The 57,671-nt window shown below is 59.9% G+C and carries 51 protein-coding genes and 1 pseudogene (2 of these 52 running past the window's edge); 29 read left to right on the top strand and 23 right to left on the bottom strand.

What is annotated here, in order from left to right; translation table 11 throughout:
• Together modB and modC are read left to right on the top strand one after the other, a co-directional pair.
• On the top strand, positions 1–370 hold the 3' portion of the coding sequence (modB, locus tag JJQ51_RS29380; RefSeq protein ID WP_113395784.1) for a molybdate ABC transporter permease subunit. Its footprint begins 332 nt before the window's first position; only the last 370 of its 702 coding nucleotides appear in the window; the start codon falls outside the window, past its left edge; it ends in the stop codon at positions 368–370.
• The gene (modC, locus tag JJQ51_RS29375) at positions 367–1,440 is read left to right on the top strand and encodes a molybdenum ABC transporter ATP-binding protein (RefSeq protein WP_269245611.1); all 1,074 of its coding nucleotides are present in this window, start codon (positions 367–369) and stop codon (positions 1,438–1,440) included. The genes modB and modC overlap by 4 nt, the downstream gene beginning before the upstream one ends.
• On the opposite strand, the gene JJQ51_RS29370 is transcribed toward modC, so the two are convergent.
• The gene (locus JJQ51_RS29370) at positions 1,441–1,824 is read right to left on the bottom strand and encodes a winged helix-turn-helix domain-containing protein (protein WP_113333472.1); all 384 of its coding nucleotides are present in this window, start codon (positions 1,822–1,824) and stop codon (positions 1,441–1,443) included.
• 170 nt (positions 1,825–1,994) lie between these two features.
• Here JJQ51_RS29370 and JJQ51_RS29365 point away from each other — a divergent pair, with 170 nt between their 5' ends.
• The 7 genes and pseudogenes from JJQ51_RS29365 to JJQ51_RS29335 all read left to right on the top strand — a co-directional run bounded on the left by JJQ51_RS29365 (position 1,995) and on the right by JJQ51_RS29335 (position 8,498).
• Positions 1,995–2,294, top strand: coding sequence for a DUF1330 domain-containing protein (locus tag JJQ51_RS29365; RefSeq protein ID WP_269245610.1), 300 nt, complete (start codon positions 1,995–1,997; stop codon positions 2,292–2,294).
• Between the two features lie 163 nt (positions 2,295–2,457).
• Positions 2,458–2,900, top strand: a pseudogene (rsfS, locus tag JJQ51_RS29360) (ribosome silencing factor).
• 172 nt (positions 2,901–3,072) lie between these two features.
• On the top strand, positions 3,073–3,555 hold the full coding sequence (gene rlmH, locus JJQ51_RS29355) for a 23S rRNA (pseudouridine(1915)-N(3))-methyltransferase RlmH (RefSeq protein WP_113366484.1): 483 nt from the start codon (positions 3,073–3,075) through the stop codon (positions 3,553–3,555).
• 187 nt (positions 3,556–3,742) lie between these two features.
• Positions 3,743–5,179 carry a murein hydrolase activator EnvC family protein gene (locus JJQ51_RS29350; protein WP_269245609.1) on the top strand — a complete coding sequence of 479 codons (1,437 nt, stop codon included), beginning with the start codon at positions 3,743–3,745 and terminating at the stop codon, positions 5,177–5,179.
• Positions 5,169–6,497 (top strand): S41 family peptidase, encoded by a 1,329-nt coding sequence (locus JJQ51_RS29345; protein WP_113333468.1) that lies wholly within the window; start codon positions 5,169–5,171, stop codon positions 6,495–6,497. Before JJQ51_RS29350 ends, JJQ51_RS29345 begins: the two co-directional genes overlap by 11 nt.
• Positions 6,498–6,725: 228 nt before the next feature.
• Positions 6,726–7,919 carry a divergent polysaccharide deacetylase family protein gene (locus tag JJQ51_RS29340; RefSeq protein WP_269245608.1) on the top strand — a complete coding sequence of 398 codons (1,194 nt, stop codon included), beginning with the start codon at positions 6,726–6,728 and terminating at the stop codon, positions 7,917–7,919.
• 39 nt (positions 7,920–7,958) lie between these two features.
• Positions 7,959–8,498 (top strand): RNA pyrophosphohydrolase, encoded by a 540-nt coding sequence (locus JJQ51_RS29335; RefSeq protein ID WP_113352827.1) that lies wholly within the window; start codon positions 7,959–7,961, stop codon positions 8,496–8,498.
• A 143-nt stretch (positions 8,499–8,641) separates the two neighbouring features.
• Here the strand turns inward: JJQ51_RS29335 and bfr are convergent, their stop codons facing one another.
• Together bfr and JJQ51_RS29325 are read right to left on the bottom strand one after the other, a co-directional pair.
• On the bottom strand, positions 8,642–9,127 hold the full coding sequence (bfr, locus tag JJQ51_RS29330; protein ID WP_069611399.1) for a bacterioferritin: 486 nt from the start codon (positions 9,125–9,127) through the stop codon (positions 8,642–8,644).
• Positions 9,093–9,365: a (2Fe-2S)-binding protein gene (locus JJQ51_RS29325; protein WP_244575290.1), complete on the bottom strand. Its 273-nt coding sequence runs from the start codon at positions 9,363–9,365 to the stop codon at positions 9,093–9,095. The genes bfr and JJQ51_RS29325 overlap by 35 nt, the downstream gene beginning before the upstream one ends.
• Here JJQ51_RS29325 and JJQ51_RS29320 point away from each other — a divergent pair.
• A complete protein-coding gene (locus tag JJQ51_RS29320) occupies positions 9,252–9,506 on the top strand; it encodes a hypothetical protein (protein ID WP_246661215.1) in 255 nt (84 codons plus the stop codon). The genes JJQ51_RS29325 and JJQ51_RS29320 overlap by 114 nt on opposite strands.
• A 38-nt stretch (positions 9,507–9,544) precedes the next feature.
• Here JJQ51_RS29320 and JJQ51_RS29315 read toward each other — a convergent pair whose 3' ends face one another.
• From JJQ51_RS29315 to JJQ51_RS29305, 3 genes are read right to left on the bottom strand one after another with little or no spacing between them, the layout of a single operon-like run.
• Positions 9,545–13,009 (bottom strand): error-prone DNA polymerase, encoded by a 3,465-nt coding sequence (locus tag JJQ51_RS29315; RefSeq protein WP_269245607.1) that lies wholly within the window; start codon positions 13,007–13,009, stop codon positions 9,545–9,547.
• On the bottom strand, positions 13,006–14,502 hold the full coding sequence (locus JJQ51_RS29310) for a Y-family DNA polymerase (protein ID WP_269245626.1): 1,497 nt from the start codon (positions 14,500–14,502) through the stop codon (positions 13,006–13,008). Before JJQ51_RS29310 ends, JJQ51_RS29315 begins: the two co-directional genes overlap by 4 nt.
• Positions 14,480–15,454, bottom strand: coding sequence for an ImuA family protein (locus JJQ51_RS29305; protein ID WP_269245606.1), 975 nt, complete (start codon positions 15,452–15,454; stop codon positions 14,480–14,482). Before JJQ51_RS29305 ends, JJQ51_RS29310 begins: the two co-directional genes overlap by 23 nt.
• Positions 15,455–15,616: 162 nt before the next feature.
• Here JJQ51_RS29305 and JJQ51_RS29300 point away from each other — a divergent pair, with 162 nt between their 5' ends.
• Positions 15,617–16,054, top strand: coding sequence for a metallopeptidase family protein (locus JJQ51_RS29300; protein ID WP_069611396.1), 438 nt, complete (start codon positions 15,617–15,619; stop codon positions 16,052–16,054).
• 52 nt (positions 16,055–16,106) lie between these two features.
• On the opposite strand, the gene JJQ51_RS29295 is transcribed toward JJQ51_RS29300, so the two are convergent.
• On the bottom strand, positions 16,107–16,313 hold the full coding sequence (locus tag JJQ51_RS29295) for a DUF1737 domain-containing protein (RefSeq protein ID WP_069611395.1): 207 nt from the start codon (positions 16,311–16,313) through the stop codon (positions 16,107–16,109).
• A 26-nt stretch (positions 16,314–16,339) separates the two neighbouring features.
• Positions 16,340–17,284, bottom strand: coding sequence for an HpcH/HpaI aldolase/citrate lyase family protein (locus tag JJQ51_RS29290; protein ID WP_269245605.1), 945 nt, complete (start codon positions 17,282–17,284; stop codon positions 16,340–16,342).
• A gap of 111 nt (positions 17,285–17,395) precedes the next feature.
• On the opposite strand from JJQ51_RS29290, the gene JJQ51_RS29285 reads away from it, so the two are divergent.
• The 10 genes from JJQ51_RS29285 to JJQ51_RS29240 all read left to right on the top strand — a co-directional run bounded on the left by JJQ51_RS29285 (position 17,396) and on the right by JJQ51_RS29240 (position 26,354).
• The gene (locus tag JJQ51_RS29285; RefSeq protein WP_269245604.1) at positions 17,396–17,626 is read left to right on the top strand and encodes a hypothetical protein; all 231 of its coding nucleotides are present in this window, start codon (positions 17,396–17,398) and stop codon (positions 17,624–17,626) included.
• A 190-nt stretch (positions 17,627–17,816) separates the two neighbouring features.
• Positions 17,817–18,425 (top strand): 3-isopropylmalate dehydratase small subunit, encoded by a 609-nt coding sequence (leuD, locus tag JJQ51_RS29280; protein ID WP_113333457.1) that lies wholly within the window; start codon positions 17,817–17,819, stop codon positions 18,423–18,425.
• A 263-nt stretch (positions 18,426–18,688) separates the two neighbouring features.
• Positions 18,689–19,507 (top strand): sugar phosphate isomerase/epimerase family protein, encoded by an 819-nt coding sequence (locus JJQ51_RS29275; RefSeq protein WP_069613881.1) that lies wholly within the window; start codon positions 18,689–18,691, stop codon positions 19,505–19,507.
• 156 nt (positions 19,508–19,663) lie between these two features.
• The gene (leuB, locus tag JJQ51_RS29270; RefSeq protein ID WP_269245603.1) at positions 19,664–20,776 is read left to right on the top strand and encodes a 3-isopropylmalate dehydrogenase; all 1,113 of its coding nucleotides are present in this window, start codon (positions 19,664–19,666) and stop codon (positions 20,774–20,776) included.
• A gap of 191 nt (positions 20,777–20,967) precedes the next feature.
• Positions 20,968–21,732 carry a lipid A 1-phosphatase LpxE gene (gene lpxE, locus JJQ51_RS29265; protein WP_113397761.1) on the top strand — a complete coding sequence of 255 codons (765 nt, stop codon included), beginning with the start codon at positions 20,968–20,970 and terminating at the stop codon, positions 21,730–21,732.
• A gap of 146 nt (positions 21,733–21,878) precedes the next feature.
• Positions 21,879–22,133 carry an ArsR/SmtB family transcription factor gene (locus tag JJQ51_RS29260; RefSeq protein WP_113352834.1) on the top strand — a complete coding sequence of 85 codons (255 nt, stop codon included), beginning with the start codon at positions 21,879–21,881 and terminating at the stop codon, positions 22,131–22,133.
• 157 nt (positions 22,134–22,290) lie between these two features.
• Positions 22,291–23,040: an SDR family NAD(P)-dependent oxidoreductase gene (locus JJQ51_RS29255; RefSeq protein WP_152096603.1), complete on the top strand. Its 750-nt coding sequence runs from the start codon at positions 22,291–22,293 to the stop codon at positions 23,038–23,040.
• 295 nt (positions 23,041–23,335) lie between these two features.
• Complete coding sequence (locus JJQ51_RS29250) at positions 23,336–23,845, top strand: Dps family protein (RefSeq protein WP_113333488.1); 510 nt, start codon at positions 23,336–23,338, stop codon at positions 23,843–23,845.
• Between the two features lie 374 nt (positions 23,846–24,219).
• A complete protein-coding gene (locus JJQ51_RS29245; protein WP_069613887.1) occupies positions 24,220–25,254 on the top strand; it encodes an aspartate-semialdehyde dehydrogenase in 1,035 nt (344 codons plus the stop codon).
• Positions 25,255–25,532: 278 nt separating this feature from the next.
• A complete protein-coding gene (locus JJQ51_RS29240; protein WP_152096602.1) occupies positions 25,533–26,354 on the top strand; it encodes a lytic murein transglycosylase in 822 nt (273 codons plus the stop codon).
• Between the two features lie 111 nt (positions 26,355–26,465).
• Here the strand turns inward: JJQ51_RS29240 and JJQ51_RS29235 are convergent, their stop codons facing one another.
• Together JJQ51_RS29235 and pdxY are read right to left on the bottom strand one after the other, a co-directional pair.
• Complete coding sequence (locus tag JJQ51_RS29235) at positions 26,466–27,107, bottom strand: carbonic anhydrase (RefSeq protein ID WP_113389673.1); 642 nt, start codon at positions 27,105–27,107, stop codon at positions 26,466–26,468.
• Between the two features lie 72 nt (positions 27,108–27,179).
• Positions 27,180–28,055, bottom strand: coding sequence for a pyridoxal kinase PdxY (pdxY, locus tag JJQ51_RS29230; protein WP_113352837.1), 876 nt, complete (start codon positions 28,053–28,055; stop codon positions 27,180–27,182).
• Positions 28,056–28,349: 294 nt separating this feature from the next.
• Between pdxY and JJQ51_RS29225 the strand changes: the two genes are divergently transcribed.
• Positions 28,350–33,140 (top strand): NAD-glutamate dehydrogenase, encoded by a 4,791-nt coding sequence (locus JJQ51_RS29225; protein ID WP_269245602.1) that lies wholly within the window; start codon positions 28,350–28,352, stop codon positions 33,138–33,140.
• A 48-nt stretch (positions 33,141–33,188) separates the two neighbouring features.
• Positions 33,189–34,580, top strand: coding sequence for an MFS transporter (locus JJQ51_RS29220; protein ID WP_113501457.1), 1,392 nt, complete (start codon positions 33,189–33,191; stop codon positions 34,578–34,580).
• 67 nt (positions 34,581–34,647) lie between these two features.
• On the opposite strand, the gene purH is transcribed toward JJQ51_RS29220, so the two are convergent.
• From purH to htpX, 4 genes are all read right to left on the bottom strand, one after another.
• Complete coding sequence (gene purH, locus JJQ51_RS29215; protein WP_269245601.1) at positions 34,648–36,264, bottom strand: bifunctional phosphoribosylaminoimidazolecarboxamide formyltransferase/IMP cyclohydrolase; 1,617 nt, start codon at positions 36,262–36,264, stop codon at positions 34,648–34,650.
• 97 nt (positions 36,265–36,361) lie between these two features.
• Positions 36,362–38,008 carry a heparinase II/III family protein gene (locus tag JJQ51_RS29210; protein WP_233788773.1) on the bottom strand — a complete coding sequence of 549 codons (1,647 nt, stop codon included), beginning with the start codon at positions 38,006–38,008 and terminating at the stop codon, positions 36,362–36,364.
• A 149-nt stretch (positions 38,009–38,157) separates the two neighbouring features.
• A complete protein-coding gene (locus JJQ51_RS29205; protein WP_269245600.1) occupies positions 38,158–39,567 on the bottom strand; it encodes an RsmB/NOP family class I SAM-dependent RNA methyltransferase in 1,410 nt (469 codons plus the stop codon).
• Positions 39,564–40,562, bottom strand: a complete 999-nt coding sequence (htpX, locus tag JJQ51_RS29200; RefSeq protein WP_145636188.1) for a zinc metalloprotease HtpX — start codon at positions 40,560–40,562, stop codon at positions 39,564–39,566. Before htpX ends, JJQ51_RS29205 begins: the two co-directional genes overlap by 4 nt.
• A 111-nt stretch (positions 40,563–40,673) precedes the next feature.
• Between htpX and JJQ51_RS29195 the strand changes: the two genes are divergently transcribed.
• Both JJQ51_RS29195 and JJQ51_RS29190 read left to right on the top strand, forming a co-directional pair.
• A complete protein-coding gene (locus tag JJQ51_RS29195) occupies positions 40,674–40,901 on the top strand; it encodes a DUF1674 domain-containing protein (RefSeq protein ID WP_069613897.1) in 228 nt (75 codons plus the stop codon).
• Positions 40,902–40,938: 37 nt separating this feature from the next.
• Positions 40,939–41,931: an alpha/beta hydrolase family protein gene (locus JJQ51_RS29190; protein WP_269245599.1), complete on the top strand. Its 993-nt coding sequence runs from the start codon at positions 40,939–40,941 to the stop codon at positions 41,929–41,931.
• A 63-nt stretch (positions 41,932–41,994) separates the two neighbouring features.
• On the opposite strand, the gene acs is transcribed toward JJQ51_RS29190, so the two are convergent.
• Positions 41,995–43,953 carry an acetate--CoA ligase gene (acs, locus tag JJQ51_RS29185; RefSeq protein ID WP_113389667.1) on the bottom strand — a complete coding sequence of 653 codons (1,959 nt, stop codon included), beginning with the start codon at positions 43,951–43,953 and terminating at the stop codon, positions 41,995–41,997.
• A gap of 224 nt (positions 43,954–44,177) precedes the next feature.
• Between acs and JJQ51_RS29180 the strand changes: the two genes are divergently transcribed.
• Positions 44,178–44,885 carry a DUF1013 domain-containing protein gene (locus tag JJQ51_RS29180; protein WP_095433387.1) on the top strand — a complete coding sequence of 236 codons (708 nt, stop codon included), beginning with the start codon at positions 44,178–44,180 and terminating at the stop codon, positions 44,883–44,885.
• Between the two features lie 217 nt (positions 44,886–45,102).
• On the opposite strand, the gene JJQ51_RS29175 is transcribed toward JJQ51_RS29180, so the two are convergent.
• The gene (locus tag JJQ51_RS29175; protein ID WP_113352909.1) at positions 45,103–45,762 is read right to left on the bottom strand and encodes a YggS family pyridoxal phosphate-dependent enzyme; all 660 of its coding nucleotides are present in this window, start codon (positions 45,760–45,762) and stop codon (positions 45,103–45,105) included.
• A gap of 199 nt (positions 45,763–45,961) precedes the next feature.
• On the opposite strand from JJQ51_RS29175, the gene leuS reads away from it, so the two are divergent.
• From leuS to holA, 3 genes are read left to right on the top strand one after another with little or no spacing between them, the layout of a single operon-like run.
• Positions 45,962–48,592 carry a leucine--tRNA ligase gene (leuS, locus tag JJQ51_RS29170; protein WP_113389666.1) on the top strand — a complete coding sequence of 877 codons (2,631 nt, stop codon included), beginning with the start codon at positions 45,962–45,964 and terminating at the stop codon, positions 48,590–48,592.
• Positions 48,582–49,103: an LPS assembly lipoprotein LptE gene (lptE, locus tag JJQ51_RS29165; protein WP_113352848.1), complete on the top strand. Its 522-nt coding sequence runs from the start codon at positions 48,582–48,584 to the stop codon at positions 49,101–49,103. The genes leuS and lptE overlap by 11 nt, the downstream gene beginning before the upstream one ends.
• Before the next feature lie 13 nt (positions 49,104–49,116).
• On the top strand, positions 49,117–50,154 hold the full coding sequence (holA, locus tag JJQ51_RS29160) for a DNA polymerase III subunit delta (protein ID WP_269245598.1): 1,038 nt from the start codon (positions 49,117–49,119) through the stop codon (positions 50,152–50,154).
• A gap of 154 nt (positions 50,155–50,308) precedes the next feature.
• Here holA and JJQ51_RS29155 read toward each other — a convergent pair whose 3' ends face one another.
• The 7 genes from JJQ51_RS29155 to hemJ form a co-directional block, all read right to left on the bottom strand.
• The gene (locus JJQ51_RS29155; protein ID WP_113352850.1) at positions 50,309–51,193 is read right to left on the bottom strand and encodes a ParB/RepB/Spo0J family partition protein; all 885 of its coding nucleotides are present in this window, start codon (positions 51,191–51,193) and stop codon (positions 50,309–50,311) included.
• A gap of 36 nt (positions 51,194–51,229) precedes the next feature.
• Complete coding sequence (locus JJQ51_RS29150) at positions 51,230–52,027, bottom strand: ParA family protein (protein ID WP_075853352.1); 798 nt, start codon at positions 52,025–52,027, stop codon at positions 51,230–51,232.
• Positions 52,028–52,048: 21 nt separating this feature from the next.
• Complete coding sequence (gene rsmG / locus JJQ51_RS29145; RefSeq protein ID WP_113389664.1) at positions 52,049–52,666, bottom strand: 16S rRNA (guanine(527)-N(7))-methyltransferase RsmG; 618 nt, start codon at positions 52,664–52,666, stop codon at positions 52,049–52,051.
• Positions 52,667–52,695: 29 nt separating this feature from the next.
• Positions 52,696–54,576 carry a tRNA uridine-5-carboxymethylaminomethyl(34) synthesis enzyme MnmG gene (gene mnmG / locus JJQ51_RS29140; RefSeq protein ID WP_113395817.1) on the bottom strand — a complete coding sequence of 627 codons (1,881 nt, stop codon included), beginning with the start codon at positions 54,574–54,576 and terminating at the stop codon, positions 52,696–52,698.
• A gap of 107 nt (positions 54,577–54,683) precedes the next feature.
• Positions 54,684–56,003 carry a tRNA uridine-5-carboxymethylaminomethyl(34) synthesis GTPase MnmE gene (mnmE, locus tag JJQ51_RS29135; RefSeq protein WP_269245597.1) on the bottom strand — a complete coding sequence of 440 codons (1,320 nt, stop codon included), beginning with the start codon at positions 56,001–56,003 and terminating at the stop codon, positions 54,684–54,686.
• A gap of 148 nt (positions 56,004–56,151) precedes the next feature.
• Positions 56,152–57,417 (bottom strand): transcription termination factor Rho, encoded by a 1,266-nt coding sequence (gene rho / locus JJQ51_RS29130; protein WP_004127423.1) that lies wholly within the window; start codon positions 57,415–57,417, stop codon positions 56,152–56,154.
• Positions 57,418–57,615: 198 nt separating this feature from the next.
• Positions 57,616–57,671, bottom strand: partial view of a protoporphyrinogen oxidase HemJ gene (hemJ, locus tag JJQ51_RS29125; protein WP_173004663.1) — the final stretch only. 490 nt of this gene lie beyond the right edge of the window; 56 of the gene's 546 nt are visible here — the last part of the coding sequence; its start codon lies off the right edge, out of view; its stop codon occupies positions 57,616–57,618.

Raw genomic sequence — 57,671 nt, 5'->3', positions numbered from 1 at the left:
CAGAAGCATCCGCCTGTCGATCGAAGCCGTCGACCGCAAGCTGGAGGAAGCCGCCGGCACGCTGGGCGCCAGCCCCATCTGGACCTTTCTGACGATCACGTTGCCCTTGATCCTGCCCGGGATCATCGCCGGCATGATCCTCTCCTTCGCCAAGGCCATGGGCGAATTCGGCGCCACCATCACCTTCGTCTCCAACATTCCCGGCGAGACCCAGACGCTATCTTCGGCGATCTACACCTTCACGCAGGTTCCAGGCGGCGATGCCGGCGCCATGCGCCTGACCATCGTCGCCATCGTCATTTCCATGGCGGCGCTGCTCGCCTCGGAATTCCTCGCCTATCTCGCAGGCCGCAGGGTAGATTTCGAATGACGCTTTCAGTCAATATCCGCCACCGCCTTGGCGCCTTTTCCCTGGAAGCCGCATTCACGTCCGATGGCGGCGTGACGGCGCTTTTCGGCCGCTCCGGCTCCGGCAAGACGTCGATCGTCCGTATCATTGCCGGCCTGACACGCCCTGATTACGGCAGCGTCAGCCTGGACGATACGGTGCTCGCGGACACCGACAGACAAATCTTCGTGCCGCGTCACCGCCGCCGCTTCGGCTATGTCTTCCAGGAAGCACGCCTGTTTCCGCATCTATCCGTGCGGCAGAACCTCAATTACGGCCGCTGGTTCGCATCCAAAAGCGAGCGCAGCGAAAGCTTCGATGGTGTCGTCGATCTCCTCGGCATCGGCGCACTGCTCGACCGGCGCCCGGCAAAGCTCTCGGGCGGCGAAAAGCAGCGCGTCGCGATCGGGCGCGCCCTGCTCTCCTCTCCGCGGCTCCTGCTGATGGACGAACCGCTGGCAGCACTCGACGAGGCCCGCAAGGCGGAAATCCTTCCCTATCTCGAGCGGCTTCGCGACGAGACCAATATACCGATCATTTATGTCAGCCATTCGATCTCCGAAGTGGCGCGCCTCGCCAACCGTGTCGTCGTCATGCGCGACGGCAAGGTCGAGGCGATCGGCGCCGCCGTCGACATCTTCAGCCAGCTCTCCGGCCCGCTGGCGGAAGACCGACGCGAAGCTGGTGTGCTGCTGGAAGGCCGCGTCGAAGCGATCGACGATAACAATCATCTCACCGTCGTCGCCCTGAAGGCGGCAAGATTGATCGTGCCGGGACAGGTAGCCGCGGTCGGCAAGACGGTGCGTGTCCATATTCCCGCCCGTGACGTCATGCTGGCGACGACGCGGCCGGAGGGTCTCAGCGCCCTCAATATCCTCGGCGGCGAAGTGCTGGGAATCGGCACGGCCGCTGACGGGACGGCTGAGATCAGGGTCGATTGCGGCGGCGACATCGTCACTGCCCGCATCACGCAATTCTCAGCCGAACGGCTGGGGCTGCGCATCGGGCTGCCGGTCCATGCGGTCATCAAGACCGTGGCGCTCGAACATTAGTCAGGATTTTTTCGAAGAAGCGTCCGCCAAGCTGCGATTGGCTTCGAGCCAGTCCAGGTCATCGGCTATTGCCGCGCGCAGCGTTGTTTCCATGCCGCGGAACCGCCGCAGCAACTCCTCGCCAAACGGCGTCAGGGCGGCGCCGCCACCCTTCTGGCCGCCGCGTTGCGATTCGACGACCGGTTCGCGGAACATATGATTGAGTTCGCTGATAAGCAGCCAGGCCCGGCGATAGGACATGTCCATGGCGCGGCCGGCGGCCGAGATCGAGCCGGTCTCCTGAATATGCTCGAGAAGCTCCATCTTGCCGCGCCCAAGCCGATCCTGCCCCGAAAAGCTGATGCGGAGAATGGGCTTCAACGATGACTGCGGAGCGTCGGTCATGGCACCTGTAACGGTTTGGTCTCAATGGTTTATAGGCGGCTTTCGCGCGCCTGTACATGCCGGGGAGAATGGACGGAAGACGGTAGCGGCCTATCTGATTTCCAATACAACGGCGCACTTCCAAACAGGAGCGCCGCGAGTTCTTCATCGTCGCACGGATGGGAAAAACAATGCCGGCTTATATCATCTCCGATGTCACGGTAAGCGATGCCGAGACCTTCCAGATCTACCGGACCCGCGCAGCCGCCGCTATTGCCCACTATGGCGGGCATTATCTTGTCCGTGGCGGCTCGATCGAAAAGCTGGAAGGCGACTGGTCGCCGCAGGCAATCGTGATCGTCGAGTTTCCCGACATCGAGCGAGCCAGAGCCTGGTATCGCTCGTCGGAATATGCCCATGCCCTTGAAGTTCGCGACCAAGCGCTCAGCCGCAACCTCATTCTTGTCGACGGAGTGACCCCGGAAAGCTGATTTTTGGCATCTGCCGCGGATGTTCACCCATATCTGGTGCAAAAGAGCCCCGTTCAGACACAAATCCTTGTCCCGAATGGCCGAAGTTACAGGTCTGCGTCTTGAAACCTTAATGCTTTGGTGCCTATCTTTATGACGTGATCGACTCAGATCACTCACGTGCATGTTCTGTTACTCAAGGAAGGAAGAGCACTGACAACAGTACACGCCAAGGGAAGAACGCCTGTCGTTATCCCGAAGAGCTCGGAACGTGGCGCCGATGCCGCTGCCCGCGCCCTGCAAGCCGTCCTCGCAAGCCTCGAGGATTCCAAGGCCGAAAATATCGTCACCATCGACATTGCTGGCAAGTCCGCGCTTGGAGACTACATGGTCGTCGTCTCCGGCCGATCGAACCGCCATGTCCTGGCGATTGCCGACCATCTCATGACCGATCTCAAGGACGAGGGCTTCGGCAATGCCCGCGTCGAGGGTCTCGATGGCGGCGACTGGGTGTTGATCGACACCGGCGACATCATCGTTCATGTCTTCCGACCCGAGATCCGCGAGTTCTACAACATCGAAAAGATGTGGGCAGCACCCGATCTCGATGAAGGCACGCTGCACTAGCGGAGCGACCGCATTTCCGGGAAAACTGGGTAGCGGTTTTCCGCCCGGGATGCGGAAGGATCCAAGGGCGCCTTCCCGGCCCCTCCTGTGCAGGTTTAGATCGCCGGAGATGAACCTCCGGCAAGAGTTTCGTTTTGTGCCGCCATGACGGCGGATATGCGTGGGAGCGGGAATGCGGATAGGTCTTTTTGCGGTGGGACGGCTGAAAGCCGGCCCGGAAAAGGATCTTGCGGCTCGCTATCTCGACCGTTTCGCCAAGGCCGGACCAGCCATCGGCCTGGAAATGGCGCGCATGACCGAGGTTGCCGAAAGCCGCGCATCCAATAGCGAGACCCGCAAGCGTGAAGAAGCGAACCTCTTGCAAAAGGCGCATCCCGAAGGCGGTGTCCTCATTCTTCTCGATGAGCGCGGCAAGGCGCTCGACAGTGAAGCCTTCGCCGGCATGCTAGGAACATACCGCGATCAGGGCAAGCGCGACCTGACGATCGCCATCGGCGGTGCCGACGGCCTCGATCCCGCCCTCTACGACAAGGCCGACATGACCATTTGCCTGGGAAAGCTGACCTGGCCGCACCAGCTCGTGCGCATCCTGATTGCCGAACAGCTCTACCGCGCCGTGACCATCCTCTCCGGACATCCCTACCATCGGGTGTGATTGCTCCATCCGTTTTGAAAACAGTTTGGCTTTCGCCGTTTTTGCGTTAACGAAACGCTCACACAGGCGTGTTTTGATTCCCGCCCTGAAAATGACGATGCTTCCTGGATGATCGCGGCAAATCAGCTTATTTTCGCGCGATCCGAAGGGACCAGGCCGAACCGACTGGATGAGAAAAGCCCCGCCCATGCTTTCGCGTATCGTGCTGCCAGCTTTGGCGGCAATACTCGGCGTGGGCGCCTATATGGCAGGCCCTTTCTCCCGGAAGGACGTCGCCATCGCGCAGGAAGCGGATGCCATCGCGCCGCAAGCGCCTGACGATCGCCCTTCCGCGACGGCATCGGCATCTGCACAGGAAATCCCTGACCCGGCAGCAGACCTTGCGCGTAAGCGCGATGAGACGCGCGCGCAGCTCGATGCGCTTTCCAAGACGATCAGCCTCTCGTCCGGTAAGACGAAGGAACTGGAAGACAGCATCGCCTCTCTCGACAAGAGCACCGAAAGCCTACGTCAGGCGCTGATCGACAGTGCAGCCCGTCGCAAGGACCTGGATCGCAAGATCCAGCAGAGCGAGAAGACGCTGACGAACCTCGCCGTCAGGCAAGACAAGATCCGCGCCTCACTGCACGAGCGCCGCGCGCTGCTGGCCGAGGTTCTCGGCGCGCTGGAGCGCATGGGACGCAATCCGCCGCCGGCTTTGCTGGTAACGCCGGACGATGCGCTCGCATCGGTGCGCAGCGCCATTCTTCTCGGCGCCGTCGTGCCCGGAATGCGCAAGGAGACGGACAAGCTCATCGCCGATCTGACCGATCTCAGCAAGTTGCAGGCCGATACCGCCGCCGAAAAGGCCAGCTTCACCACCACCATGACCAACAGTCTGGAGGAGGAGCGGCGTATGGATCTGCTGATTGCGGAGAATGATAAGCACAGCAAGGAAAACGCCACCCAGCTTGAGGCGGAGCGCAAGCGCGCGGAGGAGCTGGCAGGTCAGGCAACCAGCCTAGAAGGGCTCGTCGCCTCGCTGGAAAGCCAGATCGGCTCGGTGCGGGACGCTGCCGCAGCTGCCCGCGCGGAAGAGGCGCGCCGCGCGCAAATGACCGAACAGCAGCGCGAGCAGGCGAAAGCCCTCGCCGAGAGCGGTGTGCCCGATAAAAACCGCATTACGCCCGCATATGCATTTTCAGACCTGAAGAAAAAGTTGGAGCTGCCCGTGGCGGGCGATATTCTCCGCCAGTTCGGCGACGACGATGGCACCGGCCACACCGCGATGGGAATGACCGTCGCGACCGGCCCGGAAGCACTGGTCACGGCTCCCGCCGACGGCACGGTCGTCTACGCCGGCGCGTTTCGCAGCTACGGACAGATGATCATCCTGGACACGGGCGACGGCTATCACATGGTGCTGTCGGGCATGGACGCGATTAAGACGCGCCCTGGCAGATTCGTCTTCGCTGGCGAACCGCTTGCCACCATGGGCCAAAAAAGAGTCGCGAGCGCGACTGCATTGGCGCTGGAAACGGATCGGCCAACGCTTTACATTGAATTCCGAAAAGATGGAAAACCAGTCGATTCTCGGCCCTGGTGGACCTCCAAAGACACTGGAAAGGCACGCAATGATACGTAGGGCTTCTCTTGTTCTCGTCGGCGCATTGATGGGTGCGACCGCGATGGGCGTTATCTACTCGGCGGTAGCGCCGGCGGAAGCCGCTGGCACTTCCACCTATAAGGAATTGTCGATTTTCGGCGATGTCTTTGAGCGCGTGCGCGCGCAGTATGTGACCCCTCCCCAGGAAGACAAGCTCGTCGAAGCCGCCATCAACGGCATGCTGTCTTCACTGGACCCGCATTCGAGCTACATGAACGCCAAGGATGCGGAAGATATGCGCACCCAGACCAAGGGTGAGTTCGGCGGTCTCGGCATCGAAGTGACGATGGACAACGATCTCGTCAAGGTCATCACCCCGATCGACGATACCCCGGCTGCCAAGGCCGGTGTCCTTGCCGGCGACTATATCACCGCCATCGACGGCCAGTCCGTCCGCGGCCTGAAGCTGGAAGATGCCGTCGAGAAGATGCGCGGCCCGGTCAAGACGCCGATCAAGCTTACCCTGATGCGCAAAGGCGTCGACAAGCCGATCGAGCTCACCGTCATCCGTGATGTCATCGCCGTTGCCGCCGTCAAGTCGCGCGAGGAAGGTGGCGATGTCGGTTATATCCGCATCATCTCCTTCACCGAAAAGACCACCCCGGATCTCGAAGCCGCGATCGCCAAGATCAAGAAGGATATCCCGGCCGACAAGCTGAAGGGCTACGTCCTCGACCTGCGCCTCAACCCGGGCGGCCTGCTCGACCAGGCGATCAACGTTGCCGACGACGTGCTTGAGCGCGGCGAGATCGTTTCGACCCGCGGCCGCAATCCGGACGAGACCCGCCGCTTTAACGCCACCCCGGGCGATCTGACCGACGGCAAGCCGATCATCGTGCTCATCAACGGCGGTTCGGCCTCGGCTTCGGAAATCGTCGCCGGCGCGCTGCAGGATCTGCGCCGCGCCACCGTGCTCGGTACCCAGTCCTTCGGCAAGGGCTCCGTGCAGACGATCATTCCGCTCGGTGACGGCAACGGCGCCCTGCGCCTGACGACAGCGCTCTACTACACGCCGTCGGGCCGTTCGATCCAGGGCACGGGCATTACCCCCGATGTCAAGGTCGACCAGCCACTTCCCGACGATCTGAAGGGCAAGCTGACGACGGAAGGCGAATCCAGCCTGCCGGGCCACATCAAGGGCCAGAGCGAGACCGACAAGGGCTCCGGCTCTTCGGCCTACGTGCCGCCGGACCCGAAGGACGATATCCAGCTCAACTACGCACTCGACCTGCTGCGTGGCGCGAAGACCGATCCGGCCTTTCCGCCGAACCCCGAAAAGGCGGTTTCCTCAAAGTAAGGACTGGCGCCGGGCTGGAAACAGACCCGGCGCTTTCACGATGAGGGAGCGGGACGAAGTGTAGCGTTCCGGTCGTCTCCGCCGGCCTCAATTCCGTATGAATCCGACGTCTCTCAGAAACAATTTTGTTCATGTTTTAGCGCTTTGAGTGCCGCGGGCATTTTTCCGCTTCTTCGTGAGCGATATGCTCGAGGCCGATAGAGTTTTCCGCTTGGGGTGGATTGGAACTTGGGAACGGATTTGCATGCACCGTTGGGACAGAACCGCGGCCCCGGCCGCCAGCGGCGCTCCATCCCCTTTGGACGCATTCTCGGCGGCTTCTGCCTGATCGCGATCGCCGGCTTTTCTCTCTATTCGGCGCTTTTGCGCGATCAGCTGCAAAAGACCCGGCCGGTCGAGACGGCAAAGAAGGAAGATCCGGCTCCTCCAGCCGAAGCCAAGCCGACTACGGCCGAGCAAACCGGACAGACCGGACTAGCCCAGGTCGATCCGCAATCCGGCGCCAATACCACACGCATCGTTACCGGCGATGGGTCGGTCGTCACCATGTTCAGCCCGAACAACCGTGATGGCAGCGGCCCGGTCCTGATCAACGCCAATCAGGTGGGCCAGGACCCGCGCATGGCGGCAACGCCGAATGACAGCCTGCTGGAAGACTCTCCCTTCGGCAAGCTGCCGATCACATCGGCGAGCGGCCTGCGACCTATGGATCAATATGCGCGGCCCTGGTCCGGCGCGCGCGGTACCCGCATCGCTATCGTCGTCAGCGGCCTCGGATTGAGCCAGACAGGCACCCAGCGCGCCATCGAGAAGCTGCCGGAAGAAATCACGCTTGCTTTTGCCGTCAGCGGCAACAGCCTGCAGCGCTGGATGCAGGAGGCGCGGCGCGGCGGCCATGAGATCCTCATCCAGGTGCCGTTCGAGCCCTTCGACTATCCCAGCAACAATCCCGGCCCGGATACGCTACTGACCTCGTTTTCGGCTGCAAGGAACATCGATAACCTGCACAAGGCGATGGGCAAGATCACCAATTATACCGGTGTCATGAACTATCTTGGCGGCCGCTTCCTCGCCAATCCCAGTGCCATGGAACCTGTGCTGCGCGATATTGGAAAGCGCGGCCTGCTATTCCTGGATGATGGCTCTTCGGCGCAATCCAAATCCGGAATGCTCGCCAAGACACTGGAAGTGCCGCATGCTTTCGCCGATATCCAGCTCGACGGAGAACTGCAGCAGGACGCGATCCTCAGGAAACTCGATGAGCTCGAGCGCATCGCCCGCCGCAACGGTTCCGCGATCGGCGTGGCCTCGGCGTTCGACGAAAGCGTCGATGCCATCAGCAAATGGAGTGAGGAGGCCGCCATGCGCGGCATTGAAATCGTCGCCGTCTCGGCGCTTGCCGACGACCCGAAACATCCCTGACCCTGGCCCGGTTCGCTGGGCTGATCCCTGGAGAGAGAAATGAGCACGCCCCACGCGCCCGTAAGAGCCGAAGACCTGCCCTACCGCCCTTGTGTCGGCATCATGATCCTGAATCGAGAGGGCTTGGTCTGGGCCGGCCGCCGCATTCCGGACGGCAATTCCGAGTATGACGGCTCACCGCAGCTTTGGCAGATGCCGCAGGGCGGCATAGATGAGGGCGAAGATCCGCTGAAGGCCGCCTATCGCGAGCTTTATGAGGAAACGGGCATGAAAGCCGTGACCTTGCTCGCGGAAGCGAAGGATTGGATCAATTACGATCTGCCGCCGCAGCTGATCGGCATCGGCCTCAGGGGAAAATACCGCGGCCAGACGCAGCGCTGGTTCGCCTTCCGCTTCGACGGTGACGAGAGCGAGATCGCCATTAATCCGCCGCCGGGCGGTCATGAACCGGAATTCGATGCTTGGGAGTGGAAGCCGATGGCCGAGCTTCCCGGTCTGATCGTTGCCTTCAAGCGATCGGTCTACGAGCAGGTGGTTTCGGAGTTCAGCCATCTGGCCGGCCTGAAGGCCGAAGACTGAACGAAAAAACCGGCCGCAAAGCGGCCGGATTCTGAAGCAATTCCAGGAAAAGTGCGTAGCGATTTTCCGTTCGGAATTGCCGGAAAACAAAAAGATGGAGCGGTTCAGAGTTTCCGTGAAAAGCTGAACCGCTCTGGCATCGATTATTCTGCGGAATCGGCGGAGTCAGCGTTGAGCTGGCCATATTTGGCTTCGCCGATTTTTCCGAGCAGTTCGAGCTGGGTTTCGAGGAAGTCGATATGGCCTTCCTCGTCCGCCAAGAGCTCTTCGAACAGCTTCATGGAGACATAATCGCCGGCATCGTGACAGATATCGCGGGATTTCTTGTAGGCGGTGCGGGCATCGTATTCGCCGGCGAGATCGGCTTCCAGCACTTCCTTGACGTTCTGGCCGATGCGCAGCGGCGCCAACGTCTGCAGGTTGGGATGGCCTTCAAGGAAGATGATGCGGGCAACGAGGCGATCGGCGTGCTGCATTTCCTCGATGGATTCTGCGCGCTCCTTCTTGGCAAGCTTGGTGTAGCCCCAGTCTTCGAGAAGTCTGTAGTGAACCCAATATTGGTTGACTGCGCCAAGCTCGAGGAACAGCGCCTCGTTAAGCCGCTCGATGACTTTTTTGTCGCCTTTCAATGTCCGCTCTCCTGTTGTCTTCATGGAATTTTTTCAGGCGGGACATGAAATCAAATATTTCCGCTTCCGTCGAGTGGCGGCGGGCATGATAATCTTGGGTTGTCTGTATAATGATATCAACGACATTCGGGAAGCAGCCGCAGCAACGGCCGCGCTTTTCCATGGCGTGATAAACCTTCGCGGGAACGATGAGCTGCCAACAGTCCTGATCAAGGAGTTCGTTGATAACGTCCCGGATTTCCTTGTCGGTGATGTAATTACAACTGCAAACCAGCATTCTTCGCTCAGCCCGTCAAACATGACACCTGCTGTCTTGTTATCTGCTAAAGAAGACGCTCTTTGTCAAGAAAGAAACGATTCGAATCTGGTCCGCCGATGAGGTCATTGGCCTCCGCCGGGGATGCGGAGGCCGGAATTTCAATGAAAATTGCGGCCTCGCGGCATGACCCTGGCCGTTTCGGCACCATTGCTGCGGCCTTCCGCCGCTGCCCCGGCAGCGGCTCCACGCGGCAGAGGGGACTTCTCCTTCTGTCTGACATCCATGGTCGGCCGCAGCGCCTCATCCGCTCGATCGCTGACGCCAAAACGCCGCGCCTCGCGCTGCAAAATACCAAGTGCCGGCGTCATATCCTCGATATGATCGACCACCACGTGGATGACGCCGCTCTCGCTCTGCAGCCGGCCACGGATCTTCACCAGCCGCGCCCCCATGACGATGGCGCGGTATTTCTCAAACTTCTTCGGCCAGACGATCGCATTGGCGACGCCGGTTTCATCCTCCAAGGTCATGAAGATCACCCCCTTGGCCGAACCCGGCCGCTGGCGCACCAGCACCAGGCCGGCGATCGTCACCATCCGCCCATTCGCCACCTTTGGCAGATCCCGGCTTTGCACGATGCCTTGCCGCGCGAAATCGGCGCGTAGGAAGGAAACCGGATGTGCTTTCAGCGATAGCGACAGATAGCGATAATCTTCGATGACCTGCTCGCCGGGCAGCATTTCCGGCAGCGCAACCACCGGCTCGACCTGCAGCTCCGCATGATCGCCGAGATCGAAGAGGGGAAGCTTTTCGGCAGCGCTGCTGGCATCGAGCGCCCGCACGGCCCATAGCGCTTCCCGTCGGCTCAAGCCGATGGAGCCGAACGCATCCGCATCCGCCAGGCGTTCGATCTGCGCCTTGGCAAGACCGGAGCGAAGCCAGAGGTCACGCACGGACCGATAACCATCGCCACGACGCTCGACGAGCTGCTTCATCTCGTCTTCGGACAAACCCTTGACCTGCCGGAAGCCGAGACGGACGGCACATTGCGTCTTGATAATCCCGCGCATCGACGCGTGGCGCGGCTCGACCGCATCCTTATCGAAGCGTCCCCGCTCGAGCAGGCAATCCCAGCTGGAACGATTGATATCCACCGGCCGCACCTCGACGCCATGCTCGCGTGCGTCACGCACCAGCTGCGCCGGGGCATAGAAGCCCATCGGCTGGGCATTGAGGATGGCCGCACAGAAGACATCCGGATAATAGGCCTTGAGCCAGGAGGAGGCGTAGACGAGCAGAGCGAAGGAGGCCGCATGGCTTTCGGGAAAACCATACTCGCCGAAACCTTCGATCTGGCTGAAACAGCGTTCGGCAAAGTCCTGAGGATAGCCTTTCGCGACCATGCCCGAAACCAGATCCGTCTTGAATTCATCGACCCTCCCCGTTCGCTTGAACGTCGCCATGGATCGGCGCAGCCGATCGGCTTTGGCAGGCGAAAATCCGGCTGCAGTGATGGCGATCTGCATCGCCTGTTCCTGAAACAGCGGAACCCCCAAAGTTCGCTCCAGAACAGCCTTCAACTCCGGACGATGATATTCGATCGGCCGCTTGTGAAGATCGTCATCCCGCCGCTTGAGGTAAGGATGAACCATGTCTCCTTGAATGGGGCCGGGACGGACGATCGCTACCTCAATGACCAGATCATAGAATTTACGGGGCCGAAGACGCGGCAGCATGCTCATCTGCGCCCGGCTTTCGATCTGAAAGACGCCGATCGTATCGGCGCGACAGATCATATCATAGACCGGCACGCCATCAGGATATTCCTTGCTCCCAAGGTCGGCGAGCGCCTTCTTCACGTCGTAATGCAACAGCAGTAGGTCGAAGGCCTTGGCAAGGCAGGTCAGCATACCGAGCGCCAGCACGTCGATCTTCAATATATTGAGATTGTCGAGATCATCCTTATTCCACTCGATCATATAGCGATCGTCCATCGCCGTATGCATGATCGGCACGACCTCATCCAGCCGATCCCGCGTGATGACGAAGCCGCCGACATGCTGGGTCAGGTGCCGCGGAAATCCCATCAGCGTCGAGGCATAGGAAAGGACGTTCCGTGTCGTCTTGTCCTTGAGATCGAGGCCGGCAATCTTCGCCTCGCGCTCGGAAAGTTCTTCCGTCGACCAGCCCCAGACGCCGCTCGCAAGAGCCGATTGCACATCTTCCGACAGGCCGAAGGCTTTCGCCACTTCGCGGCCGGCCGAACGTGCGCGATAACTGGTGACCGCCGCCGTCAGCCCGGCATGCTCCTTTTTGTAATGCCTGTAGATGAACTGGATAACCTCTTCACGCTTCTCGTGCTCGAAATCGACATCGATGTCAGGTGGCTCCTCGCGTTCCGTCGAGATGAAACGCTCGAAAAGCAAGCTTGTTATTTCAGGATTGACCTCAGTAATCCTGAGGCAATAACAGACGGTCGAATTGGCTGCCGATCCGCGTCCCTGGCATAGGATATTCGCACTGCGGGCAAACTCCATGATGCGGTGCACCGTCAGGAAATATGGCTCATATTTCCGCTCCTGGATGAGCTTGAGCTCGTGCTCGATTTGCATCGAGACCTTTGGCGGGATCCCTTCAGGAAAGCGCCATTTGGCCCCCTCCCAGGTCAGTCTCCTCAGCGTTTCCGCAACGGTCTCTCCAGGAACGCTTTCGTCGGGATAATTATGTTTCAGCTCGTCCAGCGAAAAAGAAAGCCGGCTAAAAAACTTCTGCGTATTGGCGATGGCCTTCGGATAATCCCTGAAGAGGCGCGCCATCTCGGCAGCATCCTTCATGTAGCGCTCGGCATTCGCCGCCAGCCTGAAGCCGGCTTCGGCGATCGGCACATGCTCGCGGATCGAAACGACGATATCGGCAAGCGGCTTGCGCTCAGTCGAATGATAGAGCGGCTGATTGCTGGCGATCAACCGCACGCCATTGCGCTGCGCCAGGATGGAAAGCGTGGCGAAGACCATGCGGTCCCGCCCGTCATAGGCCGGCGACAGGACCATGTGGAACTTCCGGCCGAATCGCATCCATAACCGCTTCAGGCATTGCTCCAGCTTTTCCTGCCCTTCTTGCGTCTCGACACTTTCAGCATCGGGAATAAGCGCCAGCATCATCTCGTCGCCCCATTCCGTCAGATCGGCCTCTTCGAGCTGGCAGGAACCCTTCTCGGCTCTGAGATTGCCAGCACTCAACAGCCGGCAGAGATGCGCCCAGCCCTTACGGTTTTCCGGATAGGCAAGAATGTCAGGCGTGCCGTCCGAAAACACCAGGCGCGCGCCCGGCTGGAAAGGGACCGGCTTCAGAAGCGGCTTTTCTGGCTCGCCCTTCGCTCGAAGCGTTAGATTCTTCTCAATGCCCTCCTTGTATTTTTCCCAGAGAATCTTGGTATGCGCATGCGCCTTAACGACGCCGGCAACCGAATTGCGGTCGGCAATTCCAAATCCCGACAGTTTCAGGATGGCGGCCTGCGCCGCGATTTCCTCTGGATGCGAGGCACCTTCGAGAAAGGAGAAATTCGTTCTCACCCCGATCTCAAAGAAGGGCACGGGTTCGTGGAAACTCGGACGCGCGTTCATGCGAAGACTCCATGCATGTACCAGTCAGGCGTCGTGGCGCCTCGGCCATAGAGCCCCTTTCGGAACAACCAGAAACGATGGCCTTCCTCATCTTCGACCTGGAAGTAATCGCGGTCAGGTTCTTGCCTTTCCTCGAGCCACCATTCCGCCGAAAGCCGCTCCGGCCCTTCGGCCCGGCTGACCCGATGCATGACCCGCCGCCAGCGAAATTGCCGGGGCGGGCCATCGGGCACTTCGGCAGCAATGGTTTCGACCAGTTCCGGCATGCGAAACAGCCGCAGCGGCCGCTCGCCGCGGAAGAAGCCATGGCCAGCATCCTCCTGACCTGTGCGCGGCTTCGAGCTAAGGATGGTCATCGCCGGCAGCGGCCGCACAGCTCGTTCGGGGATATGGCTCTGCCGCAGCTCGAACCCTTGCAGGCAGTCCGGCCCCAGCCGGGCGGCCACGCGATCCACAAAGGCGGCAAGCGAGCCTTCCTGACGATCTCCTCCGACAAAATCGCCTTGCATGGCATCGAAGGGCGCATGCTGAAGCACATTCAGGCGGATGATTTCGAAACCATAGCCGACATCGAGATCGTCATGAATGGCGCCGAAGCGCTCAGTGAATAGGCTGGCGATCCGGCTCGGCTCACGCAACGGCTGCGATGCGCCGGCCGCGATACGGAAGACCGCGCCATCCACACGGAAGAGCAGGAGCTCGAAGGAGCGACCGCCGATGCCGCGGGCTTCCAGCCCCGGCTTCAGGCTTTCGGCAAGCTGGCGGGCAAGCTGAAGAATATCCTCTTCGGCCTGCACCGGCTCGGCCAGCCGGCGCTCGGCCGACAATTGCGCGACCGGGCGGCGCGGCGAGATCGGCTCTTCGACCAGACCGACGGCCTGATCGAGCCGCAGCAGCAGCTGCGCGCCGAACCGGCGGGCAAGCGGCGCTCGTGGTGCGGCCAGAAGATCGCCCACCTGCTTCAGGCCCATCTTCTGCAAGGCTGCAATAGTCTCCTCGCCAAGCCGAAGACATGCGACCGGCAGCGACGCCAATGCCTCTTCCATGGCCTCCGGCGGGACGATACGGCTCTCGTCAAAGCGGGCAACGGCCCAGGAGAGGCCGGGTGCGGAGGAAATGGCGCCGCGCACATCGAAGCCCAGCCGGGAAATCCGGATCAAGACATCCTCGAGCAGCGCCTCTTCACCGCCGAAGAGATGGGCGCAGCCGGTAATGTCGAGAAACAGCCCGTCCTTGCCGTCGATCGCCACCAGCGGCGTATAACGGTCACACCAGTCGGCGATCGCTTCCAGAAGCTTGCGATCCGCCGCCGGATCCTCCTCGACGACATCGAGATCGGGACAGATCGCCTTTGCCTCGGCCACGCCCTGCCCCTGTTTCAAGCCGATCATTTCAGCCCGTTCGTTGAGCGCGGTCAGCCGCATGGCATTGTTGAGCTTGCCGGCACAGGCGAGCGGCGGCGCTTCAAGCCTACCTGTCGAACGCCAGGACAGACCCCAGCGCTTGCGTGCGATCCGGTCGGTCGGCAGATGCGGAAAGGTCAGCGCCAGAATGCGCTGCGTGTTCGCCGGGAAAGACAGGGTGCTGAACATCGGAGACAGGGGCAAAGCGGCGGTCATGGGCATTCCACTCCAAGGTTATGGAAAGAGGCGCTGGGTTTCGGCTCTTTTCCAAGGTCAGACGAAAGGCCGGGTGACCGATGCTGCCGCCAAGCACCGATCCATCCGGCAGGGGCCGCGCCTGCGCAGGCGCGGGTTCGACGGAAAAGCGGAAGAGGGCGCTGCTTGCTTCCTCCTCGCCTCCCTGTCGCAACAGAAATAAGGGCCGCCCCGCCGCCTTGGCCCTCAGCGCCAACCGCCGGCTTTCGGTCAGGCCGAAACGGGCGGGATTGCCGCGTACTTCCAGTATGATGGCGGCAAAGGCAGCACTGCCAAGCGCCGCCTCCGCCACCCAGAGCGCATCGTCCAGCTTGCGGGGCGACGCCTGCAGAAAAGCCTGAGGCTCCAGCCCAAAATCGCTGATGCCGATGGCATAGGGCAGGCCAGCCTCCATCGTCGCGACCGTATCGCCGATCCACAGAACCGGAGACTTGGCCGGGACCGTATCCGAAGCTTGCGCATGCAGCCGCGCGGCAAGCGCCAGGGCAAAACCACTGGCCACACCGGCATCGCGGAGGCCGAGCGAGCGGATTTCCGTCAGCGCATCGAGCGGCAAACCGCCTTGCAGCGCCGCATCAAGCTCGTCGACACCGATCGGAAGGAGCGATTGTTCACGCATAGGCTGAATAGGCAGGGATTTCGCAATAGCCGCCATCTGCCTCGCCGGCTTGTCTGTCAGCGTTTCATGCGCCGCAGCGGCCAGTGCCGGGATCGGCCTGCCTTCCAGTCGGGCAATGGTTTCACGCAGGGCGAAAAGCGTTTCCCGCGCCACGGCAGCCTCGGCCATGACGTTCACTCCAGATCGATAATGTTCCTGTTATGTTCTTATGGATTCCAGAGCTTGCAGAAAGAGTCAACACCATTTCATGAGAAAATATTCCTCTGCCGCAATCTACACTCGTAAAAGCGGCGTAAAGTCTCTATATGACCAGCCAAGGAAGGAATATTCATGGCTCGCGTCGACCAGAGCGAAGATTGGCGGGATCGCCACTCGCCCTCCATCAGTACATTCGAATCCCTGGCAATGGAGGCTTACAGCCACCTGCCAGACGAATTCCGTTCGCTCACCGGTGATCTCGTCATCCTCATCGAAGATTTCCCGGATGACGAGGTATTCGAGGACATGGCGCTGGAAACGCCCTTCGACCTGCTCGGCCTCTTCGAAGGCCGCGGCATATCGGAGCGCTTCACCGCCCAGACGGGGGACATGCCCAACAAGATCCGCCTCTATCGCCGGCCGATCATCGATTACTGGGCTGAGAACGAAGAAACCCTCGGCGACATCATCACCCATGTCCTGATCCATGAGATCGGCCACCATTTCGGCCTGAGCGACGAGGACATGGAGCGCATCGAGGCGAGCGCCGAGGAAGCGACGGATCGCTGATATCGGTCCCGGCCGCAAGACGATCGGGAAGAATGAGAATTTCAGCCGGTGCTTACTGCTCGGAAAGCTTCATATCCGGATCGTAATCCTTGCCGGCCACGTCCTTGACGACAGCCTGACCGCATTCCATCCGCCCGCTTGCTGAATTGAAGCCATAGGTCGGCGAGCCGTATAACTCCCAGCCCTTGTTCAGCGCCGCGCTTACCTTGTGGCAAAAGGATGCGTCATCGGGGCCGGTGAGAAAGCGGTAGAGTTTCATCAAGGCATCTTTCTTGTATTTAGCAATCACACATCGCTACGGGGCGTTCCGGCGGCGCCCGAAGAGCGCTGCTCGATCAGGCGAGCTTTATGGACGAGTCTCTCTGCCTGGACAAGATGCAGCCGCTCCACCATCCGCCCGCCGAGGTTCACGACATTGAGAGTGGCGGCATCCGGTGCGGCGAAGGCGGCGATGATGGATTCCGCCTCGGCAACAGCGGCCTTGTCAGGGCCAAAATGCCAGTTGGCGGCTTCGATCTGGCTCGGATGGATCAGCATCTTGCCGGCAAAGCCCATGGCAACCCCCTGGCCGCATTCTGCCGCGAATTCTTCAGTATCCTTGAAATCGTTGAAGACGCTGTCGATGGCCTCGAGGCCGTAAGCGCTGACGGCCAATATCACCTGCATCAGCCAGGGCACGAGATAGGAACGGCCGGGCTGCGGCAGGACGCCCGTTTCCTTCCTGAGATCGTTTAGGCCGACGACGAAACAATCGAGCCGGCTGCCGGCCGTGCGGCCAGCCTCGGCGATCGCGGCTGCATTCAGGATGCCGCGCGGCGTCTCGATCATCGCCCAGATGCGCAAGTCTTCCGGCGCATCGGCTTCCGCAAGCCGGTCACTGACACCAGTCACATCCTGCGGCTCATCCACCTTCGGCAGCAGCACCGCATCCGGCTCCAGCTCCACGACCAGCGCCATATCCTCGGCACCGAAGTTCGAGGAAAGCGCATTGATGCGGATGATCCGCTCCTTGCCGGGAAGCGGGGAGGCGGCAAAGAAGGCCCGCAGATTTTCCCGCGCCTCGGCCTTTTTCTCCGGCGAAACGGAATCCTCGAGATCGAAGATGACGGCATCGCAATCCAGGCTCGAAAGCTTGTCCAGGGCACGGCGGTTGATGGCGGGAACGCTCAAGATGGAGCGGCGCAGGCGGGCAGGGCGGGAAGGGGAGGTTTGGCTCTCGGACTGGCTCATTGTGCCGTTTTGCCGCGCTTTTAATCGACAAGCAAGTCAACAAAAAGCCATGCTCCTCTTGCAGATGGCAGAGATGAAGACCACATTGCTTGGTGTAGAGAGGTCTCGACCATGCAGAATATCCGTTCCCTGTTCATCGCGCTTGCCGGTATCACCGTGTTTGCAGCCATGGCGCTGCTTACCGTTTCGGTTACGCTTGCTGTCGGTGCTATACTGACCGTGCTAATGGCGGCCCGCGCGATTTCGCTGCGCATGAAGCCGGCACCGGTGCGCGCGAAGACGAACGGCGAGCGCGAAATGCGCATCTGGAACGACGGTCGCGGCACCATCATCGATCTCTGAGATTGAAACAGGGCAGGGCGGCCTATTGCCGAATCCCTTGATCATGTGTCCAATTCAGGCCACGTGCTGAAGGGCAAAGCGCCCAAAGCGCCGCCTTTTAGAGCATTTCCAAGATTCTCCTTCATTTCGGGCCGGATTTGCTCTATTGGCAGGATAATTCGTGCTTAGACGAGAATGAAGGCAGGACCCCATGGACAAGTTCGTGAAGTTGACCGGTGTCGCAGCACCCCTCCCGGTCGTCAATGTCGATACCGACATGATCATCCCGAAGGATTATCTGAAGACCATCAAGCGCACGGGTCTTGGCAAGGGCCTTTTCGCTGAAGCCCGCTACAATGAAGACGGTTCTCCGAACCCGGATTTCGTGCTGAACAAGCCGGCCTATCAGAACGCCAAGATTCTCGTTGCCGGCGACAATTTCGGCTGCGGCTCCTCGCGCGAGCATGCGCCCTGGGCACTGCTCGATTTCGGCATCCGCTGCGTCATCTCGACCAGCTTCGCCGACATCTTCTACAACAACTGCTTCAAGAACGGCATCCTGCCGATCAAGGTCAGCCAGGAAGATCTCGACAAGCTGATGGACGACGCTTCGCGCGGCTCCAACGCCATTCTGACGATCGACCTCGAAAACCTCGAAATCACCGGCCCGGACGGCGGCTCGCTGAAGTTCGAACTCGACGAATTCAAGCGTCACTGCCTGCTGAACGGCCTTGATGATATCGGCCTGACGCTGGAAAAATCCTCCGCGATCGACAATTTCGAAAAGTCGAACGCCGCATCGCGCCCTTGGGCCGCCTGATCGGTTTCATCACTATTTCGCGTTTCGAAGCCGGGCCTTGCGCCCGGCTTTTTTCATGCCAAAACGCCCGCCGCCTGCAGAGAGAGGGAACTATCCGCGGCTGCGGCACCTCAGGGAGCGGAAAACGCAAATCCCGGAAACGGGACACCATCTTTCCCAACCGTTGTAATATGATCGACAAGAAGGGGGTTCATACAGGCGTGCCGAGACCTTCGGGCCTCTTCTCCCGCCCTTAAATCTTCTCCACGCAATGGAGCCTCTCCATGACCTCCCTTCCCATTGTTGGCGCCGCCATGACGCTCGACGACGTCGAAATCCATCGTAACTGGTTGCTCGAAAAGCCGCGTGACCTGGAGCTGCAGAGTTTCGTTGAAGCCGAAATCCTCAACGGCGACTGGGCTCCGCTGGCCGAACGCGCCCGCAAGCTGCTTGACGGCCATCAGGGCCGCCTCGGCATCCACGGCCCGTTCTGGGGCTTTGTCATCGCCTCACAGGACCCGGACGTCCGCGGCGTCGTCACAAAGCGCCTGCTGCAGGCACTCGACGTCTGTGCCAATATCGGCGCCACGCAAATGGTCATCCATAGCCCCTATACGTCGTGGTCCTACAACAACCTCGACAACAATAAGGGCGAGCGCGAGAAGATCATCGAATATACGCATCTGACGCTGAAAGAGGCCGTCAAGCGCGCCGAAGACATCGGGCTCACCATGGTCATCGAGAACATCGAGGACAAGGATCCCCATATCCGCGTCGGCCTCGCCGACAGCTTCAATTCGCCCGCCGTCGCCGTTTCCATCGACACCGGTCATGCCCATTACGCCCACGGCTATACCGGCGCTCCGCCGGTCGACTACTACGTCCACGCCGCCGGCAATCGCCTGCAACATGTCCACCTGCAGGATGCGGATGGCTATGCCGATCGCCACTGGAGCCTCGGCGAAGGCAACATCCACTGGCGCGCCGTCTTTGCCGCTATTGCCAAGCTTAACAGCAATCCGCGCCTGATCATCGAAATCAAGGACAAGTCGAAGATCCCGGCATCGGCCGCCTACCTCGCCTCGCTCGGGCTGGCTGAGTAAGGATAAGCAACGCAAGCCACCCGCCCTCGTGGTCCAAGGGCGGGTGACTGGTCTCAAAAGCCCGAAAACCGTACCGTTTCGACCCCTTCCTCGCTTGAAAAGCCGCATTTGCAGGTCTAAAAACCCCGCAACTTTTTCTTTCGCGGAGGCTTTCCCATGACAGTTCGCAATCTTTTCCTCCTGCCGGGCGACGGCATCGGCCCCGAGGCCATGGGCGAAGTTCGCAAAATCATTGCCTATATGAACGAGGCGAAGAATGCCGGCTTCGTTACGGATGAAGGTCTTGTCGGCGGCAGCGCCTATGATGCGCATGGCGCCCCCATCTCCGAAGAGGACATGCAGAAAGCGCTTGCCGCCGACGCCGTGCTCTTCGGCGCCGTAGGCGGCCCGAAGTGGGATAGCGTTCCCTATGAAGTGCGCCCGGAAGCCGGCCTGCTGCGCCTGCGCAAGGATCTGCAGCTCTTCGCCAACCTGCGCCCAGCCATCTGCTACCCGGCGCTGGCGTCGGCCTCGTCGCTGAAGCCGGAACTGGTCGAGGGTCTCGACATCCTGATCGTGCGCGAGCTCACGGGCGGCGTCTATTTCGGCGAGCCGAAGGAGATCATCGACCTCGGCAACGGCCAGAAGCGCGGCATCGACACCCAGGTCTACGACACCTACGAGATCGAGCGTATTGCCGGCGTTGCCTTCGAACTGGCGCGTACCCGCAACAACCGCGTCTGCTCGATGGAAAAACGCAATGTCATGAAGTCTGGCGTGCTCTGGAACCAGGTCGTCACAGCGACGCATAAGGAAAAATATGCCGACGTGCAGCTCGAGCATATGCTCGCGGATGCCGGCGGCATGCAGCTCGTGCGCCAGCCAAAGCAGTTCGACGTCATCGTGACGGACAACCTGTTCGGCGACATGCTGTCCGACGTCGCCGCCATGCTAACCGGCTCGCTCGGCATGCTGCCGTCGGCTTCGCTCGGCGCCCCCGATGCCAAGACCGGCAAGCGCAAGGCGCTCTACGAACCCGTGCACGGTTCTGCCCCCGATATCGCCGGTAAGGGCATTGCCAACCCGATCGCGATGATCGCTTCCTTCGCCATGTGCCTGCGTTACTCCTTCGGCCTCGTCACTGAGGCCGATGCGCTGGAAAAGGCGATCGCCAACGTGCTCGACAGCGGCATCCGCACCGGCGACATCATGTCGCCTGGCAGCCGCCAGGTCGGCACGACAGAAATGGGCGACGCCATCCTCGCCGAATTCAAGGCCCTTTCGGCGTAAGCCAGGTAGATCGCCTGGTATTTCACGTGAAACACGAAACCCCGTTCTGCGAAGAACGGGGTTTTTTCTTGTGAATGGATAGGCGCGTCTCAGCTTGAGATCGCCGCGACGCTCCGTTCTGATTTTCTAAAAAACTGTAACAACAACCTGCTATCAGTCGGACCGATTGGAAATCGACATAGGCACTGATTATGCAGGCGATCTTGACGTCTCTCGATAGACGTTGGCGGCGAAGTGATGCTGCTTTTGCACCATCTCATTGGAAAATATGCCTTTTTCTGACCGCTAATATCGTCCTTCTCTCGGCTCTCCTGTTCGACTGGCCGGTCGGCGCCACCCTCAAAAGCCTGTCGCCCTGCCTTCGCTTCGTCGGCGGAATGCTGACGGATTTCGGCGATTCCGGATGGATCCTTCTCATCAGTGCCTTCCTGTTTTTCGAAGGTTGGGCTGGCAGCAGGCTGCTGTATTCGCAGCGCTGTCGCTGCCAGGCACTGCGCATCTGCCAGATCGGCGGCTATCTCCTGACGACCGTGGCGCTTTCCGGTATCCTCGCCAATTTGCTGAAGCGCGCCATTGGACGCGCCCGCCCCACGCATTTTGCCGATTGGGGACCCTTCGGCTTTTCGCCCTTCAATGGCCGTGCCAGCTTCGAAAGTTTCCCCTCCGGCCATGCCACGACCATCGGCGCTCTGTTCGTGGCGCTTGCCTTCCTGTTTCCGCGCTATCGCTACATCTTCGCCGCCTGCGCCTTATGGCTGGCGATCACGCGTGTCATGGTCGGCGCCCATTATCCGAGTGACGTGGTGGCCGGTCTGGCGCTCGGCGGCTGGTTTTCCTTCGTAACGGCGATCATCTATTCCCGCTACGGCTTGCTTTTTCGCATCAACGCCGCCGGCTGGCCGACGCCGCGCTTGCCACTATTCAAAAGCGGCAAGACGCGACAGACCGATTCCTGAGCCGGTCACGGCCGCAGCGCAAAGGTTGCCAAGGCCCTCGCACATTCATATATCTGGCAGAATAGGGATGACCGAAGACGGTCAACCCGATTTCGTTTGCGATGAACACCATGGATGCCGGGCCAATACGTTTAAGCGAGAGGCAGATGGGATTGATCTCCCGGGCACTTGCCGAACCGCGACGTGTGCAGATCCTGAAAGAGATCGGCACGCGAACCGAGCCTACGCCCTGCAGCCTTCTGAATGAATGCCACGCCGTCAGCGCCGCAACGATGTCGCATCACATCAAGGAACTGGAGAATGCCGGGCTCATCGAGATCCAGCGCGAAGGTAAATTCGCCAATCTCGTGTTACGTCGCGACACTCTGAACGCTTATATGGCGGAACTTTCCAAGATCTGACAATTCCTTACACGCCATCAGCATTTCTTCTCGTGGCTCTTGTATCAATTAGATGATTATCTAAATATCAAAGTGACGGTGCGATCGGTTTTCGGGTCGCATGCGCCAAATGATTCGATGATTGTAAAATTGTCTAAGTTTTTCGAAGGAAAATGACATGAGCAAACTGGCAGGCAAGGTCGCGATCGTGACTGGAGCATCCAAGGGCATCGGCGCCGGCATCGCCAAGGCAATGGGCGAAGCGGGCGCGGCCGTTGTCGTCAATTACGCATCGAGCCGCGAAGGAGCCGACAGGGTAGTAGCCGAAATCACCGTCAAGGGCGGCAAGGCGCTCGCCGTGCACGGCGACGTTTCCAAAGCCGAAGACGTCAAACGCCTCTTCGCCGAAACAAAACAGGCATTTGGCCGCGTCGATATCCTCGTCAACAATGCCGGCGTCTACCAATTCGCGACCATCGAGGAATTCACCGAAGAAGAATTCCACCGTGAATTCAATATCAACGTGCTGGGCACGCTGCTGACCACGCGGGAAGCCGTCAGGTATTTCGGCCCAGAAGGTGGAAATGTGATCAACATCGGCTCCAACGCCGTCAGCATGAACTTGCCGACTGCCTCCGTCTATACGGCAACCAAGGCCGCGGTCGATTCCATTACCAAGATCCTCGCCAAAGAGCTCGGGCCGCGGAATATCCGGGTCAACAACCTGGCGCCGGGCGGCGTTGAAACAGAGGGTGTCGTTGCGGCAGGCGTCATCGGCAGCGACTTCGAGAAGCATCTCGTCTCCCAGACGCCCCTCGGCCGTCTCGGCCAGCCGACCGATATCGCTCCGGTCGCCGTCTTCCTCGCTTCGCAGGATGCCGCGTGGGTGACCGGCGAAACCCTCTATGTCGGTGGCGGTCTGAAGTAGCCGCTATTCGCGGTGCTGCCTTCCGAGAGGAGGCAGTTTGCCGGGCGCGACACAACCGCGCGCCTGGCTAATACATTAGCAAGCAATTGCCAAACCATCTCATTTTCCTATTTAGTAAAGACGTTCGGGTTTTCCGCTTAGCATCGCAGTTGATCGTGCCGCGAAGCGACAGCTCGGCTGTCAGATTTAAAATAATCCTGTCTTCAATGCGATCCCACGCAGCAGCTGATGTCATCGAACTCCCCTAAGATCCGCCGACGATCGCTGTCGTGAACAACAAATGGAGGACGTCTTTATGAATACTGCCAATACCAAATCGAAATTGGGCACTCGCACCAATCTCAGCGAAGACGCGACGCGCGATATTTCCGCAGCTCTGACAGCGCTGCTGGCGGATGTCTTTGCTCTCTATTTGAAGACTAAGAATTTTCACTGGCACATGAGTGGCCCGCATTTCCGTGATTATCACCTGCTTCTCGACGAGCACGGCGATCAGATTTTCGCCATGACCGATCCTATGGCCGAGCGCTGCCGGAAGATCGGCGGAACGACCCTCCACTCGATCGGCCAGATCGCCAAGCTGCAGCGCATTCCCGACAACGACGCCGAATATGTCGACCCGCAGGACATGCTCGCCGAACTGGCTGACGATAACCTCAAGCTCTCCGCCGAAATGCGTGCCGTCCACGACGTTTGCGACGAATATGGCGATGTCGCCACGGCCAGCCTTCTGGAAAACTGGATAGACGAGACCGAGCGCCGCACTTGGTTCCTGTTTGAAACCACGCGCAAGTCCAACCGCTGACACCGAAACGGCGCGCCTTCCAATTTGATAAGTTGAAGGCTGGTTTCGACGCCTCCGATTTCCTCGCTTCCGCACCGATACAAGCGAGGAAATCCTTGACTCCTGTGGAAAACATCTTAGAACCGGCGACGGAAAAGGAAGACTTCCATGGTTCGCTTCGAACAGCTCGATAGCTTCAGTCACCTGGCACAATGTGCCGGGCGGGATGTCTATTTTCCGGTTTCTTCCAAAACCAAGGCCAAAACGACGACGAAAACCGTCTGACGTCTCTGGCCTGCCGCTCTCTCCCCGGCTCGGCCGGGGACAGGAACCGGTCGTTATGGCTGCGGTTCCCCCCTCGCCAAAGAGGAGAGAAGAGAAAGAGAGCTTGAGAAATGGGTTTCAAAGTTGCAGTAGCGGGCGCGACCGGGAATGTCGGCCGCGAAATGCTCAATATCCTGGCCGAACGCGGCTTCCCGGCCGATGAGGTCGTGGCACTCGCATCGGCCCGCTCGCAGGGAACCGAAGTTTCCTTTGGCGACCGGACGCTGAAGGTTTCCAACCTGGAGAACTACGATTTCTCCGACACCGACATCTGCCTGATGTCGGCCGGCGGCGACGTTTCGAAAAAGTTCTCGCCGAAGATCGGCGCCCAGGGCTGCGTCGTCATCGACAACTCTTCCGCGTGGCGTTATGACGCCGACGTGCCGCTGATCGTGCCCGAAGTGAACCCGGACGCCGTCACGCAGTTCACCAAGCGCAACATCATCGCCAACCCGAATTGCTCGACCGCGCAGCTCGTCGTCGCCCTGAAGCCGCTTCATGACTTCGCCAAGATCAAGCGCGTCGTCGTCTCGACCTACCAGTCGGTCTCCGGCGCCGGCAAGGACGGCATGGACGAGCTGTTCAACCAGACCCGCGCCGTCTTCGTCGCCGATCCGATCGAGGCAAAGAAGTTCACCAAGCGCATCGCCTTCAACGTCATCCCGCATATCGATGTCTTCATGGAAGATGGCTACACCAAGGAAGAATGGAAGGTGCTGGCCGAAACCAAGAAGATGCTCGACCCGAAAATCAAGGTCACCTGCACGGCTGTCCGTGTGCCCGTTTTCATCGGCCATTCGGAATCGGTCAACATCGAGTTCGAAAACGAGATCACCGCCGATCAGGCTCGCGATATCCTGCGTGAAGCGCCCGGCTGCCTCGTCATCGACAAGCGCGAAAACGGCGGTTACATCACGCCTTACGAATCCGCCGGCGAAGATGCGACCTATATTTCTCGCATCCGTGAAGACGCGACCGTCGAGAACGGCCTCAACCTGTGGGTCGTCTCCGACAACCTGCGCAAGGGTGCCGCCCTCAACGCCATCCAGATCGCCGAATTGCTCGTCAATCGCGGCCTGATCAAGCCGCGCAAGCAGGCTGCATAAGGATCTGTAAACCAATTTACGGTTTATCAACCCTCTTTGGGTAAGCAGGTTAGAACGGAAGCCCCGCCATTTCGGATGAAAGGCGGGGCTTTTCTGAATGATTTTGGCGGCGATGTTTCACATGAAAACATCATTCGCTAAAATATGATGACATGATAACCGGATGCTGGCATGGTCCGGTAGCGACTAAACGCGCGTGATCCCTGGCTTTCAAGGGTTTACGCGCCATTGAAAACGGTTACCGCGTTCGCACCGCGGTAAGATTTCGGGGACACTGAATGCGCTTAACAAAATCTGGAATGGCAGCTCTCGTGGCGGGCGGATTGCTGCTGGGAATGCCGCTTGCGGCAAACGCCGCATCTTGCGGCAACACTTCCGCCGGATTCGAGAATTGGGTGCAGGAATTCAAACGGGAAGCGCAGGGACAGGGTGTTAGCCCCTCTACCCTCGACAGGGCCTTCGCCAACGTTCATTACAACCAGCCCACCATCCGCGCCGACCGCGGCCAGAAGAGCTTCAAGCTTTCCTTCGAGGAATTCATGAAGAAGCGCGGCGGCCAGACGATCATCAATCGCGGCAAGAGCATGAAGCAGGCCAACGCGGCCCTCTTCGCAAAGATCCAGAAGCGCTTCGGCGTTCCCCCAGGCCCGATCATCGCCATCTGGGGCATGGAAACCGGCTTCGGCAGCTATATGGGCGACCAGCATACGCTTTCGGCCGTCTCGACGCTTGCTTATGATTGCCGTCGTTCCGCGTTCTTTACCGAGCAACTCTACGCGGCCCTGAAGCTCGTCGGCGAAGGTTATCTCAGCCCGTCAGCACGCGGCGCGGCTCATGGCGAAATCGGCCAGACGCAGTTCATGCCGAAAAACGTAGTCGCCTTCGGCGTCGACGAAGATGGCGATGGCAGGGTCGATCTTGTCGGCTCGCGCGCGGATGCACTGGCCTCGACCGCCAACTTCCTGCGCGGCCATGGTTGGCAGCCGGGTGCCGGTTACCAGCCCGGCGAGCCGAATTTCTCCGCCATTGCTGGCTGGAACGACGCGAAGGTCTATCAGCAGGCGATTGCCTATATCGGCCAGCAGATCGACGGCAAGTAAGCCTGATCTCGTGAATCAAAAAAGGCGCTGCGACCAGATGGTCTGCGGCGCCTTTTTCGTTTGATCCACCTGCCGTCCTGCCAGGCGCCTGACTCCTAAACCTCAGGCCTCTTAAATCTCAGGGCGGATGAAATCGCGCGTGGCCGGATCCATGACCCACAGCTCGCCTGTCGAAATATCGAACCATGCGCCGTGGAGATTGAGCTTGCCCTCCTCCTCACGTGCCTTGATTTCCGGAAAGCTGCGCAGATTGTCGAGCGAATTGCGGATCGAAATGCGCTCCAGCGCGGTCTGGCGCTCGGTCTGCGTCATGATGTCATTGCTCTGGATCTGTTCGGCCGCGGGCTTCAGCAGCGCCATCCAACGGCCGATGAAATCGCCCGGCGACAGCGGCTCCGCGTTCGGATCAAGTGCGGCGCGAATGCCGCCGCAGCGGCCATGGCCCATTACGACGATATCGGAAACCTTGAGCGACAGAACGGCGAATTCCAGCGCTGCCGAAGTCGCATGGAAATTGCTGTCCGGCTCGTAGGGCGGTACCATGTTGGCGACGTTACGGATGACGAAGAGTTCGCCCGGTCCGGCGTCGAAGATGATCTCCGGCGCCGAACGGGAGTCACTACAGGCTATCACGAGGGTCGATGGGCTTTGGCCAAGCTCGGCGAGAGTGCGATAGCGTTCGCGCTCATCGACGTAACGCCCGCTCATGAAGTTGCGATAACCGTTCAGAAGGGTGTCGGGAAAGCTTTGCATGATATTGGATTACAATGCACTTCGGCCGATGGCAACTGCTGCGCTGCAAAAAGCTCCCGCCGCTTTCAGCCGTTACTTTTTCTTCCGCTGCGCCGGGTGGACGAGATGCCTCAGCTGCACCATCGCCATTGGCGTCGACAGGCTTGCGGAATCGACGGCAAGCGTCAGTTCGTTGCTGCCGCGCTTGACGGCGCGCGCCAGCACTTCAAAGACGCTGGCCGTCGTCAGCTGTAATGCCCGCTCCTCATCTATGCCGGAAAGCAAGCGCGACAGGAACACGGCAGACAGGAGATCGCCCAGTCCATTCGGCGCGCCTTCGACGCTGCGATGCTCGGCAAGCAGAGCGTTTCGGCCGCTCAGATAGAGATTGCCGATGCCGCCGGCCATCATCGGCACGGCAGACGTCACCAACATGCGCGACGGGCCAAGCGCGAGAGCCGCCTCCATGATGGCGTTGTTATCCTCGAGAGGCGCTCCCGCAAGCCAGGCAAGCTCATAGCGGTTCGGCGTCGCGAGCGACGCCAGCGGGATCAGATGGTCGCGGATCGCTTCCGCCGTTGCTTCAGGCACATAAAGCCCGCCCGCATCGCCGATAACGGGATCGCAGGCATAGAGGAGATCGGGGTTCTTCTCCCGCATAGCCGTTACGAGCCTTGCAACGGAACGCACCTGTGCAGCATTGCCGAAATATCCCGACAGAACTGCCTTTACCTCGGAAAGCCAGGGTGCGGCGATGAGATCGTCGATCGCATGGTCGAAATCCGCCTCGTTGAAGGTCAAGCGCGTCGAACGTCCATGACCGGGATGCCACGGCAGAACGATCGTCGGCAGCGCCCACACCGGATGGCCAAGCGTCTCCAGCGCGAAAACGGCGGCGCGATTGCCGACGGACCCTCGGACGACGTGGCTGGAGATGACGATAACGGCGCCGGCGGACACTTGCGACATGATGCTAGCTTTCAAGTTCAGGGCTTCAAACTGCCATGGCGCCGTTGATGATCCCTTTGGCGGCACTCTGTCAACCGCACTTCACAGAGTCATGAAAACCTCTGTTGACCAGTTGATTCCGCCAATGTCACACCGATGATATCCGCTTTGCATCGAGATCGCGCGTTTCGGCAAGATTTTTAAAGAAACCGGCCAAAATCAGTCCGAAAGCAACCAAATTCGCATTCTTTTTGCCAGTTTTTTCGCTAAACCTTCTGCTACTGTCGTCAAAATTCGAAGATCGGGAGGAATTCCATGGCGCCTAAGACCAATCCGAAACGGGAAAAACAGATCGAAGCGGCACGCAAAATTGCCGCGGCAACGGGTGAAGCGCATCTCGATCCCGAAATCCTGTTCGGCCGGGCGAGCAATGACGACATGGAGCTTTACAGCCCGGAAATGCTGGCACTTGCCGCGGCACATGCCGCTAGGGAACTGGCAGCCTGGAGCGGCACGGTTCCCCGCGTCAACATAGAGCAGGTCGCCGGCATCGAGCCCGATGGCGTTGCGGTGTCGATCCTCTCGATCACCGACCACAACATGCCCTTCCTCTATGAATCGATCATGGGCGAGGTCACCAGCAGCTACCGCGATCTCTACATGGCGGTGCATCCGATCCTAGTCATCGAGAAGGGCAAGCAGCCGAGCCTTTATTCGGCCGATCAGCCGAGCGACCCGGCCCGTCGCGTCAGCCATATCCAGCTTCATCTCTCGCCGCTGACGACAGCGCAGGCGAGCGATCTGACCAAGCGGCTTCAGACCGTGCTCGATCAGACGCATCTTGCCGTTTCCGACTGGAAGCCAATGTTGTCGCGCCTGGATACCGTGATATCGGAACTATCAACCTATGAGGCCGCCGGCCGCCGCAAGAACGATCGCGACGAAGCGCTCGCCTTCCTTGCCTGGCTACGGGACGGCAATTTCACCTTCCTCGGCATGCGTGAATATGTCTATTCCGGCAAGGGCGCCGATGCGAAGGTCGAGCGGGATCGCGGCACCGGCCTCGGCATCCTCTCCAATCCGGATGTCCGCGTTCTTCGGCAGGGCAAGGACGCCGTCACGACGACACCGGAAATCCTCGCTTTCCTCGACGGCCCGGATTTCCTGATCGTCACCAAGGCCAATGTCAAATCGATCGTCCACCGCCGCGCCTATATGGATTATGTCGGCGTCAAGCGCTTCGACACGGATGGCAACGTGACGGGCGAGCTGCGCATCGTTGGCCTCTTCACCTCCACCGCCTATACCAGCGCTGCCGCGGAAGTGCCGCTGCTGCGCTCAAAGGTGCAGAAGGTCAAGGATCATTTCGGTTTCGACCCCACAAGCCATTCCGGCCGAATGCTCGAAAACACGCTGGAATCCTATCCGCGCGACGATCTCTTCCAGATCGACACCTCATTGCTGGCAAGCTTCGCCGAGCAGATCAACGACCTGACCGACCGGCCGCGCGTTCGCGCATTGCCGCGCATCGACCATTTCGACCGTTTCGTCTCCGTCATCGTCTATGTCCCGCGCGAGGAATATGATTCCGTTGTCCGCGAGAAGATCGGCAATTACCTGAAGTCGGTCTATGACGGCCGCGTCTCCGCTTATTACCCGGCTTTCCCGGAAGGTGGCGTGGCGCGCGTGCACTTCATCATTGGTCGCAGCGCCGGCAAGACGCCGCATGTTCCGCAGGCCAAGCTGGAGGAGGCGATCCGTGCCATCACAGCCCGCTGGGACGAGCGCTTCGCCATGCTGGCCGGCCCGAAGGCGCCGAGCATCTCCGTCAGCCAGGCTTTTCAAGAAGCCTTCTCGCCGGAAGACGCCTTTGCCGATCTGCCAGATATCATCGCCACTGCCGGTGTTGAGCCGATCCGCATCGGCTTCTATATCCGCAAGGACGAGGCAGGCGACATTCTCTCGCTGAAGATCTTCCACGGCGACGGCAACCTGGCGCTGTCGCGCCGCGTGCCGCTGCTCGAAAATCTCGGTTTCAACGTTATCAGCGAGCGCACCTTCGATATCTATGTCACGGCCAAGGACGGTTCGACCGGCCATGTCGTGCTCCATGATATGGAGCTCGAAACCCGCAGCGGCCTGACGATCGATCTCGCCCGCCATGGCGCCGCCCTGGAAGAAGCCTTCCTTGCTGCCTTCGGCGGCACGATCGACAACGACGCCTTCAACCGGCTGATCGTCTCTGCCGATCTCTCCGCCCGCGAAACCAATGTGCTGCGCGCCTATTCCCGCTATCTCAGACAGGCCGGCATCGCCTATTCGCAGGATTATATCTCTGCGACGCTGGATAAATATCCTAGGATTGCCGCATCGCTCTTCCGATTGTTCCACGATACGCTCGACCCGAAGCTCAGCGACAAGAACCGCACGAAGAAGCTCTCCGAGCTGCACGCGAGCATCGAAGCCGAGCTTGCCGACGTACCGAGCCTCGACGACGACCGCATCCTGCGCCGCTACGTCAACGCCATCGACGCGACGCTGCGCACCAACTATTTCCAGAAGAATGCGGACGGCACGCCGAAGGCCATGCTCGCCTTCAAGCTCGATCCCAAGCTGCTCGACGGCTTGCCCGAACCGCGTCCTTTCCGCGAAATCTTCGTCTACGGCGTCGAAGTGGAAGGCGTACACTTGCGCTTCGGCAAGGTGGCGCGCGGCGGCCTGCGCTGGTCGGATCGCGCTGAAGACTATCGCACCGAAGTTCTAGGCCTTGTGAAGGCACAGCAGGTGAAGAACGCCGTTATCGTCCCCGTCGGCGCCAAAGGCGGCTTCTATCCGAAGAAGCTTCCGGTCGGCGGCAGCCGCGACGAGGTCTTCAATGCCGGTCGTGAGGCCTACAAGACCTATATCCGCACGCTGCTGTCGATCACCGACAACATCTCTGGCGCCGATATCATCCCGCCTGCCGAAACCGTACGGCTTGACGGTGACGACCCCTATTTCGTCGTTGCCGCCGACAAGGGCACGGCGACCTTCTCCGACACTGCCAATGCATTGGCGCAGGAAGCAGGCTTCTGGCTGGACGACGCCTTCGCTTCGGGCGGCTCGGCCGGCTACGACCACAAGAAGATGGGTATCACAGCCCGCGGTGCCTGGGAAACCGTGAAGCGGCATTTCCGCGAAATGGACATCGACATCCAGACGACGCCCTTCAGCGTCGTCGGCGTCGGCGACATGTCCGGCGACGTCTTCGGCAACGGCATGCTCCTGTCGCCGAAGATCCGCCTGCTCGCCGCCTTCGACCACCGCGATATCTTCATCGATCCCGATCCGGACATGGCAAAGACGCTCGCCGAACGCCAGCGCCTGTTCGACCTGCCGCGCTCTAGCTGGCAGGATTTCGACAAGTCTGTCTTGTCGAAGGGCGCGATGATTATTTCCCGATCGGCAAAATCGGTCACGCTGACGCCGGAAGCCGTCGCCGCCATCGGCATCGACAAGTCGGTCGCAACCCCCTTCGAGATCATGACGGCGATCCTCAAGGCACCCGTCGACCTACTCTGGTTCGGCGGCATCGGCACCTACGTCAAGGCGCCGTCCGAAACCGATTCGGAAGTTGGCGATCGCGCCAACGATCCGATCCGCATCACGGCGGACGAAGTCCGCGCCAAAGTGATCGGCGAGGGCGCCAATCTCGGCGTCACGCAGAAAGGCCGCATCGCCTATGGCCTCAAGGGCGGCCGGTGCAACTCAGACGCCATCGACAATTCGGCCGGGGTCAACACCTCCGACGTCGAGGTCAACATCAAGATAGCGCTTGCCAACGCCATGCATGACGGCCGCCTGACACGCCCCAAGCGCGATACGCTGCTCGCCTCCATGACCGACGAAGTGGCAGCGCTCGTCCTGCGCAACAACTATCTGCAATCCCTGGCGATCTCGCTGACGGAGCGCAAGGGCACAGGCAACGCTCTCGAACTCAGCCGCTTCATGAGCGTGCTGGAAGCGGCCAAGCAGCTCAACCGCAAGGTCGAAACCCTGCCCGACGATCAGACCTTCGCCGAGCGTTACGCCAATGGGCGGCCGCTGACGCGCGCCGAAATCGGGGTGCTGCTCTCCTATGCCAAGATTGTTCTCTTCGATGCGCTTGTCGCCAGCGACCTGCCCGACGATCCCTATTTCGCCACCACGCTCAGCCGCTATTTCCCGGCAAAGATGCAACGCTCGAATTCAACGGACATCGAAAGCCATCGTCTGCGCCGCGAGATCATCGGCACGGCGCTTGCCAACGAAGCGATCAATCGTGGTGGTCCGGGCTTTGCCGTCAGCATGATGGATGCAACGGCTGCGTCGGCGGCCGAGGTGGTCAAGGCCGCCGTCATTGCCCGCGACGGCTTCGATCTCGACCGGCTTTGGAACGAGACGGATGCACTTGACGGTAAGGTCGGCGGCCAGATGCAGAACCGCGTCTATGGCGAGATCACTGAAGTCTATACCGTGCTTACGCGCCTGCTATTGAAGACTGGGGCCGCCAAGGATGAAATCGAGGAAACCGTTAGCCGGCTTCGTGCAGCTCTGAAGAAGCTGCGACCCGTCTTCCTCACCCATATCCCGGCAGATTTCGCGGCCGAGATCGCAGCCCGCGAAGCGGAATATCTGGCAGCCGGCCTGCCGGAGAAGCTCGCGTCGGAGATCGCCACCATCTATGCGCTTGTCCTCGTGCCTGAGATCATGCAGATCGCCGAACGCACCGGCGATACGCTGAACCGCGCGGCCGAAAGCTACTTCACCGTATCGCAGACCTTCCGCGTCGGCCGCCTGCTGCTGGCCGGCAGCCGGATCGTTACCGGCGATCATTACGAGAGCCTGGCGCTGGCGCGTAGCCTCGACCAGATCGCTGGCGCCCGCCGTGACATTGTCATCTCCGCTTTGTCCAACCATCCGAAGGACAAGCAGCCGGTTCAGGCATGGCATGCGGAAGACCGTATCCGCATCAATCGCATCGCCGAAGAGCTCGGCGGCCTCAGCGAAAGCGGCGATCCGAACCTCGCCCGCATCACCGTCGCTGCCGGCCTGCTCAGCGATCTTGCGAACGGCCGGGCAAGATGAGACAGTCCGCCTCGTCCCCGTCACGGGATGAGGGAATGAGGACTGGATCTGGTGGCGACCGAAATTGTTGACGATAACGTGCCGGCCAAAGTGCCGGCACGCGGTATCTGGGGCTGGATGTTCTTCGACTGGGCGGCTCAGCCGTTCTTCACGGTCGTTACCACCTTCATCTTCGGCCCCTATTTCGTCGCGCGGCTGACGGCCGATCCCGTCTCCGCGCAGACGACATGGAGCAATATGGCGACGATCTCCTCGGTGATCATCGCCATCCTTTCACCGGTCCTCGGCTCGATCGCCGATCAATCCGGCGCCCGCAAGCCATGGATCGCCTTCTTCGCCGTCATCAAGATCGTCAGCCTTTTTTGCCTCTGGGGCGCGGCACCCGGCTCGCCGGTCATCTATCCGGTGATCTTCATGATCCTCGCCTCGATCTCGGCCGAATTCTCGATCGTCTTCAATGATTCCATGATGCCGCGGCTGGTTGGTAAGGATGATGTCGGCAGGCTGTCGAACGCCGCCTGGGGGCTCGGCTATCTCGGCGGCATGATCGTGCTGATCACCGTCGTGGCCTTGCTCGCCGGCAATCCACAGACCGGCAAGACCATTCTCGGCCTCACCCCGCTCTTCGGCCTCAACGCCACGCTAGGCGAGGATGCTCGTATCACCGGGCCGATTTCGGCCGTTTGGTATTTCATCTTCATTCTGCCGATGTTTCTCTTCACGCCGGATGCCGCACGCGGCTTGCCCTTGGGCGCCGCCGTTCGCTCGGGCCTGCGCGAGCTATCGGCGACCTTGGGCGAGCTGAGGCGCCGGCGCGGCATCAGCCTCTTTCTTGTCGCCCGGATGATCTATCAGGACGGCGTCAACGGCCTCCTGATCCTCGGCGGCACCTTCGCGGCCGGCATGTTCGGCTGGGCGACGATCGAGATCGGCATCTACGGCATCATCCTCAACATCATCGCCATTTTCGGCTGCTTTGCCGCCGGCTATGTCGATCGCTGGCTGGGCTCGAAAATGACCGTTATCATTAGTCTGACGCTGCTGCTCGTCGCCACTTTCGGCATCCTCTCAACCGGCCCTGGTTTCACGCTCTTTGGCCTCGTGCCGCTCTCCACCATCAGCGCCGGTGGTCTGTTCGGTACGGCGGCGGAAAAGGCCTATATCGGCTACGGCCTTTTGATCGGCATCGCCTTCGGGCCTGTGCAGGCCTCCTCGCGGTCCTATCTCGCCCGCAGCGTCAGCCTCTCGGAAGCCGGCCGCTATTTCGGCATCTACGCCCTGTCAGGCCGCGCCACTAGCTTTATGGCGACTTTGTTCTTCTCGCTGGTGACCTATTGGAGCGGCTCGGCCCGCCTCGGCATGGCGACGCTTGTCATCTTCCTCGCCGGTGGCCTGCTGCTTCTGTTGCCGACACCTTATCCGGCCGATAGAGCGAAGTAGGCAAAGAAAAATCCCGGCTGGCAAACCAACCGGGATATACGTTTTATAAATCCGATATATCCGCCGATCAGTGACGGAAGTGGCGAACGCCGGTGAAGACCATCGCGACATTGTGCTCGTTGGCCGCGTCGATCACTTCCTGGTCGCGCATCGAACCGCCGGGCTGGATGACGGCGGTGGCGCCGGCGGCGATCGCCGAGAGTAGGCCATCGGCAAAAGGCAGGAAAGCTTCGGAAGCGACGGCGGAGCCACGCGTCAGTGGCTCGGCAAGCCCCATGGCCTTGGCGGCTTCCTCGGCCTTGATGGCAGCGATGCGGGCGGAATCGACGCGGCTCATCTGTCCGGCGCCGATGCCGGCCGTCTGGCCATCCTTGGCGTAAACGACGGCATTCGACTTCACATGCTTGGCCACACGGAAGGCGAATTTCATGTCTTCCAGCTCCTGCGCCGTCGGCGCGCGCTTGGTAACGACCTTGAGCTCCATGTCCTCGACCAGCGCGTTGTCGCGGTTCTGAACCAGCAGCCCGCCGGAGACGGTTTTTGCGGTGAGGCCAGCGGCGCGTGGATCGGGCAGGGCGCCAACCGAGAGCAGGCGGAGATTCGGCTTGCGGGCGATGATCGCCTTGGCTTCCTCGCTCACTTCGGGCGCGATGATGACCTCGGTGAAGAGCTTGACGATCTCTTCGGCCGTTTTGGCATCGAGCAGGCTGTTCAGCGCAATGATGCCGCCGAAGGCGGAGGTGGAATCGCAGGCGAGAGCGCGCTTATAGGCTTCCACCAGGCTCGGACCCGTGGCGACACCGCAGGGATTGGCATGCTTGATGATCGCGCAGGCCGGCCCCTTTTCCGGCAGGAACTCGGCGACGAGCTCATAGGCCGCGTCAGTGTCGTTGATGTTGTTGTAGGACAGCTGCTTGCCCTGGATGAGCGTTGCCGTCGAGACGCCGGGACGGTTTTCGCCAGTCAGGTAGAAAGCCGCCTTCTGGTGCGGATTTTCACCATAACGCATCTCCTCGCGCAGCACACCGCCGATGACGCGGTGGCGCGGCGTGGCGATATCCAGCGCTTCGGCAAACCAGTTAGAGATCATCGCGTCGTAAGCAGCGGTGCGGGCGAAAGCCTTTGCGGCCATGCGCTTGCGGAAATCATAGGTCGTCTGGCCGGCATCGGCGGAAAGCTGAGCCAGCAGCTCGGCATAATCGGCGGGATCGGTGAGCGTCGTCACATAGGCGTGATTTTTGGCCGAAGCGCGGATCATCGCCGGGCCGCCGATGTCGATATTCTCCACCGTTGTCGGATAATCGCCTCCGGCTTTGCGCACGTCCTCGAAGGGGTAAAGATTGATGACGGCAAGATCGATGCCTTCGATACCGTGCTCCTTCATTTCAGCCTGATGCTCGGCATCGTCACGAATGGCGAGCAGGCCGCCATGCACCTTCGGATGCAGCGTCTTGACGCGGCCGTCCATGATCTCAGGAAAATTCGTCACTTCCGACACGTCGGTCACCGCAAGGCCGGCTGCAGCAATCGCCTTGTGCGTACCGCCGGTCGACAGCAGGCGCACGCCCTGTTCGCTCAGCGCACGCGCCAGCTCGACGATGCCGGTCTTGTCGAAAACGGACAGAAGCGCGGTTTTCACCTTCACCTTGTCGGGAGCGGGAATTTTCTTGGAAACGACGGCCATGGGCTTTCTCCGGTCTGGCATAGGGAGATGTGGCGTCCGGCAAAAAAGGGCGCGGGACGGATAATGCCGCCCCGTTAGCATAGCTCACGCGCTTAGCCTATGGCCGATGCGATAAAAACCAGCGGATTTCCGGCTTTTCCGTGATCCGGAAGACAATCTCAAGCTGATCGGAGGAACGCATACCTGAGGGATCGGCAAAGAAGATATCTTCCGCGACCAGCACCTCGTTGCCAGGGGAGGAGAAGATCCAGGTCTCTCCATCCGGGGCGATCAGCAGCGCGGCATCCGTCTCGGTCTGCAGCAGGCTGATGGAGGGGTGAATGTGAAAACGGGCAGAAGCAATGCCCTCACCCTTCGGCTGATGCTTCTTGCCCTCCGGCACGAAGAACCGGTCGCGGCCGGCGACGATCGTGCCGCTGGCATTCAGACTGATCTCGCGCTCATGGACGTAGCCGAAGGCGGAGAGATAGCCGTCATGCGCGGCACGGACATAGTCTCGCCCGTCTTCGGTCTCGGCGCGCTCGACGATGACCTTCTTGACGCCGCTGACCATGATCGGCCCAAGCGATTTCGATTTGGAGAACTGACAGGACGAGGTGTCGTTGAGCGTGACGGTCGAATGCGCCGCAGTCGCCCGCGCCGCCTGCATGAAGCGGTCACCCGCAAATTCGGGCGCGCCGGAATTGATGATGAAGCGCGACTTGCCAGACGACATCTCGAAGGAAAGACAGCCGGCATGCGCCGTGCGGCTGAGATCGACGGAGCCAGCAGAGCCGGCATCAACGATGACGACGGCCGAACCGGCGGCCAAACGATGATATTTCGTGTGCGGTAGTGCCTTGAAGGTCTGGCCGGCCGTCTCGTCATAGCGCAGCACCGACATCAGCTCGTTGGCAAGCGTCGAGGTCGCACCGTTGAACAGCGCCAGATCGCCATCCTGATGGCGGAAGAAACGAAGCGCCGGATACATGCGGTCGATGCCGGGGATGAGCCGGATCGGCACGTCATGGCCGAGATTGACATAGGTCTGGCGCAGCGGCAGCAGATCGAGCAGTAATTCCAGCGACGCCCGCGGATTGCGCGAGATATGGCCGCCATCCTGCAGGATTTGCCGGTCGATCTCCCGGTCGAGCGCCTGACCGGCCCGTTTCAGCGTGAGGGAACTGCTCGGCATGGCGACCGAGGCCATGGCAAGCGCGATGCGCACACGGAACCGGGTGATGCCGTCAGGCGAGGACGCAACGATCCGACGCAGAAAGCGCACATGGAAGACGAGCATGCGCATGAAGCGGCGGTAGAAACCGCTATCCGTGCCCTGCAAAAGTACGGGCGAATGCGACAGAAGCGCGATCAGCCGCTGCGCCGCTATATCGGGTGACCAGGCAAGGCCATGCAGCCGGCGGCCGTGGACGGCAATCCAATCCGTGAGGATCGATCGCGCCATGGCCGAGGCCTGATCACTCTTTTCCGCCCGTAAATGCCGCAGCCAGCGAAAATTATGCAGCCGGGCGGCAAAGGCCAGCGACGGCAGCTCCAGTGAGAAGGGCGATGCACCTTGTGTTTCCAAAACGCGCCCGGCGAGCAGAATGCGGCCGTTCAAAAGCTCTTCGACGAAAAAGGGATCGACGCTGCGCAGATCGGTCGGTGCCACGATCAGGCGCTCCGGCACACGCATCGTGTGGCGGGTAAGACGCAATCGCGTCAACGCCGCGCGGCGCGACATCCGCCGCCATGCTTCCCGCATGTATGAACTCACTAAACCCTGCCGCAGATCTGCATATTTGCTTCTGCTTACTCTCATTACCCGTGGTTAAAAAGAGGTTACAGATATACCAATTAAAGACACGTTTGCCGGTTTTTTAACCGGCCGGTCAAAACGATTCGAGGTGGGGACTAATGCGTGCGTCGAAGCGCGACAGCAAAAAAGCCGTCGAGGCCGGAGGCGAAGCCATCGGGAAGCGGCAGCATGTCCGGCGTGGTGCGGAAGGCTCCAAGCGGCGAAATCGCCGTTTCCAGACCCGGCCAATCGCCTGATGGGATCGGTACGCGCTCGACATTGCCGGTATCGGCAAGCAGGCGTGCAACCAGATCTTCGCCCTCTTCGGAATCGAGCGAGCAATTGGAGAAGACCACCACACCGCCCGGCTTGACCAAGGTCAGGGCATGGCGAAGCAGGCGTTCCTGCAGGGCGGCCAGCTTGGCGATATCCTCCGGTCCCTTGGTCCACAGCACGTCCGGATGGCGGCGCGTCGTTCCCGTGGAGGAGCAGGGGGCATCGAGAAGAGCCGCATCGAAAAGTTCGTCGGGTTGATATTTGCTCATATCGGCAACGACGGTTTCTGCTTCGAAGCCAAGCCGTGCCAGATTGCCGGACAGCCTCTTCAGGCGATTGGCGGATTGATCGAGAGCCGTGACCTTAGCACCGGCGAGAATGAGTTGCGCCGTCTTGCCGCCAGGTGCTGCGCAGAGATCCACCACCCGCTTGCCGGCCAGCGAACCGAAAAGTTTTGCTGGAATGCTGGCGGCAGCATCCTGAACCCACCACTCACCCTCATCGAAACCTTCGAGAGAGGGAATGGAACCTTCGAAGGCGGCAAGCCGCACGCCGCCGGTCGGCAGCACCACGCCGTTCAACCGCTTTGCCCAGCCCTCGGCATCGGATTTCACGGTCAGGTCGATCGCCGCCGGCTCGAGTTGCGTGTCGGAAATCTTTAGCGCAGCGGGAGCGCCATAGGCCGCTTCCAGGCGAGAAAGGAACCAGGCCGGCATGGCCGGCACCTTCGCAACCCGCTCAAGGATTGCCTGCTTCTCGCGGCCGATGCGGCGAAGGATGGCATTCACCAGCTTGGCGAAACGGCGATTGCGCGGATCGCGGTTGGCTTGCTCGACAGCAAGATCGACGGCGGAATGATCCGGCACGTCGAGATAGAGGATCTGGGTCGCACCAACGACGAGGACATGATGCAGGGCACGGGCGCCCTCCGGCAGCGGCGAATCGAGCAGCGACGAGATCGCCGCCTCGATGCGCGGCAGGTGGCGCAGCGCGCTATTCAAGATAGCGCGCACCAGCGCACGGTCGCTATCGCTGAGTGTCGTATAGGCGGCGCTGCCGCCTTCGGCATCCAGCATGCCGTCGAGCGGCGTCTTGCGGTCCAGCACGGCCCCCAGGATCTTCGACGCCGCCGCGCGGGCCGCAAGGCCGGGCTTGAGTGGAGACGAATCAAGCGGCCGCGATTGCTGAGGCCGCTTGCCCGATCGTTTTCCATCTCTATGGGAAGCTTTGTTTTTCGTGTCAGAACTCAAGACCAGGGACCCTTCGGCGGTTGCGAACCACCGCGACCCGTATTCGGCACGGAGCGCGATTTGCGCCCCGGATTAGCAGTGAAGGACGGTCCCGTCGAGCCAAAGCCGGAAGATGAGCCGGAAGACGGTGTCATCGGCGAAGCGCCGCCGCCACCGTAACGGGCCATTTCATGCAGCGCGGCGATGCGGTTTTCCGTATTCGGATGGGTGGAAAACAGATTGTCCATGCGCTCGCCGGAGAGCGGATTGATGATGAACATATGCGCCGTCGCCGGATGGCCCTCGGCATCTTCATTCGGGATATGCGCCGCGCCGCGGGCGATCTTGCCGAGCGCGGAGGCAAGCCAAAGCGGATTGCCGCAGATTTCCGCGCCGCGGCGGTCGGCAGAATATTCGCGCGTACGGCTGATCGCCATCTGCACCAGCATGGCGGCCAACGGGGCAACGATCATCGCGACAAGGACGCCGACCATGCCGAGCGGATTGTTGTTGTCGCGGCGGCCGCCGAAGAAGAAAGCGAAATTGCCGAGCATGGAAATGGCACCGGCAAGCGTCGCCGTGATCGTCATCGTCAGCGTGTCGCGGTTCTGCACGTGGGCAAGCTCGTGCGCCATCACGCCGGCCACCTCCTCCGGCGTCAGCGCATGCAGCAGGCCGGTGGAGGCAGCGACAGCGGCATTTTCCGGATTACGGCCCGTCGCGAAAGCATTCGGCTGCGGGCTGTCATAAAGATAAACCTTCGGCATAGGCAGGCCGGCATTGCGGGCGAGATCGCGAACGATGCGGTAGAATTCCGGCGCGCTTCGCTCATCGACCTCCTGCGCACCATAGGTGGACAGCACCATGCGGTCGGAATTCCAGTAGGAAAAGAAATTCATGCCGGCGGCGGCGACCAATGCGATCAGCATGCCCGATTGGCCGCCGATCAGATAGCCGACGCCCATGAAGAGCGCGGTCATGAAGGCAAGCAGCATGGCAGTACGCATGAGATTCATCGAGGGGTCTCCAACACGATCGGCAGTCCGAACCTTTTTCTTTGCGGCCGGACGCACTATGATTTGGCTATTCCTCCCTCCATTTCAATATTTCGGAGGTCGCGCGAGACCATGCAAACCGCAGATAACGACAATAGACTCGACACCGAAGCCGGTGAAATCACCCGCAAGCCGCTCTCACCCGCGGCCAAGCGCGCCCTCGCCGAAGCAGAAGAGCGCCGCAAGGCGCAGGAAGCTCAAGCACAGGCCGAGCTTCCCCCCGAAATCGGCGGCCGCGGCGGCGCCGACCCCGCACGCTTCGGCGACTGGGAAATCAACGGCCGCGCGATCGATTTTTGAAATGAGTTTAGGTTAGCCGTAATTCGATGAGAGAATAATGCCTGTAGGTTTCTCTCAAGGTCTGTCCTTTGATAGGAAACGCGCAAACTGGAGCCGGACGGGCCACCGCCCTTTGGCTTGGTGCGCGTGGTATCCGGCCAATGATGATGCGGTCGAAATCGCACCCTCGCCGTCCTGGTTCAAGCAAAAGCCGGTCGCGCCCAACGCGCCGATGAAGAAATCCACCGATGCGCGCTCTCTGGTGTTGCTGTCTCACGGATCGGGCGGCCTTGCCATTGGCCTGGAATGGCTCGGACATCGTCTGGCGCAGGCCGGCTTTGTGGCCCTGGGCATCGATCATCACGGCCACACAGGTTCAGAACCTTACAGAGCCGAGGGATTTCTCTGTCTCTGGGAGCGGGCGGCCGATCTGACCGCCTTGCTCAATGCCAATGACTGGAGAGAGGTTTTGGGCGGGGCTATCGAAAAGCATGCCTACGTCGCGGGTTTCTCCGCCGGCGCCTATACCGCGATGCTGCTCGTCGGCGCGCGCGTTGCGTACTCTCAGTTCGAACCGGATAACCCTCAGAAGAGCCCGATACGAGGACCGAGAGAATTCCCTCATTTGGCGGATCACATTCCCTCGCTTCTCCAATATGAGATATTCCTGGAATCATGGAATCGACGACGGGACAGTTTTAGGGATGATCGAATAAAAGCCGCTTTGGCGATCGCGCCAGGTCGGTCGGTTCTCGGCTTTTCCAAGGAAAGTCTCGAGGAAATAACAGCACCAGTTCAGGTCGTTGGCGGCGATGCGGATGTCATAGCGCCGGCCCATGAATGCTGCACATGGCTCCACGAGAATGTGCGCTCGAGCTCCCTTGAAATCATGGGCGGCGGGGTGGGCCATTATACGTTTTTGCCTGAACCCACGCCGCAAGGCCGGAAGGCCGCACCAGCTGTCTTTACCGATGTTGCTGGCTTGGTGCGAGAAAACGTGCACAACTATGTTGCTCAAATGGCAGTTGCTTTTTTCAGCACTGCAAGATGAAAGATTTAGGCGAGAGCCAAGCTCTCGCCTAATGTCAAATGACCCAGTGCCCCCTGGCTCAACCTACGCCGCATCCGCCTTGTTCTGCCTGTTAGCGATCAGATCGTCGACGACAGCAGGATCGGCGAGCGTCGAAGTATCGCCAAGCGCGCCAAAATCATCTTCGGCGATCTTGCGCAGGATGCGGCGCATGATCTTGCCGGAGCGTGTTTTCGGCAGGCCAGGGGTAAACTGGATCTTGTCCGGTGAGGCGATCGGGCCGATTTCGGCGCGGACATGCTTTATCAGTTCCTGTCGCAGCGCTTCAGTGCCTTCCATCCCGACCATCAGCGTGACGTAGCAATAGATGCCCTGGCCCTTGATGGAATGCGGATAGCCGACGACGGCTGCCTCCGAGACATGCTTGTGCGACACCAGCGCTGATTCCACCTCTGCCGTGCCGAGACGGTGGCCAGAGACGTTGAGCACGTCGTCGACGCGGCCGGTGATCCAGTAATAGCCGTCCTCGTCGCGACGGCAGCCGTCGCCCGTGAAGTACTTGCCCTTGTAGGTGGAGAAATAGGTCTGGATGAAGCGCTCGTGGTCGCCATAGACGGTGCGCATCTGGCCGGGCCAGCTGTCGGCGATGACGAGATTGCCGTCGGCCGCCCCTTCCAGCACGTTGCCTTCATTGTCGACCAGCTGCGGCTGCACGCCGAAGAAGGGCAGCGTCGCCGAACCGGCCTTCAGATCGGTCGCGCCCGGAAGCGGTGTGATCATGTGGCCGCCCGTTTCCGTCTGCCACCACGTATCGACGATCGGGCAGCGGCTGTCGCCGACCACCTTGTAATACCATTCCCATGCTTCGGGATTGATAGGCTCGCCGACGGTGCCGAGGATGCGCAGGCTGGAGCGCGAGGCCCGCTTGACGAAATGGTCGCCGGCGCCCATCAGCGAACGGATCGCTGTCGGCGCAGTATAGAAGATATTGACCTTGTGCTTGTCGATCACATCCCAGAAACGGCCCTGGTCCGGATAGTTCGGCACACCTTCGAACATCAGCGAAGTCGCCGCATTGGCGAGCGGCCCGTAGACGATATAGGAATGGCCGGTCACCCAGCCGACATCCGCCGTGCACCAGTAGATATCGCCGGGGTGATAGTCGAACACATATTCATGCGTCATCGCCGCATAGACGAGATAGCCGGCCGTCGTGTGCAGCACGCCCTTCGGCTTGCCCGTGGAACCTGACGTGTAAAGGATGAAGAGCGGGTCTTCCGCCTTCATCTTTGCCGGCGGGCACTCCGCCTTCACCTTGGCGGTTTCCTCGTGATACCAGACATCGCGGCCGGGCTCCCAAGCAACCTTGCCGCCGGTGCGCCGCACGGCGATGACGGTCTTGACCGCGACCTTCTGCTTGGCGGCGATCTGAATGGCCTTATCGGTGTTTTCCTTCAGCGGGATGGACTTGCCGCCGCGGACACCTTCATCGCAGGTGATGACGACGGTCGAGGCGCAATCGACTATACGGCCGGCGAGCGCTTCCGGCGAGAAGCCGCCGAAGACGACCGAATGCACTGCGCCGATACGGGCACAGGCCAGCATCGCATAGGCGGCTTCCGGGATCATCGGCATGTAGATGGTGACGCGGTCGCCCTTCTTGACGCCGTGCTTCTTCAGCACATTCGCCAGCCGGCAGACCTGCTCGTAGAGCTCGTTATAAGTGATCTTCTTGTCGATATAGGGGTTGTCGCCTTCCCAGATGAAGGCGACGCGATCGCCATGCTTCTTCAGATGCCGGTCAATGCAATTATAGGAAACGTTGGTGACGCCATCCTCGAACCACTTGATCGAGACCTTGCCGGTAAAGGACGTATTCTTGACCTTGGTATAGGGCTTGAACCAGTCGATGCGCTTGCCGTGCTTGCCCCAGAACTTGTCGGGATCCTCGACGCTCTGCTCATACCATTTCTGGTACTTCGCCTTGTCGATCAGGGCGCGCGCCTTGACCGGTTTCGTCACGGGATGGATCTTCTCCGACATTGTTTCCTCCTCAAATCCTCGCACGCCGATTTTGTAACCGCGAGTGCTCTTTCCGCGCAATAAATAGCAGGTCAAACTACGACAGCAATTGGACAAAGTGCATTTCATGCGCAAAGAATTGCAATTCCGCGACACTATCGCTATATAGGGCCGTATTTCCCGGACAATGTGGTGTTACACCCCGGACCGCGACACCGGCGCGGACTGACAGAAGGACTATATCCATGGCTCAACAATTGCTCATGCCGAAGGCAACCGCCATCTGGCTTGTCGACAATACGGCCTTGTCATTCGACCAGATCGCGCAGTTCTGCAAGCTGCATCCGCTCGAAGTGAAGGCCATTGCCGATGGCGAAGCAGCGCAGGGCATCAAGGGCCTCGACCCGATCTCGACCGGCCAGCTGACCCGCGATGAAATCGCCCGTGCTGAAGCCAACCCGAACCATAAGCTGAAGCTTTCCGAGCCAAAGGTTCGCGTGCCGGAATCCAAGCGCCGCGGCCCGCGTTACACGCCGGTCTCCAAGCGTCAGGACCGTCCGAACGCTATCCTCTGGCTGGTGCGCAATCATCCTGAACTGAAGGATGCGCAGATTTCACGCCTCGTCGGCACCACCAAGTCGACCATCGAGCAGATTCGCGACCGCACGCACTGGAACTCGGCCAACCTGACGCCGATGGATCCGGTCACGCTCGGCCTCTGCAGCCAGATCGACCTCGACATGGAAGTCGAAAAGGCATCAAAGGGCCGTCCGCTGCCGACCGCCGCCGAACTCGGCGCAACCCTGCAGCCGGCTCAGGAAACCGAAAAGCTCGGCTTCAGCTACGATCGCGAAGAAGAGAAGGAAAAGGAAATCGACGCCGACGCTGTTTTCGCCAAGCTGAAGTCGCTGAAGTCGACCAGCCGCGACGACGAGGACGACGATCAGTTCTGAGATCCGGCATAGCGGATAAGAATGCAAAGCCCCGTCCAAACCGGGGCTTTTTTTTGTTTGTCGGAGAGCATTGTAGACGTCGTCTCCCAGCAGGCGTTGAGAGGACAATTCCATGATTGCCATCTCCAGGCACTGAGGGATTCCGTCAAATCTCCAATCCGGGCCAGTCCTGTGCTCCACACACCAAGGCCTTCCGCACCTTTTGTTTTCGGCAGAACTACCGCGCCCCAAAAATCGCCGAGCCGACCCGGACGCTTGTCGCGCCGAAAGCGACGGCGATTTCGTAGTCGCTGGACATGCCCATGGAGAGCTTTTCGACACCGGCCTGCTTGGCAAGCTTGGCCAGCAGGGCAAAATGCGGCCCCGGATTTTCCTCCGCCGGCGGAATGCACATCAGGCCCTCGATCGAAAGCCGAAGCTCCTTGCGGCACAGCTCGACGAAAGCGAGGGTATCATCGGGCGCGAGCCCGGCCTTTTGCGGTTCTAACCCGGTGTTGACCTGCACATAAAGCCTCAGTGTCTTGCCCTGCCGCTTCATCTCGTCGGCGACAGCGCGCGCGATCTTTTCCCGGTCGATGGTCTCGATGACATCGAACAGCGCCACCGCATCTGCGGCCTTGTTCGATTGCAGCGGCCCGATCAGATGCAGCTCGATCCCGGGCGTCTCCGCCTTCAATTCCGGCCACTTGCCCTGGCTTTCCTGCACGCGGTTTTCGCCGAACACGCGCTGGCCGGCCGAAATGGCGGGCCGGATCTGATCGGCAGCGAACGTCTTGGAAACGGCAACGAGCTGCACCGAGCCGGGAGCTCGGCCGGCCTGACGCTCGGCGGCTGCGATATGGGAACGGACTTCGTTCAGGCGCTCTTGAAGTTCCATCTTTTCGCCTCGATATTTGGCTTGCTTCTCAAACTTTGCAGTAATGAGGCTCGCAGGCTTTGCCAAGGGCGAATGCACCCGAATCCGGCTTTGCTTTGCAAGATAAGGCACTTGCTGCACCTGCTAAACTTGACGCTTGGGTGGTTTCGTGGTGAAGGTCACGCCTTAATCCCCATGATTTTCCGGAATACAAGAACAGATGACTAGCGAACGTTATAATCCGCGCGACGCCGAGCCCCGCTGGCAGGAAAAATGGAACGAAGAAAAGGTCTTCGTGACAGACAATGCCGATCCGCGTGAGAAGTACTACGTTCTAGAAATGTTTCCCTATCCGTCAGGCCGCATCCACATGGGCCATGTGCGCAACTACGCCATGGGCGATGTCGTTGCGCGCTACAAGCGTGCCCGCGGCTATAACGTGCTGCATCCGATGGGCTGGGACGCCTTCGGCATGCCGGCGGAAAACGCAGCGCGCGACAACAAGGTGCATCCGAAGGAATGGACCTACCAGAACATCGCCTCGATGCGCACCCAGCTGAAGGCCATGGGCCTGTCGCTGGACTGGAGCCGCGAGTTCGCGACCTGCGATGTCGATTATTATCATCGCCAGCAGATGCTCTTCATCGACATGATGGAAAAGGGCCTGGTCTACCGCAAGAAGTCCAAGGTCAACTGGGACCCGGTCGATAACACCGTTCTCGCCAATGAGCAGGTCATCGACGGGCGCGGCTGGCGTTCCGGCGCGCTCGTCGAGCAGCGCGAGCTGACGCAGTGGTTCTTCAAGATCACCGAGTTCAGCCAGGAACTGCTGGATGCCCTGGATACGCTGGATCATTGGCCGGAAAAAGTGCGGCTGATGCAAAAGAACTGGATCGGCCGCTCCGAGGGCTTGACCGTTCGCTGGGAAATTGTGCCGGAAACAGCTCCCAATAGCGATCGCGAAATCACCGTCTACACGACCCGTCCGGATACGCTGTTCGGCGCCTCCTTCCTGGCGATCTCGGCCGACCATCCGCTCGCCAAGGAAGCGGCGGCCAAGGATCCGGCCATCGAGGCCTTCTGCGAGGAATGCCGTCGCGCTGGCACCTCGCTGGCAGCCCTGGAGACGGCCGAGAAGAAGGGTATGGACACCGGCATCCGCGTCCGCCACCCCTTCGACCCATCCTGGGAACTGCCCGTCTACATCGCCAATTTCGTGCTGATGGACTATGGCACGGGCGCCATCTTCGGCTGCCCGTCCGGCGACCAGCGCGATCTGGATTTCGCCCGCAAGTACGGCTTGCCGGTCGTTCCCGTCGTCATGCCTGCCGATGGCGATGCGGCGAGCTTCACCGTCGGCGATGTCGCGTATGACGGCGACGGCGTGATGATCAATTCCCGTTTCCTCGACGGCATGAGCACCGACGAAGCCTTCGAAACCGTAGCAACGAAGCTCTCCGAGACCAGCCTCGGCAATGCACCGCAGGCCGAGCGCAAGGTGAATTTCCGCCTGCGCGACTGGGGCATCTCCCGTCAACGCTATTGGGGCTGCCCGATCCCGGTTATCCACTGCGATGATTGCGGCGTGCTGCCGGTGCCGAAGAAGGATCTGCCGGTCAGGCTGCCCGACGACGTGACCTTCGATCAGCCGGGCAACCCGCTCGATCGCCACGCGACTTGGCGGCATGTCGCCTGTCCGCAATGCGGCAAGGACGCCCGTCGTGAAACCGACACGATGGACACCTTCGTCGATTCGAGCTGGTATTTCGCGCGCTTCACCGCCCCCTGGGAAAGCCAGCCGACGGATCCCAAGGCCGCCAATCATTGGCTGCCTGTCGACCAGTATATCGGCGGCATCGAGCACGCGATCCTGCACCTGCTCTATTCGCGCTTCTTTACCCGCGCCATGCGCGAGACCGGACATCTTGACGTGAAAGAACCCTTCAAGGGCCTGTTCACGCAGGGCATGGTCGTGCACGAAACCTATAGCCGCGGAAGCGGCCTCACGCGCGAATGGGTGTCCCCAGCCGATATCAAGATCGAGGAAGTGGACGGCCAGCGCCGCGCGACCCTGCTGTCGACGGGCGAGGACATCGCCATCGGCTCGATCGAAAAGATGTCGAAATCGAAGAAGAATGTCGTCGATCCCGACGATATCATCGCCTCCTATGGTGCCGATACGGCACGCTTCTTCGTACTCTCCGATTCGCCGCCCGATCGCGACGTCATCTGGTCGGAAGCTGGTGTCGAGGGCGCGCATCGTTTCACGCAGCGCATGTGGCGTCTGGTGTCCGAAGCCGCCGACGCCCTGAAAGCGGCCGAATCGACTCCGGCTAAGGAAGGCGAGGCACTGGCGATTTCGCAGATAGCCCATCGCACGCTGAAGGCCGTTCAGGGTGATTACGACAAGCTCGCCTTCAACAAGGCCGTGGCGCGCATCTATGAATTCGTCAATGCGCTGGCGGCACCGCTGACGAAAGTGGCCGCCGGCCAGGCGGATGGCGCCTATCGTTCTGCCGTCCGCGAAGCCGTCGAGATCCTGATTGCTTTGGTTGCACCGATCACGCCTCACCTGGCCGAGGAATGTTCGGCCGCCCTCGGCAACACGCATATGGTCGCGACTAGCCCATGGCCGGTCTATGACGAAGCTCTCGTCATCGAGAACGAGATCATCTATCCCGTTCAGATCAATGGCAAGAAGCGCGCTGAATTGACAATCGCGCGCGATGCAGATCAGAATGCCGTGCAGCAAGCCGTGCTCGCCCTGGATGCCGTTACGAGCGCATTGAATGGTCAGGCGCCAAAGAAGATCATCGTCGTTCCACAGAGGATCGTAAACATTGTCGTCTGATAGTCTTTTCAAATTCGCCCGCATCGCCGGCGTTGCGTCTCTTGTGGCCGTTGCCAGCCTTCTGTCGGCCTGCCAGGTTCGGCCGCTCTATGCCGTCAGCACTGGCGTCACGCAGAAGCTGTCGGAGGTTTCCTTCTCCGACGTTGGCTCGCGCGTCGGTCTCCAGGTGCGCAATCAGCTGATCTTCATTGCGGGGCGTGGCGCAGGCGAGACCAAGACGCCGAAATACAATGTCGATCTGAGCGTCAGCTCCGGTACTGGCGGTGTGCTTTATCTTCCGTCTTCGAGCACGTCGGCCGCAGGCCGCACGACTGTGACCGTCTCGTTCACATTGAGGGAGATCGGCACCGGCAAGGTCATCAAGTCCGGCAGCCGTTCGGTGACGTCGCTGGTCGATTTCCCCACGCAGGAATTCGCCAAGCAGCGCGCAATTCGTGATTCGGAAGACCGTGCTGCCCGCGAAGTCTCCGAGATGGTCGCAGCCGATATCGCTGCCGCACTCAGCCGCTGATAAAGAGCGCGGCATGGCAGAGATCAAGTCTCACGAATTTGATGGATTCCTGCAAAACGCCGCGCGCAATTATCGGGTCTTCGTAATCTACGGCCCGGATCGCGGCCTCGTTTCCGAACGTGCCGCACAGATTGCCGCCAGGACCGGCGTCGATCTCAATGATGCCTTTTCCCTCATCAAACTCGATGTCGGTGACCTGCAGAACGATGCGGGTCGCCTGCTCGACGAAGTCAACGCCATCGGTTTGTTCGGCGGCGAAAAGCTCGTCTGGATTCGCGGCGCCGCCAATGAAAAAGCATTGGTCGATTCGCTGCAGATCATTGCCGAAAGCCCGCCGGAGGCAAGCTTCGTCATCATTGAAGCCGGCGATCTGAAGAAGGGCGCAGGTCTGCGCAAAGTGGCGGAACCGACGCGCTCGGTCGCAACCATTCCCTGCTATGCCGACGATGCCAGAGCGCTGAATGGTCTGATCGATACGGAACTGGCAAATGAAGGGTTGCGCATCGCCCCCGCAGCCCGTCAGGCATTACTCGAGCTTCTGGGCGGCGACCGGATCGCCTCTCGAAACGAGGTGCGCAAACTGGCGCTTTACTGCCGCGGGCAGGGCACAATCGAAGAGAACCATGTCATGGAGATCATCGGCGATGCCAGCGCGATTTCCACTGACGATGCCGTCGATACCATCTTGAAGGGGGATTCCGAGGCCTTTCTGCATGCCATGCAAAAGATCGCCTCCTCCAAAACTCCGATGTTTCTCGTGCTGCAGAGCTGCCTGCGGCAATTTCAGATGCTCGATACGATGCGAGCCGAAATGGATGAAAAGCGCGTTGCCCCGGCACAGGTCATGCAGACACATGGGCGCCATCTGCATTTCAGGCGTAAGCCGATCATTGAACAGGCCCTCAAGACCTGGTCGGGCCCTGCGATCGCCCGCGAGATGAACAGGCTGCAATCCGCCATTCTCCAGACACGCCAGCGTGCGAGCCTCGAAGACACAATCGCAACACAAACCCTGCTTGCGACAACATTGCAGTCGGCACGCAGAGCCTGATGTTTCACGGGAAACGGACTTGGACAGGCATCCGCCATCCGGACGCCGCAGCAGCCTATCCAATTGTTTTTACAGGACTATAGTAACCTTCCGCACAATTGTGGAGAAGCAAACAGCGGGAACCATTTGACGTTCCATACAGAGCAGAGCCGTCTTAGCGGCGCTCCAGAAGCCGGCAAATTTCCTCGAGTTGTTCCAGCGTCTTATAGCTGATCTTCACCTGGCCACCATTGCCGCGATGATTGATGGAAACATCGAGACCTAGCGTGTCAGACAGCGTACGCTCGAGCGCCAGCGTATCGGAATCCTTCTCATCCCTGCGTACGCCAGCGGGGCGGGGGTCGTTCTGAGCCTTGATGTCATTTTGCGCGAGACGTTCGGCATCGCGAACTGACAAGCCCTTGGAAACAACAGTTCGCGCCAGCGCGGTCGGATCGGAGGTCGAAACGAGAGCGCGGGCATGGCCGGCGGAAAGCGAGCCTGCGGCAAGCATATCGCGTACCGGGTCAGGAAGCTTCAACAGACGCAGAGAGTTGGCGACATGGCTGCGGCTCTTGCCGATGATTTCGCCAAGATCGTTTTGTGTATAGCCGTGTTCTGCGATCAGTTGCTCGTAACCGAGCGCCTCTTCCAAAGGATTGAGGTCCGCGCGTTGCACATTCTCGACAATGGCGATCTCAAGCGCGGTCTTATCATCGACGTCGCGAACGATCACTGGAATTTCGATCAGACCCGCAAGCTGTGCCGCTCGCCAGCGCCGTTCACCGGCAATGATCTCATAGCGATCGGAAGAAATGGTGCGGACCACGACCGGCTGCACGATGCCGTGCTGGCGAATGGAGCTGGCGAGATCATGCAGCTCGGTCTCGTCGAAATAGCGGCGAGGATTACGTGGATTGCGGCTGATGAATTCGATCGGCACCAGGCGATCGGGATTGACCGCCGGTCTGCCGGCATCCACGGGCGTCGGCTGATCCATCTCCCCGATGAGAGCCGCCAGTCCGCGCCCGAGACGCCGCTTCGAAAGATCATCATTCATCGCCGATACTCACTCTGGAACAAATACTACGTCATATCAGGCGGCAGCTTTTCGCTGCCGCTCTCTTTGGATTACTTCCGAAGCGAGCTGCAGATAGGCCTGGCTGCCCGCGCACTTCAGGTCGTAAAGAATGGCGGGCTTGCCGTAGGACGGCGCCTCGGACACGCGGACGTTGCGTGGAATCAACGTATGGTAGACCTTCTCGCCAAGATGAGTCCGTACATCGGTGACAACCTGCTGCGCTAGATTGTTGCGGGAATCGAACATGGTCAAGACGATTCCCTGGATATCGAGGGACGGGTTGACCGTGCGCCTTACCTGATCGACCGTCTCCAGCAGCTGGCTAAGGCCTTCCAGGGCGAAAAATTCGCACTGTAAAGGCACCAAAACAGAATGCGCCGCGGCCATTGCATTCATCGTCAGAAGGTTAAAGGAAGGCGGGCAGTCCACCAGAATATAGGAAAAGGCGAGGGCATCCGACGCATTCAGCGCGCGCCGCAGCTTGAAAACGCGGTCCGGTTGCTGCGCGATCTCCATCTCAACACCAAGCAGATCCATGGTCGATGGCACGATGAAGAGATTCGGAACGGCCGTCTCCTGAACCGTATCCATGATCCCGTGGCTACCCACCAATAGATCGTAGGAAGACAGCTTGCGGTCACGCCGCTCGATGCCCAACCCCGTGCTGGCATTGCCTTGGGGATCGAGATCGACAATCAGGACGCGCTCACCAATGGCGGCAAGAGCTGTCGCCAGATTGATCGCGGTCGTGGTCTTGCCGACGCCGCCCTTTTGATTTGCGATGGTAATAATCCGGTTTCGCTCGCCGATCATCTGCCGCACATCCAATTATGGTTAAATCAGGCGCCGAAGGCGACTAAGCTCCAGAATGACGGAATCTCGCTCAACGACACTCTGATGTTTTACCAGATCGAATTGCCAACGACCACGGGCTTTCTGCAGCTCGCGTTCGTAATCCCGGCCTTTGTGCAGGAAGAGGCGCAGATTTTCGTTGCGCTCGAGCCAGGGGGCTGCGTAGTCCAGCAAGATTTCGAGCTCCGCAAGAGCCCGCGCTGAGATAACGTCGCAGGCCTGGATCGCTGCCGGTGCCTCTTCGATGCGAATGGCATGAACAGCGCCCCGGGCCGCGCATTCCCGCAGGCAGACACGCAGAAAAGCAGCTTTTTTCTGATTGCTTTCAACCAGATCGACGTGCCCCGCACCTTTTTCCGCCAACAGGATTGCCGTTATCACACCGGGAAATCCACCACCACTCCCCAAATCTACCCAATGATCCGTTGTCGGATGCAGCTGGAAAATCTGCGCACTATCCGCGATGTGACGGCGCCAGAGATCGTCAATCGTGGATGGCGCAACAAGATTGATGGTCTTCGCCCATTTCTGGAAAAGCTGCGCAAAATGCTGCAGCCGTTCCTGTGTTTCACGTGAAACACGTACACCGTTCAGTTCCATGCCATGGACTCTCTAACCTTGTAGTATTGTCAGGAAACGAGCTTCTGTTCTTCCGACACGCTCATTTTCCTCAGATAAGCCAATAACAAAGAAATAGCCGCCGGCGTCATACCGTCGATTCGCGAGGCCTGGGAGATATTCTTCGGCCGGGCTGCTTCCAGCTTCTGTTTCAGCTCATTGGACAATCCTGAAAGAACCGAAAAATCAAATTCCGCCGGAATGACGCGCTCTTCTTCCCTGCGGGCCTGAACGATATCGGCTGTCTGGCGATCCATATAGACGGCATAAGCCGCCTCGATCTCGATGGCCTCGGCTATGTTACCCTCGATGGACTGCAATTCCGGCCATAGCCGCGACAGGTTCTCTACGGATTGACCAGGATGAGAAAGAAGCTCATAGGCCGAACGCCGCTGACCGTCCTTGTTAAGATGCATACCTGCCTTTTCGGCTTCGTTCGGTGTTACCGTCAGACTTCTCAGCTGGTCACGCGCCTGTTCAAGCCTCTTTACATATTGCCCGAAACGCGCTGCACGGCTGAAACCGACGCAGCCCAAGGCCAGTCCGACGGGCGTAAGACGGACGTCAGCATTGTCAGCGCGGAGCGACAAGCGATATTCCGCACGGGACGTGAACATACGATACGGCTCCGCCACACCCCGAGAGGTCAAATCGTCGATCATCACACCGATATAGGATTCCGTTCGGCTGAACTCGATGGCTTTGCCACCGCTGGCGAGACGCGCGGCATTCAGCCCGGCGACGAGACCTTGAGCTCCAGCTTCCTCATAGCCCGTCGTGCCGTTGATCTGGCCCGCTAGGAAAAGTCCCGGAATCTTTTCCACTTCGAGGGACAGCTTCAATTCGCGCGGATCGACGTGGTCATACTCGATGGCATAGGCGTGCTGGAGAATACGGACTCGTTCCAGACCCGGAATGGTCTTGATAAATTCATCCTGAACATCCTCGGGCAGGGAGGTCGATATGCCGTTTGGATAGACCGTGCTATCATCCAATCCCTCCGGCTCAAGGAAGATTTGATGACCGTCGCGTTCGCCGAATTTGACGATCTTGTCTTCGATCGAGGGGCAATAGCGTGGTCCGACGCCTTCAATCTGACCAGAATACATTGCTGAACGCTTCAGGTTTTCAGCAATGATCCTGTGGGTTTCGGACGTGGTTCGGGTTACCCCGCATTCGATCTGAGGATTCACGATGGAATCGGTCATGAAAGAGAAGGGTGTTGGATCTTCGTCCGCCCCCTGACGTCCGACGGAATTCCAATCGATGGTCGTTCCGTCAAGGCGAGCAGGCGTTCCAGTTTTCAATCGCCCCAGAGCAAGGCCGTGTCGCAGCAATGTGGCAGAAAGCCCAAGCGACGGCTCTTCGCCAACACGGCCCGCCGGGATCTTCTTGTCGCCGATATGAATGAGACCGCGGAGAAAAGTGCCTGTGGTCAGAACAACAGCTCCGCAGCGAATGGCTCGCCCGTCCTTCAGGATCACCGCGGACACCCTGCCGTGCTCGAAGGTAAGATCGAAAGCATCGCCCTCGATAACATCAAGATTATCAATTGCGCCGATTTCCGCCTGCATGGCTAGACGATAGAGCTTGCGGTCCGCCTGAGTGCGCGGACCGCGTACGGCGGGACCCTTCTTGCGGTTGAGCATACGGAACTGGATGCCGGCAGCATCCGCAACACGACCCATTAAACCGTCGAGAGCGTCAATTTCCCGGACCAGGTGGCCTTTGCCGAGACCGCCAATGGCGGGATTGCAGGACATCACACCGATCGTGTCGCGCTTATGTGTTATCAATGCCGTGCGCGCACCGAGGCGTGCGGCCGCAGCTGCAGCCTCGCTGCCCGCATGGCCGCCACCCACAACGATCACATCATACGCTTTATCGAACATCATCAGGTCCTCGGTCGTGCCGCTTGTTTGGCACACCAATTTCAGGAGTCAAGAAGGTTTCACGTGAAACGTCTAGCGAGAGTATATGACTCTCTGTTTCACGTGAATCATTTTCCTATGCAGAATTCTGAGAAGATCACGTCCAGCAAATCTTCCACATCGACGCGGCCGGTGATGCGTCCGAGGCTTGTGGCCGCCCGTCTTAGGTATTCGGCTCTGATATCCAGGCCGCGATCTTCCGAACCTAGCGCAGCCTCAATTGCATCAAGGCTCTCTGCAAGTAGGGTGCGATGACGCAGTCGACTCGGCAAAGCGAGCGATAGCGCCCCAGAACGGGCCTGCAGATCCTGCCGCAGAAGGTTATGCAATTCCGCCAGGCCTGAGCCGGTGGTCGAGGAGATCAGCAAATCATATTGATTGGTTTTCCCGGCGCGAATATCGGCTTTCGTACCGACAGTCAGGACCTTGCCGGTAAAACCCGGAAAACTCCGCTGTGCCTCACCGCCAATCTCGGCCAGAGACAGAACAAGGTCCGCATCCGCAACCGTCCGCAGTGCCCGACGAATGCCCTCACGCTCCACCACCTCATCCGTATCCCGCAACCCAGCCGTATCATAAAGCTTGACGGCATACCCTTCTATATTCAGATCGACATGTAATACGTCACGGGTCGTGCCGGCGATATCGGTGACGATCGCCACCTCGCGCTTTGCCAAGGCATTCATGAGACTGGACTTGCCAGCATTTGGCGCGCCTGCAATGACCACCTTCAAGCCATCCCGGATGATCTCGCCGAGATCGGCGCCTGCGAGATGGTCGGAAATTTCAAGACGCAGCCGCTTCATCTCGGCCCATACCATATCGGAGACCGAACCAGGCACATCGTCTTCATCGGCGAAATCGAGTTCCGCCTCGATCAGGGCGCGTGCCCGGGTCAGCCTGTCGGCCCAACCGTTATAGAGATCCGACAGCCCGCCGGCCGCATGCTCCAGCGCAAGCCGGCGCTGCATCTCCGTTTCCGCGCCAATGAGATCGGCAAGGCCTTCCACCTCTACCAGATCCATCTTTCCATTCTCGAGTGCGCGCCGCGAAAACTCACCATGTTCCGCCATTCGGCAAGGCCCGAAGGTCGAGAGCTCTTCCAGAAGCACGTTCACCACAGCTTTACCGCCGTGGACATGAATCTCAACGCAATCTTCGCCCGTAAAAGAGGCTGGACCAGGAAAAATCAGGACAATGCCGCGGTCTATCACCAGACCGTTACGAGTCCGAATCGTTCTCAGCGCGGCCTGCCTCGGCTGCGGCAGCGTACCGGCAAGGGATTCGGCAACACGGAGCGCCTGACTTCCGCTGATACGGATCACAGCAACGCCGGCCGGTAGACCGCCGCTGGACAAAGCATAGATCGTCTCATTCATCGTCAACATAAGATTGATCCGCATCCGAATCGATTGTCGAGCGACCCTTGAACCCGACTTCCGATCCCACAAAACAAAATCGGGCTGCAATTCGCAGCCCGATCATAACAGCATGGAAGCACCGCTGAAGCGGCAATATAACGAATCCGGCTAAGGATTACGTATTCATCGAATCGAAGAAATCCGGGTTGTTCTTTGTCTGCTTGAGCTTGTCGATCAGGAACTCGATCGCGTCGGTCGTGCCCATCGGCGCGAGGATACGGCGAAGAACGAAGATCTTCTGCAGATCCTGGCGCGGCACCAGCAGGTCTTCCTTACGCGTACCGGACTTGAGGATATCCATCGCGGGGAAGATGCGCTTATCGGCAACCTTGCGGTCAAGCACGATTTCCGAGTTACCGGTGCCCTTGAATTCTTCGAAGATCACTTCGTCCATACGGCTGCCGGTATCGATCAGGGCCGTCGCAATGATGGTCAGCGAGCCGCCTTCTTCGATGTTACGCGCAGCACCGAAGAAGCGCTTCGGGCGCTGCAGGGCATTGGCGTCGACACCGCCGGTCAGAACCTTACCGGAAGAGGGGACCACGGTGTTATAGGCGCGGCCAAGGCGGGTGATCGAATCGAGCAGGATGACGACATCACGGCCATGCTCGACCAGGCGCTTGGCCTTCTCGATGACCATTTCGGCAACCTGGACGTGGCGCACGGCCGGCTCGTCGAAGGTCGACGAGATGACTTCGCCGCGCACGGAGCGCTGCATATCAGTCACTTCTTCCGGACGCTCGTCAATCAGGAGAACGATCAGGTAGCAGTCCGGATGATTGGCGGTAATGGAATGGGCGATATTCTGCAGCAGGACGGTTTTGCCCGTACGCGGCGGTGCGACGATCAGGCCGCGCTGGCCCTTGCCGAGCGGCGCCACGAGATCGATCACGCGGGGCGAAAGATCCTTCGAAGTGGGAACGTCGAGTTCCATACGGAAACGCTCGTTCGGATAGAGCGGCGTCAGATTGTCAAAGTGAACCTTGTGACGGATCTTTTCGGGATCATCAAAATTGATGGTGTTGACTTTCAGCAGCGCGAAATAGCGCTCGCCTTCCTTCGGTCCGCGGATCGGTCCCTCGACCGTATCGCCCGTCTTCAAGGAGAAGCGGCGGATCTGGGAGGGGGAAATATAGATGTCGTCCGGACCGGGAAGATAGTTTGCGTTAGCGGAACGCAAGAAACCGAAGCCATCCTGCAGAACCTCGACGACGCCCTCGCCGATGATTTCTACGTCCTGGCTCGCCAGTACCTTCAGGATCGCAAACATCAATTCCTGTTTGCGCATCGTGCTGGCGTTTTCCACCTCGAGCGATTCGGCAAAGGCCAGAAGATCGGTCGGGGATTTATTTTTCAGTTCCTGAAGCTTCATTTCAGCCATGAAGGGAATTACTCATTTTTTAGGAGGGGAAAGGCAATGTTGTTCGTATTCAGAACCGCGATAGGGGCGCTCGCGGGCGACAGAATGGATACATGCCACGAAGAGAAGATGGCGGGAAAATAGCGACTCACTTTCTGAACCGCAAGGGGGGCACGCAAAATGAAAGAAATTTTACATCACGCCTAATACAGCCCCACCTCATGCAAATGGCTTGACGACTACAAGAATGACGATTGCGATCATCAACAGCGTCG

It is taken from the genome of Rhizobium sp. AG207R, assembly GCF_027109195.1.
GTDB classification, from domain to species: domain Bacteria; phylum Pseudomonadota; class Alphaproteobacteria; order Rhizobiales; family Rhizobiaceae; genus Rhizobium; species Rhizobium dioscoreae.
Note: the sequence above shows the minus strand (reverse complement) of the source record. Positions and strands in the feature narration are given on the sequence as shown.

Coding starts and splice junctions, on each gene's coding strand:
- modC (WP_269245611.1), top strand. CDS start 367: ATGACGCTTTCAGTCAATATCCGCCACCGCCTTGGCGCCTTTTCCCTG.
- JJQ51_RS29370 (WP_113333472.1), bottom strand. CDS start 1,824: ATGACCGACGCTCCGCAGTCATCGTTGAAGCCCATTCTCCGCATCAGC.
- JJQ51_RS29365 (WP_269245610.1), top strand. CDS start 1,995: ATGCCGGCTTATATCATCTCCGATGTCACGGTAAGCGATGCCGAGACC.
- rlmH (WP_113366484.1), top strand. CDS start 3,073: ATGCGGATAGGTCTTTTTGCGGTGGGACGGCTGAAAGCCGGCCCGGAA.
- JJQ51_RS29350 (WP_269245609.1), top strand. CDS start 3,743: ATGCTTTCGCGTATCGTGCTGCCAGCTTTGGCGGCAATACTCGGCGTG.
- JJQ51_RS29345 (WP_113333468.1), top strand. CDS start 5,169: ATGATACGTAGGGCTTCTCTTGTTCTCGTCGGCGCATTGATGGGTGCG.
- JJQ51_RS29335 (WP_113352827.1), top strand. CDS start 7,959: ATGAGCACGCCCCACGCGCCCGTAAGAGCCGAAGACCTGCCCTACCGC.
- JJQ51_RS29315 (WP_269245607.1), bottom strand. CDS start 13,009: ATGAACGCGCGTCCGAGTTTCCACGAACCCGTGCCCTTCTTTGAGATC.
- JJQ51_RS29305 (WP_269245606.1), bottom strand. CDS start 15,454: ATGGCCGAGGCTGCCGTGGCGCGGGAAACGCTTTTCGCCCTGCGTGAA.
- JJQ51_RS29300 (WP_069611396.1), top strand. CDS start 15,617: ATGGCTCGCGTCGACCAGAGCGAAGATTGGCGGGATCGCCACTCGCCC.
- JJQ51_RS29295 (WP_069611395.1), bottom strand. CDS start 16,313: ATGAAACTCTACCGCTTTCTCACCGGCCCCGATGACGCATCCTTTTGC.
- JJQ51_RS29290 (WP_269245605.1), bottom strand. CDS start 17,284: ATGAGCCAGTCCGAGAGCCAAACCTCCCCTTCCCGCCCTGCCCGCCTG.
- JJQ51_RS29285 (WP_269245604.1), top strand. CDS start 17,396: ATGCAGAATATCCGTTCCCTGTTCATCGCGCTTGCCGGTATCACCGTG.
- leuD (WP_113333457.1), top strand. CDS start 17,817: ATGGACAAGTTCGTGAAGTTGACCGGTGTCGCAGCACCCCTCCCGGTC.
- JJQ51_RS29275 (WP_069613881.1), top strand. CDS start 18,689: ATGACCTCCCTTCCCATTGTTGGCGCCGCCATGACGCTCGACGACGTC.
- leuB (WP_269245603.1), top strand. CDS start 19,664: ATGACAGTTCGCAATCTTTTCCTCCTGCCGGGCGACGGCATCGGCCCC.
- lpxE (WP_113397761.1), top strand. CDS start 20,968: ATGCAGGCGATCTTGACGTCTCTCGATAGACGTTGGCGGCGAAGTGAT.
- JJQ51_RS29260 (WP_113352834.1), top strand. CDS start 21,879: ATGGGATTGATCTCCCGGGCACTTGCCGAACCGCGACGTGTGCAGATC.
- JJQ51_RS29255 (WP_152096603.1), top strand. CDS start 22,291: ATGAGCAAACTGGCAGGCAAGGTCGCGATCGTGACTGGAGCATCCAAG.
- JJQ51_RS29250 (WP_113333488.1), top strand. CDS start 23,336: ATGAATACTGCCAATACCAAATCGAAATTGGGCACTCGCACCAATCTC.
- JJQ51_RS29245 (WP_069613887.1), top strand. CDS start 24,220: ATGGGTTTCAAAGTTGCAGTAGCGGGCGCGACCGGGAATGTCGGCCGC.
- JJQ51_RS29240 (WP_152096602.1), top strand. CDS start 25,533: ATGCGCTTAACAAAATCTGGAATGGCAGCTCTCGTGGCGGGCGGATTG.
- JJQ51_RS29235 (WP_113389673.1), bottom strand. CDS start 27,107: ATGCAAAGCTTTCCCGACACCCTTCTGAACGGTTATCGCAACTTCATG.
- pdxY (WP_113352837.1), bottom strand. CDS start 28,055: ATGTCGCAAGTGTCCGCCGGCGCCGTTATCGTCATCTCCAGCCACGTC.
- JJQ51_RS29225 (WP_269245602.1), top strand. CDS start 28,350: ATGGCGCCTAAGACCAATCCGAAACGGGAAAAACAGATCGAAGCGGCA.
- purH (WP_269245601.1), bottom strand. CDS start 36,264: ATGGCCGTCGTTTCCAAGAAAATTCCCGCTCCCGACAAGGTGAAGGTG.
- JJQ51_RS29210 (WP_233788773.1), bottom strand. CDS start 38,008: ATGCGGGAAGCATGGCGGCGGATGTCGCGCCGCGCGGCGTTGACGCGA.
- htpX (WP_145636188.1), bottom strand. CDS start 40,562: ATGAATCTCATGCGTACTGCCATGCTGCTTGCCTTCATGACCGCGCTC.
- JJQ51_RS29195 (WP_069613897.1), top strand. CDS start 40,674: ATGCAAACCGCAGATAACGACAATAGACTCGACACCGAAGCCGGTGAA.
- JJQ51_RS29190 (WP_269245599.1), top strand. CDS start 40,939: ATGCCTGTAGGTTTCTCTCAAGGTCTGTCCTTTGATAGGAAACGCGCA.
- acs (WP_113389667.1), bottom strand. CDS start 43,953: ATGTCGGAGAAGATCCATCCCGTGACGAAACCGGTCAAGGCGCGCGCC.
- JJQ51_RS29180 (WP_095433387.1), top strand. CDS start 44,178: ATGGCTCAACAATTGCTCATGCCGAAGGCAACCGCCATCTGGCTTGTC.
- JJQ51_RS29175 (WP_113352909.1), bottom strand. CDS start 45,762: ATGGAACTTCAAGAGCGCCTGAACGAAGTCCGTTCCCATATCGCAGCC.
- leuS (WP_113389666.1), top strand. CDS start 45,962: ATGACTAGCGAACGTTATAATCCGCGCGACGCCGAGCCCCGCTGGCAG.
- holA (WP_269245598.1), top strand. CDS start 49,117: ATGGCAGAGATCAAGTCTCACGAATTTGATGGATTCCTGCAAAACGCC.
- JJQ51_RS29155 (WP_113352850.1), bottom strand. CDS start 51,193: ATGAATGATGATCTTTCGAAGCGGCGTCTCGGGCGCGGACTGGCGGCT.
- JJQ51_RS29150 (WP_075853352.1), bottom strand. CDS start 52,027: ATGATCGGCGAGCGAAACCGGATTATTACCATCGCAAATCAAAAGGGC.
- rsmG (WP_113389664.1), bottom strand. CDS start 52,666: ATGGAACTGAACGGTGTACGTGTTTCACGTGAAACACAGGAACGGCTG.
- mnmG (WP_113395817.1), bottom strand. CDS start 54,576: ATGTTCGATAAAGCGTATGATGTGATCGTTGTGGGTGGCGGCCATGCG.
- mnmE (WP_269245597.1), bottom strand. CDS start 56,003: ATGTTGACGATGAATGAGACGATCTATGCTTTGTCCAGCGGCGGTCTA.
- rho (WP_004127423.1), bottom strand. CDS start 57,417: ATGGCTGAAATGAAGCTTCAGGAACTGAAAAATAAATCCCCGACCGAT.